The sequence below is a fragment of the Sphingomonas sp. 3-13AW genome, assembly GCF_049311085.1.
In the GTDB taxonomy this organism is placed as follows: Bacteria; Pseudomonadota; Alphaproteobacteria; order Sphingomonadales; family Sphingomonadaceae; genus Sphingomonas.
On record NZ_JASNVZ010000022.1, the window covers coordinates 1 to 57,447 of the forward strand.

Consider the following 57,447-nt stretch of genomic DNA (forward strand, 5'->3'; position numbering starts at 1 on the left):
GCAGAAGCTCCCCGATGATCGCCCACTCCGCGTCCGACACATCCCCTCGACCCAACGCCGCCTCCAAAAGGCAGTCTTGAATCAGAGATCAGGCGGCTTGGGAATCCACTATGTCAACACGGCCTAGGGGCCGGCAGAATTGGCGCCTCTGTACGCTTGCGAGAGGGGACGGCGGTCGGCGCCGCAGGGTCATTCTGCAGAGAAGGTAACGCGTCGACAGCAGAAAGCGGTTTCCGCCTCGGGCGGGTAACTTCCGCGACGCTCACAGGAATTTGGGTTTCAAGCTAGCAGTGTGGAAAGCGCTCGGCGCTCGAGGCGCTGCACAGAGCCGTTCGTCAGCGCGAGCGCTAGATACGCCGCCCAACAGGGCCGCCGGCTATGCGTCAATTGGGCGCTATGAAAGGGCGAAAAGGCGAAAGAGGGCGCCGCCAAATGGGGCGCGCGCCCTCTCCCATTACTTCAGTTCGCGAATCCAGATCGAGCGGAAGCTGATCGGCGCGCTGGGGTCGCCATGATCCTGAAGCTTGATCGGCGAAGGGCCGTGCGCCTTGTACTGGGGCTTGCCGACGTAGGTGGTCTCACCCTTCAGGGCGACGTTGTTCTGGACCAGGACGCCGTTGTGGAAGACCGTGACCACGGCCGGGCTCTTCAACGACCCGTCGCCCGCGAACACCGGTGCCGTCCAGATCACGTCGTAGCTCTGCCATTCGCCCGGCGCGCGCATCGCGTTCGCAAGCGGCGCGAACTGCTTGTAGATGCTGCTCGCCTGGCCGTTGACATAGGTCTTGTTGCGGTAGCTATCCATGATCTGGAGCTCATAGCCGGCATCACCGCCGCCGGTGGATGCCAGGAACAGGCCGCTGTTGCCGCGGGCCTGGCCCTCGCCCGTAATCCCCTTGGGGATACGCCATTCCATGTGCAGCTGGTAACTGCCGAAGCGCCGCCGCGTCTCGATGTTGCCGGTGCCCTTTCGCACCGTCAGCACGCCGTCGGCGACCGTCCATTTCGCCGGACCCTTGTCCTTGACAGAAACCCACTCGTTCAGGTTCTTGCCGTCGAACAGCACCACGGCGTCGGATGGGGCCGGAACGCTAGTCGCAGGTCCGGGGGTGACGATCGGCGGCTCCGGCTGCCACACCTCGGTGTCCTCCGGACGCGGTCCCGATGCGGTCTGCGCGGCGAACGCGGCTCCGGCGAGGCCGAGGAGTGCGACGGCGGCGGCCTTGGCGATCATAGTTCCCATCCCTTGCGATATTCCCGGTCGAGGAAGCGGTTCGCGTCCGGCACATTGGTGATCCGGCCGGAGGCGCCGTCATATTCGATCGGCTGGTCCGCGCGCATCGCGACCATTCCAAGCAACATCGTTTCGTTGAGCGGTACGGCCACCGAGAAGGGCGAGGAAATCGCCTCCTCGCCTCGAATCGCCCGGATCCAGTTCATCTCATGCCCGTCGCGCCCGCCGATGATGCGCGGCAGCGACACGGGGATGGCGGCTGCACGCGCCGCCACACCATCACCGATCAGCACCGGCTTTTCGCCATAGGTGTCGTGCATCAACATGCCCTGGTCGCCGATGTAGAGCACGCCGCCGTCCGGGTTCATGCGCGCGGTCGCGGGCATCGCGACCGGTGTCGGCGGCATCAACCCGCCGTCGTACCAGGTCATCGTCAGCGGCCCGCCCTTGGCGGCACCGAAGTGATAGGTGGTGATGTTGGCGAGCGGATAGCTGCCGAGGTCGGCCGGCGGCTTGCCGTCCCAGATATTGTCGTCGCCACCCCAGCGGCTGTGCCGCGTCTCGATCCGCGTCGGCAGGCCGGGCTCGAGCGCCCAGACGGGGAAGTCGACGAGATGCGCGCCCATGTCCCCGAGCGACCCGATCCCGAACGGCACCCATCCGCGCCAGTTGAAGTGCGCGTAATCGGGGTGATAGCCCCAATCGACCGCCGCCGGCCCGAGCCAGACGTCCCAGTCGAGCGAGGCGGGCTTGGGAACCGCGGTCGGACGCGCCTCCCCCTGCGGCCAGAGCGGGCGGTTGGTCCAGGAGTGGACTTCGCGGACGCGGCCGATCGCGCCACCGCGGATCAACTCCACCACGCGCCGGCCGTCGTCGCCGGAATGCCCCTGGTTACCCATTTGGGTTACCAGCTTGGGATTGCGGCGAGCGAGGTCGAGCAGCGTGCGTCCCTCACGCACCGTATAGGTCAGCGGCTTTTGCACATAGACGTGGATGCCGCGCTCCATCGCTGCCTTGGCGGCGACCGCATGGTGATGATCGGGCGTCGCGATCACCACCGCGTCGATGTCTTTGCGGGCATCGAACATCCGCCGATAGTCGGCGAACTTCTCGGCGCGGTCATAGGCGGCCTTGAGCGGCTGCATCTGCGGCCGTGCAGCGCCTTTGTTGTCCACGAAGGACTTGGCGACGTGCGCGAGGTCGACATCGGCGATCGCGACGATGTTCTGGCTGGTGAGCTTCGCCATGTTCTGCGAGCCCATGCCGCCGGCACCGATCGCCGCGACATTCACGCGATCGCTGGGAGCGATACGCCGGGCGGACGCCTGCCCCGGCAGGCTCAGCAGGCCCGCGGTCGCCGTCGCGCCCGCCAGCCAGTCACGACGGCTCAGGCCCGCCTTCGTCTCTGTCGCCATGTTCTTCCCCTCGGCGTAAGGCGCTGTCGGCCCCTCACCGGAGCCGACAGCAAGGCTGTGCGCTGGAACGGAGCCTATGCGCGCTTGATCTGGCGGACCGCATGGTCGGCCGCACGCGCCGTCAGCGCCATGAAGGTCAGCGACGGATTGACGCAGGCGATCGACGCCATCTGCGCGCCGTCGGTGACGTACAGATTGGGCGCATCATGGGCCTGGCTGAACCCGTTGAGCACCGATGCCCGCGGGTCCTTGCCCATGCGCGCGCCGCCCATCTCGTGGATGGCGTCGCCCGGGACATGCTCGTTCTGCCAGCTTTTCACGTTGGTCAGGCCGGCGTTGCGCAGCATCTCCTCGCCCTGGGTCCGGGCGTCCGCCATCATCCGCAGCTCGTTGTCGCGGAACGTCACGTCGAAACGGACCAGCGGCACCCCGAAGCGGTCGAGCTTGCTCGAATGGAGCGAGATGCGGTTGTCCTTGTAGGGCAGGCATTCGCCGAACGCGCCCATGCCGAACTTCCACGGCGCATAGCCGCGCATGCCCTGCTTCATCGAGGCGCCAAAGCCGACCGGCTTGGCCGGGTCGCGCCGTGCGCTGCCCTGATAGCCATAGCCGCGCTTGAAGCCGACATCCTCCGGACGTCCCGCGACGTTGCGGAACTTCGGAATATAGACGCCGCCCGGGCGCCGCCCATATTCGATATATTCGGTCATGCCGGGGATCTCGCCCTCGATATTGACCCGGAAGATGTGGTCCATGACGTAGCGGCCGAGCGTGCCGCTGCTGTCGAAGTAGCTGCGGTCGCTGCCCGGAGCGCGCGAGTTCAACATGATCTGCGTGGAGGCGATCGCCGACGCACACAGGAACACCAGGTCGGCCTGGACCACCTGCGCCTGCCCCGTCTTGGCGTCGACATAGCGCACGCCGGTCACGCGCTTCTTGGCGGGATCATATTCCACGTTGGTGACGACCGCATCCGACTGGAGCGTCAGGCGGCCGGTGGCGCGCGCCGCCGGCAGCGTGACCGCCTGGGTCGAGAAATAGGCGCCGAACGAGCAGCCGTTCCCGCATTGGTTGCGCATCTGGCACTTGGTGCGGTTCTGCTCCGGCTTGTCCTCCGTCAGGTTGGACAGGCGCGTGTTGATGAGCTTGCGGCCCGGGAACTCGGTCTCCAGCCGCGTCTTGAGCCACTTCTCGGCGACGTTCATAGGGATCGGCGGCTGGAACTCGCTGTCCGGCAGATAGGGCAGGTTCTCCCGCGAACCCGACACGCCGATGTACTTCTCCACATAGCTGTACCAGGGCGCGATGTCGTCATAGCCGATCGGCCACTCGCCATCGATGCCCTCACGCTTGTTCGCCTCGAAGTCCTCGGGCGCCCAGCGGAAGCTCCAGCGACCCCAGATCAGCGACTTGCCGCCAACCGCACCCGGCCGGATCCAGTAGAACTTCTCGCCCTCGTCATAGGCATAGGGGTTCAGCCGGTCGTCGTTGTAGAACAACTGGTTGCTGGGCGCGACATAGCCGTAGCGGGCGATGAAATAATCGCTCTCCACCAGGGACTTGGGCATGATGTTGCGCGCCGGCACCTCAAAGGCGGGCTTGCCGTCATAGGGATAGTCCTGGCCGTGCTCGACCATCACGCCGCGGTCGAGCATCAGCACGCGCAGCCCCTTTTCGGTGAGTTCCTTGGCAGCAAAGCCGCCGCTGACGCCGGAACCCACGACGATTGCGTCGAACCTGTTGGTCGAAGCCATGATCTTTCCTCTCCCGGTACCGGTCAGTAACGCAGCGCGCGCAGCGTTTTGAAGCTGGTGGTGACGTCCGGCAGATAGGGCGCCGGCGCCTCGTCATTCTCGACATAGAAGTGCTTCACGCCGGCACTTCCCTTCCGCTTGAACATGGCGGCGAAGTCGGTCTTGCCGGCCCCTACCGCGGTCATGCTGCCGTCGGGGCGCATGTCCTTGACGTGATAGGCATAGATGCGGTTGCCCAGGCGGTCGATCAGCGCGCCGGGGTCTTCGCCCGCACGCCCCGCCCAATAGAGATCGAGCTCAATCCGAACCAGATTGGGGTCCGTTTCCTTCAGGAGACGCTCGTAAAGGCTGACCCCGCCCGGCTTGTTGGTGAACTCGAAATCATGGTTGTGATAGGCAAAGCCGAGGCCGGCCTGCTTCAGGTCGGCGGCAAAGCGGTTGAAGTTGGGGATCGCCGCCTGCCAACCCTGCTCCGTACGGTGCTGGTCGGTCATATAGGGAAGGACGACCGTGTCGGCGCCCAGCGTCTTCGCCATCGCGACCGAGCGGTCGAAGTTGCTGAGCAGCGTGTCGTAGCCGATGTGGACCGACGGCGCGCGAAGGCCCAGCCGGTTCATCGTGTCGCGCAGCATGGCGGGGTCCATCGCCTCATAGCCGCCGCCGCCGTACTCGACTTCCTTGTAGCCGATCTTCGCCAGCTTCTCGAGCGTGCCCGCCGGGTCTTTCTGGAAGATGTCGCGCACGGTGTAGAGCTGCAGGCCGATCGCATTGATCTGCGCGGCCGAAGCGGCGGGGATGAGCTTCCCCGCAACGGCAAGCGCCGCGACGCCGCCCGCGCCGCCGAGCATGGTCCGACGGCTGATCATGCGCTGTAGACCTTGTTGACCTGGGAATAGGGGAAGGCGCCGTTGTACTCGCCGGGGACCGGCAGATACTCGCGCTCCTGCGTGATGCCGACTTCCGACGTGTAATAGCCGGTGATGACAAGCTGCCGGAACGCCTCGAAGAAGGTCGCGCCCTTGGGCAGCTGGTCGTTCATCGCGAGCGTCAGCAGTGCGTCCTGCTGCGCCGGCTTCGCCTGCGCCGCGGGAACGCGATAGTCGCGCAGGCTGCGCGCCTCGATCGCCGCCAGCCCCTCCAGGATCGGCACGCGGTCGCCCGGGGAGCCCCAGTCGGCCAGCAGCTTCTCGATGAAGGCGGGCACGCCGGCCGTGATTGCGCCGGGCGTATCGGTGGTGGGAATGACCCGCTCGCTGAGCGCCGACACCAGCGCGCGCTGCGCCGGGGTGAACACGGCGACGCTGGGCGGTCCCTCGCTGATCACCGGCACGCGCGACGCCTGGGCAGCGCCGGCGGCGCGCGCGATCGGCGCGAACACGGCCGCACCGAACATCCCGACCACGCCGGCCAGCGCGGTTCTACGATCGATCACTTGGCTTCTCCCCCAAAAACTGAGCGGAATCCCGCTTCGGGCTGCCGACGGGTGCCGATATTCCGGAACCCTGTGGGCGATTCATGATGCTCTGGCGAAGACAGGCCGCGAGCCGCGTGCCGCACCCCCGCCCTCATTGCGCGTCGATCGCGCGATAGGCGGCGATCAGCCGCTCTTCCCCCGCGCGTCCCTTGATTGAATTGCCATGTTCCATGCCGATCACGCCGGCATAGCGGCGCTGGCGCAGCCACCGGACGATGTTGGCATAGTGGATTTCGCCGGTGCCGGGCTCGTTGCGCCCCGGATTGTCGCCGAACTGGATATAGCCGATCTCGCTCCAGCAGCTGTCCATCACCGGGATCAGGTTCCCGGACTGGATCTGCTCGTGATACACGTCGGCCAGGATCTTCACCCCGGGGCTGTTGGCGCCGCGCGCCACCGCATAGCCCTGCGCAATGCTCTGCATATAGACGCCGGGGTGGTTGGTGCGGGTGTTGAGCGGCTCCATCACCATCGCGATGCCGTGCGGTGCGACGATGTCGCCGGCCCGGCGCATGACGTCGATCACCCGCGCGGTCTGGATCTCCACCGGAACCTTGGGATCCATGAAGCCGGTCACCACCGTCATCCGGTTGGCATTGAGGCGCTTGGCAACCTCGATGGAACTGCGAATGTCGGCCAGGAACGCCTCCCGCTCCGCGCCGTCGTTGGCACCCAGCAGCGGGCGCGACTGCGACCATTTCGGCATGCTTGCCACGAACACGCCCATCGCCATGCCACGCTGCTGCAGCGCCTTTGCCATGCGCTCCTGCTCCGCGACCGGCCGTGCGCGCGCCTCATTGTCTTCCCAGGCGGTGAACCCCTGGTCGGCGGCAAAGGCGATCTGCTCGATCAACCCGCCGCGGCTGGCGAAGCTGCCCTCATGCGGCGCGTAGGCAAGCGAGAAGCGCGCGGCGTTGGAACCGCCCCCCTGCGCAAGACCCGCGCTCGCCGCCAACGGCGCGACAGCGCCCGCGGCGAGTACGGCGCGGCGCGAGATCGTCATGCCCCCCGTCCCGTCATTTACCGCTCTGCGCCTTCAGGAACGCGATGATCGCTGCTCGCTTGGCCGGATCGGCCATGCCGATCGGCATCCGCGTACCCGGCACCTTCTTCGTCGGCGCGGCGAGATACTGGTCGAGTGTCGCCTCATCCCAGCGCAGCTTCGACGCCTTCATCGCGTTGGAATAGTTGAAGCCGGGGACCGAGGCTGCGGGACGCCCCACCACGCCGTTGAGGTTCGGGCCGATACCGTTGCGGCCGCCCTTGTCCACGGTGTGGCACGCCTTGCAGGCGGCAAATGCGGGCGGCGTCGCGGTCTGCGCGAGGGCGGGTGTCGCGGTCACGGCGAGCATCGCTGCTGCCGCTCCCAGGCCTAGGGTACGCTTCATACACTCTCTCCAGGATCGATACTGGTCCATTTCCGGTCCGTGGCCGCATTGGCGATCACGGCCTCGACGAACTTCATGGTGCGAACCCCGTCCGCGACACCGGGGAACCAGCTGCCCCCCTCGTCGCGGATCGCAGCGGCAAAACCGCGATAGAGGTTGGCGAAAGCCTCGACATAGCCTTCGGGATGTCCGGCCGGCGTACGCAGCAGTCCGGCCGCGCCTTCGCTCAGCCCGGGGCCACCCGCCCGCACCATCTCGGCCGGCCGGTCGAGCCAGCGCAGCGTCAGCGTGTTGGGCTCCATCTGCGCCCATTCGAGCCCGCCGCGCTCACCATAGATACGCAGGCGAAGGCCGTTCTCCTCGCCCGCTGCGACCTGGGTCGCCTTCAGCGTCCCGCGCGCCCCACCGTCGAAGCGCAGCAGCGCGCTCACATCATCGTCGAGCCGCCGCCCGGGCACATGGATCGCAAGGTCCGCCGATACCGCCTCCGTCCTGAGGCCGGAGACATGCTCGGCAAGGTGGAAGGCGTGGGTGCCGATGTCGCCCAGGCAGCCACCAAGGCCTGCGCGAGCCGGATCGGTGCGCCACTCCGCCTGCTTGTTGCCGGCGTTGTCGATGGGATCGCTCAGCCAGCCCTGCAGATATTCGACCTGCACTAGCCGGATCGCGCCAAAATCCCCGCGTGCGACGCGCGCCCGCGCCTCTTCCACCAGCGCATAGCCGCTATAGGTGAAGGCGAGGCCGAAATGGCGGCCACTCGCCTCGGCAGCCGCCGCAATGGCCTGCGCCTCGGCAACGCTCATCGCCATCGGCTTTTCGCAGAACACGTGGAAGCCCGCTTCCAGTGCCGCGATCGCCATCGGCGCGTGGAGATGATTGGGGGTGACGACCGATACCGCGTCGATCCGCGCGTCGGCGGGCAGCGCGCGCTCGCCCGCGAGCATCGCGTCAAACGTCGGATAGACCCGTGCCGGATCGAGCGCGAGCACCTCGCCGGTGCGGACATTGCGTCCGGCATCGGTGCTGAACGCACCGGCGACGAGGCGCCAGTCGCCGTCGATGGCCGCCGCCATGCGATGGACCGCACCGATGAACGCGCCCTCGCCGCCGCCCACCATGCCGAGCAGGAGCGGCCGCCGCATCATTCCGCCTCGCCCTTCAGGCCCATCAGCGCGCGGATCGCGGCACGATCGACACCGCTTGCGGCGAAATCGTCGAACGGGCGCTCGGTGACGTGGATGATATGGTCGCGGATGAACGGCGCCCCCTCACGCGCGCCGTCCTCGGCACGCTTGAGCGCACACTCCCATTCCAGCACCGCCCAGCCGTCATAGCCATATTGGGCAAGCTTGCTGAAGACGCCGACGAAGTCGACCTGCCCGTCGCCGGTCGAGCGGAAACGCCCGGCCCGGTTCACCCAGCTCTCATAGCCGCCATAGACGCCCGTCCGACCGGTCGGGTTAAACTCGGCATCCTTCACGTGGAAGCAGGAAATCCGGTCGTGATAGCGATCGATGAAGTCGAGATAGTCGAGCTGTTGCAGCACATAGTGCGAAGGGTCGAACAGCATCCGCGCGCGCGGGTGATGGCCAACCGCATTCAGGAACCGCTCCCAGCTGGCACCGTCGTGAATGTCCTCGCCGGGGTGAAGCTCGAACGCGCAGTCGACGCCGACATCCTCGAATACTTCCAGGATCGGCAGCCAGCGGCGGGCGAGTTCGGTGAACGCTTCCTCGACCAGGCCGGCCGGACGCTGCGGCCACGGATAGACATAGGGCCAGGCAAGCGCGCCCGAGAAAGTGGCATGCGCCGTCAGCCCCAGATTGGCGCTGGCGCGGGCGGCGAGCTTGACCTGCTCGACGGCCCAGGCCTGGCGCTCGGCGGGCTTGCCGTGGAGCTCGGCGGGCGCAAACCCGTCGAACAGGCTGTCATAGGCCGGGTGGACCGCGACCAGCTGGCCCTGAAGGTGAGTAGAGAGCTCGGTCGGCTCCACGCCGAACTGCGCAAGCCGCCCGCGCAGATCGTCGCAATAATCCTTGCTCTCGGCCGCCGTCTTCAGGTCGAACAGGCGGGTGTCGCACGGAATCTGCACCCCGACATAGCCGAGCTTGCCGGCCCATTCGGCCAGATGGTCGAGCGTGTCGAACGGTGCCGCATCGCCCATGAACTGCGCCAGGAAAATGCCCGGCCCCTTCATCCCACTCATATGCTGGCCTCCTGCCGGCTGTTGTCGCGGAAGGTCAGCTGGAACAGGATCGCCACCACCGCTGCCGCGACCGCGGGGTACCACCACATCTGCTGCCAGTCGGCGACGCTGGGGGTCGCCGGAAGCTGGGCATAGAGAAGCCCACCGATCTGCGAACCGAGCAGCATGCCCACGCCATAGGTGAACAGCGTCAGCATCCCCTGCGCCTGGGCGTTGACGCCCTTGGGCGCAGCGATGGTGCCGGTGTAGATCGCGCCCGCCACGAAGAAGAAGTCATAGCAAACGCCGTGCAGCGCCACGCCCAGGTAGATCGCCCACAGCGAGTCGCCGCCGTCGCCGATCGCGAACAGCGCATAGCGCACCGCCCAGGCGATCATGCCGACCAGCAGTAACGGCTTCACGCCGAAGCGGCGATAGAGCCACGGCATCGAGAACATGAACGCGAGCTCGGACATCTGCCCGATCGACATGGTGCCACCGACATTCTCGATGCCGGCCGTGCCGATATAGGCGGACGCATAGGCGTAATACATCGCCAGCGGGATCGAGATGAGCGTCGCCGCGGTGATGAAGACCAGATAGGAGCGATTGCGCATCAGGCCGAACGCCTCGACGCACAGCACCTGGCGGATCACGCTCTCGTCGCGCGGCGCATCGGCTTCGACGCTGGGCAGCGTGATGCTGTAGAGGCCGAGCGCGATGGAGACGACCGCGGCGATGGTGAAGATCTGCGGGCTGGCCGAAAGCCCCGCCCAGCCGATGATCAGCCCGGCGGCGATCCAGCCGAGCGTGCCGAACGCGCGCACGAACGGGAAACGGTCGACTCGCTCGCCGAAGCTCTTGAGCGCGATGGTGTTCGCAAGACCGACGGTCGGCATGTAGAGGATCATGTAGCCCAGCAGCAGCCAGACGAAGCTGTTGCCATGCTCGGGCGTGATCAGCGACGGCAGCACGAACAACAGGACGCCGCCGATGAGGTGCAGGGTCACCATCAGCATCTTCGGCGTCAAGTAACGCGCCGCCGCCATACCGAGCAGGAAAGAGCCGACGATCGAGGCGATCGGCCCGACCGAAAAGGCGTTGGCGATCAGGTTGCCGATGCCGACGGTTTGCATGACGAGACCCAAGGTCACGTTCCACGCGCCCCAGATGAAGAACTGCATGAACATCAGCGCACTCAGGCGCCCTGTCAGCATTGCAGGAGCCGGACGCACGATCCCCGGCGGGACATTTTCGGCAGCGAGCATTCGCGCATCCTCTCCATGGCAGGTTGTCCTGCTCTTCCAATGCGGGAAGACTATGGAGGCAAAAGTCAGATGTAAAGGATTACATCCTACCTATCGACACGGCCCGTCGCACCGCACATGACGTAGCGATGGCAACGATCATCCAGGTAGCAGAACAGGCGGGCGTTTCGACCGCGACGGTGTCGCGGGTGCTCAGCCAGCCCGACCGCGTTGCCCTGCGCACCCGCGAGCGGGTCCTCGAAGTCGTCCAGGCGCTCGGCTACCAGCCCAATGTTGCCGCCCGCACCCTGCGCACGCACCGCGCCGCCAAGATCCTGCTGACGGTTCCGGATATTTCGAATCCCTTTTTCGCGAGCGTCATCCGCGGGGCCGAAGAGGCCGCGCGCGACGCCGGCTATGCGGTGATGCTGGGCGATACCCGCCACGATCCCGAGGTGGAGGATCAATATGCCGACATGTTGTCGCGACGTGAGGTGGACGGCCTGATCTTCCTGGGCCACCGATTGCCCGCCAGCCTCGCGCCGCTGCTGGCGCGGGAGGGTGGCTTCGCGCCGGTCGTGAACGGATGCGAGTACAGTCCGAACATCGGCGTACCGAGCGTGCACATCGACAATGCGGCGGCGGGCAGCGACGCGATCGACCATCTGGTCGGGCTCGGCCACCGGGCGATCGGCCTCATCACCGGGCCGGAGATCAGCCCGATCAGCCGCGACCGCCTGGCAGGAGCAATGCGCGCGGCCGATCGGCATGGCCTGGGCGGAGCGCTACAGGTCCAGGTCGGAGACTATTCGGCGGAGTCGGCCTTCGCGCACATGCGGGCGCTGATCGAGCGCCGGGTGACGGCGGTATTTTGCTTCAGCGACGAAATGGCGATCGGCGCGATGCGCGCAATCCGGGAAGCCGGCCTCTCCTGCCCCGCGCAGGTTTCCGTGATCGGCTTTGACGACCTGCCCCTCGCCAGCTTCTTCCAGCCCGCGCTCACCACCATCGCCCAGCCCAAGGGGCGGATCGGCCGGTGCGCGGTGGAACTGCTCGTCGCGCTGCTCGGCGGCTCCGAGCCCCCTGCCCGGCAAGTGACGCTTCAGCACCAGTTGGTCGTGCGCAACAGCACCGCGCCCACTCCGCGAGCGCCCTAGCCGGGACCTGTTCGCAACCTCGAGCGCGCCCGTCCGTTGGAACTCCACGCCTTTCGATGTGGAGAGTTCGACATGCGCACCGGTTTCCTGATGATCGCCAGTACCCTGCTCCTCCCCGCCGCCGCGGTTGCCCAGCAATCCCACCCCGCGGGCCATGGCACCGCCGGCACGCATACCACGCCCGGACAGCCGACGCAGAGCCAGACTTCGCGCCCCAGCGACCGGCCGGCCACGCCCAACGAACAGAGCCAGGGTGGCGGCACCAACAACACCGGCACCGTCGCCACCGGCCAGACCGGGTCAGGCGCGACCGCATCGACCACGCCGGACACGATCCCGCCGACCGGCGACACCGTGGGCCAGCCGGGCTCGACGCTCGGGACCGGCAGCACCGCCACGACCAGCGAAGCGCCCAAGCCGGGTACGCCGCGCTGAACCCCGCCGGGCGCGGTTCGGGATCGACACCCGAAACCGCGCCCGCGCCCGGATGGCGCTTGGGTCCTGCCCGCGACCCCGCTAAGGTCGGCCATGGACTTTGATCAGCTTCTCGTTCGCTTCTTCGGCACCGACGACCTTTCCGGCCTCACCGCGGAACAGGTCTCGGAAGGCGTGGAGCAACTTCGGCTCGAATTCGGGCTGGAACAGGACGGCGGCCGCCGTTTCGCACTCTGGTGCCTGATGTACATGCTCGGCGCCGCCCCCGACCTGGATGTCGCATTCAAGGATGCGGACGATCGGGAAGCGGCGCGCGACTTCATGGATGCGATCGACGCCGAAAACGACGAAGACGACTAGCGCCGTCCACCCCGACGACGCCGGTCAAGCTCGTCAGGCACCAAAGGCCCCGTCGATGGTGTGCATCGCACCCGTCACGAACCCTGCTTCCGGACCGGCAAGATACGCGACCATCCCGGCAACTTCCTCGGGCTTGCCGTGGCGCTTGATCGCCATGAAGCCATGCAGCAGGTCGCGCATCGGCCCGTCGGCGGGATTGGCGTCCGTGTCGATCGGGCCCGGCTGGACGACGTTGACCGTGATCCCGCGCGCGGCGAAGTCGCGTGCCAGCCCGCGCGCCAGGCCCTGCAAAGCGGACTTGCTGACCGCGTAGGACGCCATCCCAGGCACGGGCATCCGATCGCCGTTCACCGATCCGATCACGATGATGCGGCCGCCCTCGGGCATCTGCCGCGCGGCCTCGACCGAGGCGTGATACGGCGCATGGATGTTGATCCGGAACAGCCGGTCGATCGCATCCGGGTCTTGATCCAGCGCATCACCGAATACCGCGATCCCGGAATTCACCACCAGCACGTCGAGCGGGCCGCTTTCCCGCACGCGTGCGATAACGGCGTCGCGATCGGCGCTGTCGGCCGCGAACGCCTCGCTCCCGGTTTCCGCCGCGAGCTTCTCGGCGGCCTCGCGCGAACCGTTGAAGGTGAAGTGCACCTTCGCGCCTTCGCTGGCGAAGCGGCGCACGATCGCGGCGCCGATACCCCGGCTGCCGCCAAGAACGAGAACGGATTTTCCTGCGAATGCGGCCATGGGGACGTTCCTTGCTGATTAATGTAAGACGCGCTACATAAACAGCACCAGACACCGTCAAGGATTTGTGTAGTGCATCCTACAAATAAGCCACGCACGAGAGGTCGGCCGCGCCGGTTCGATCCCGATGCGGCGGTGGAGAAGGCGCAGCAGCTTTTCCACGCACGCGGCTATGACGCAGTGAGCGTGGCCGATGTGACGGAAGCCTTGGGTATCAATCCGCCCAGCTTCTATGCCGCCTTCGGCAACAAGGCGGGGCTCTATGGCCGTATTCTCCAGCGTTGGGCGGACCATGGCGCGATCCCGATTGCGGACATCCTGCTCCCGGACCGCCCGGTCGACGAGGCGCTGGCGGCGCTCCTGGAGGAGGCCGCCCGGCGCTACGCGGCCAGCGCCGCGGATCCGGCCGCTGCCGGTTGCATGGTGCTCGAAGGCGTCCGCTGCAACGATCCGGATGCGCGCGAGACGGCTCTCGCGTTCAGGCGAGCAGCCGAGGAAATGGTGCGCGACCATGTTGCCGCACGCCATCCCGAACAGGCCCGGGAACTGAGCGAGTTCGTAGCCACCGTCATGACCGGCATGTCCGCAAAGGCGCGCGACGGACATGGCGTGGATCAACTCCTCGCCACGGCCCGCCTCGCCGGCAGTGCCATCAGGGAAGCGCTCTCGGAGTGAACGCTCCCGCCACGCTTACTTCGCGGCGGGCAATTTCACTCCCAAAAGGACCAGCCGCTCCCCGGTGATGCCGAACCAGTGCGGCACGCCGGCAGGGATCAGCACGACGTCGCCAGGCCCCAGGGTCCGGGTCGTGCCGTCGTCGATGCGACTTCCCTCCACCAGCCCGGGCCTGCTGGTCTTTGCCTCCGCCATCGTTCCGCCGGCGACCAGCGTGCCCGCGCCTTCCAGGACGATCGCATATTCCGCCTCGGTCGGGTGGACAGCGGGCCGCCCGGGCTTTTTCCAGATCTCGACTGCCGCGACGGTCTCTCCATCGCGCACCACCGGCCGCCACATGAAACCCTGGTCCGGCTTCATTTCGGCAAGCATCGCCTGTGTCTGGGCACGGACGTCCGCTCCCGTCGCGAAGCCGAATGCCGTGGGGGCTTGCCCCGACGCCGTCTGCGCGTCGGCAGCCCGGACGCCGAAGGCTGTGGCGAGCAGCAGCGACGCCGCGAGTGCTTTGGAAATGGTCTTCACCGCATCTCTCCCCTCGCTCCCGCCGGCTCTGCAGTGTCCGTGCGTGGTTCGACGGCCGAAGGTGCCACAGAAGAACGGTGGCGCACAGGGGCAGGTTTTCGTTTCCGCGTCGCGGTGCGCGAAGCGAGCCGGAAGCAACCATCGCCGCCGCCATTCCCGCTCGGTATCTCCGCGACCTTCGTGTAGGGGTGCGCGCGACGGCGCCTGCGGCAGGCTACCGAAGCACGGATCCTGACAGGCACATGGCGCGCAAGCATTCGAGATACGACCCGTACGAAGGCCAGGAGCCTGACGACACCGCTGCTGCGCCGCCGCCGCCCTGCTGGCTCTGTGGCCGGCCGACGGGAAAGACGATCGTCTGGCACCATCCGGTTCCCAAGAGCCGCGGCGGACGCGATGTCGTGCCGATGCACCCGATCTGCCAGCAGACAGTTACGGCGAACTTCACGAACTCCGAACTTCAGCGCTACGGCATGGATGTGGATTTGCTGCTGGCGAACCCGGCCATCCAGAAGTTCGTCGCCTGGGTGGCCAAGAAGGATCCGGACTTCACCGCCACCATCACGAAGAAGCAACGCTGATCCTCGCATAGCGGCGCCGGACGCAGGGGGCGGCCGGCCCTATGTCTCGATCAGGTTCCTGATCCGCGTGGCGAGATCATCGACGGAGAACGGCTTGATCAGGACGTGCATCCCCGGGGCGAGGTGCCCGTGGCTCAGGACCGCGTTTTCCGCATAGCCGGTGACGAACAGGATCTTGAGATCCGGGCGCACCCCGCGCGCAGCATCGGCGACCTGCCTGCCGTTCATGCCACCCGGCAGGCCCACGTCCGTGATCAGCAGGTCGATCCGCTGCTCCGAGTTCAGGACCTTCAATCCCGTGGGGCCGTCCACAGCCTCGATCGCGGTATAGCCAAGGTCGGTCAGGACCTCCGTCACCAGCATCCGGACCGTCGGCTCGTCGTCCACGATCAGCACGGTCTCCCCCGCTTCGGCGCGCGGAGTGGGGTCCTTGCTGAGCTCAAGCCCCACCCGCTCCGCCTCGCCGAAGTGGCGCGGCAGGTAGATGCACACGGTCGTGCCCTGGCCGAGCTCCGAGTAGATCGCCACCGATCCCCCCGACTGCTTGGCAAAGCCATAGATCATGGACAGGCCCAGCCCCGTCCCCTCGCCGATGGGCTTGGTCGTGAAGAACGGGTCGAATGCCTTGGCGATGACGCTCGGAGGCATGCCGGTGCCGGTGTCGGACACGCACAGCGAGACATACTGGCCGGGTTCCAGCCCGCGTTCGGCAGCGACGCGCTCGTCCATCCAGCGATTGGCCGTCTCGATGGTGATCTTGCCTCCGTCCGGCATCGCGTCGCGGGCATTGATGCACAGGTTCAGGATGGCGTTCTCCAGCTGGCTCGGATCGATGAGGCTTGGCCAAAGGCCGGCCGCGTTGACGGATTCCACCTCGATCGCCGGGCCCACCGTCCGCCCGATGAGTTCCTCCATCCCGAAGATGAGCTGTTTCAGGTCCGTGGGCTTGGGCGCGAGTGTCTGGCGGCGCGAGAAGGCGAGCAGCCGGTGCGTCAGTGCGGCTGCGCGCTTCGCGGCACCCTGTGCGGCACCCACATAGCGCTCGACCTCGGCCAGGCGGCCCTGCGCGATGCGGATCTGCATCATCTCCAGGCTGCCCGAGATGCCGGTCAGCAGATTGTTGAAATCGTGCGCGAGCCCGCCGGTAAGCTGGCCGACGGCTTCCATCTTCTGCGACTGGCGCAGTGCATCCTGCGCGGCGACGAGCTCTTCGGTGCGCTGCGCTACCCGAAGCTCCAGCGTCTCGTTGAGCTCCCGCAAGGCTTCCTCGGCGCGCTTGCGATCCGTCAGGTCGAGCATGGCGCCGATCATGCGCACGGCCTTGCCGTCGTCGTCGCGGAACACCTGGCCGCGACCCAGCACGTCGGCGAAGCTGCCGTCGGTGCGACAGAACCGGTATTCCGCTGACCAATGATCCTCCGGGCTGTCGATCACCGCCTGGATCGAGGCGTTGATCCGGTCGCGGTCTTCGGGGTGGATATGTTCGAACCACCAGCCGCCGGTCGGCTCCACCTCATCCTCGCCATATCCGAACCGGACGTGGAGCGCCTCGTTCCACTCCACGCAGCCGTCGACCAGGTTCCAGTCCCAGATCGCATCGTTCGTTGCCCTGGCCACCAGGCGATAGCGCTGCTCGGTTTCGCGCAGCACCGCGTCCGCGGCACGACGCTCCGTTTCGTCGCGCGCAATCTTGATGAAGCCGGTGATCGCCTGCTGGGCATCGTGCAGCGGGCGAACCGAACCATTGGCAAAGAATCGGGAGCCGTCCCGCCGCATGTGCCAGCGTTCGTCGTTCGCGCAGCCCTCGGCACGCGCAGTCGCCAGTTCCTCGGCGGGCGCGCCGGCCGACCGGTCTTCGGGGGTAAAGAGGATGTCGGCGCTGTTGCCCACGATCTGTTCGGCCGACCAGCCGAAGATCGCCTCGGCACCGGACGTCCAGTCCACCACTATGTTGTCGGGATCGACCGTGAAGATCGAGTGATCCTTCACCCCTTCAAGGATGCGGCGATTCCGCTCTTCGCTTTCCCGAAGCTCGCGCGCTGCCTTGTGCGCGGCAGTCGCGTCATGGCCTTCCACGAAGATGCCGGTGACCTGCCCGCTCTCATCCAGGATCGGCTCGAAGATGAAGTCCAGGATCCGCTGTTCCGGAGCGTTCTCCGGCGATTGCAGACGTATCGGCACATGATCGGCGACAAAGCGCTCGCCCGTCGCAAACACCCGGTCGAGCAGTTCGTAGATGCCTTGGTTCTTGAGTTCGGGGAATGCTTCGCGCACCGTCCTGCCGACGAACTGGCGGTCGCCGAACAGGCGCCGGTAGGTCGCATTCGCAAATTCGAACATATGGTCCGGACCATGCAGGATGGTGATGAAGCCGGGGGCCTGTTCGAACAGCTGCCGCTGCCGTTCGGTGTCGGCTGCGCGACGCCGCTCGGCGAGCACCTGCTCGGTGATTTCCACGCACGGGCAGAAGAAGCCCGCGATCGCCCCGGTTTCGTCGCGAATGGGCGTGTAGGAGAAGGAGAAATGCGTCTCCTCGGGATAGCCCTTGCGCAGCATCAGAAGCTGGATGTCGGCCATGTGGACGGGCACGCCGGAAAAGGCCTGGGCCACGATCGGCTGGAGATCGGCGCGGATCTCCGACCACACATCGAGGAAGTCCCGGCCCAGGGCCGACGGATGCTTGCCGGCGAGGATCTCGGCATAGCCGTCGTTGTAGAGAAGGGTGCGATCGGGGCCCCAGGCCAGGAACATCGGCTGGTTCGCGGACAGCATCACGCCGGTCAGCGTCTTCAGCGGCTGCGGCCAGGTCGCGGGAAGACCGAGCGGCGTCGACGACCAGTCATATTCGCGGATGCGCGCCCCCATCCCCCCGCCGTCGGCCAGGAAGTCGAGTGCGGGCGCTGCGTCGGCATCATAAGAAAACATGGCGATGGTGAACTCTTGCCCGGCGTTCAGATTGCGGCTCGATAGGGACTGCGATGGCGGGAAACGACAGGCCCGGCGTGCAGCAGGACCGGCGACGGCGGATCGGCTATGCCGAGCCATCACGCCGTTCCTCACTACCCAGGCTCCCCTGCCCCCGATTCAGGCGAGCTTGAAGCCCTCCTTGTTCATCGCGGCGGTGATGTGCTTGTTCTGCGCCTCCGATAGCTGCTGGCGCAGCCTGGGGAAGAGGTCCTCCTCCTCTTCACGCATGTGCTTTTCGATGAGTCCGCGAAATTCCTTGAGCTTGGGAAGCCACCCGGCGTCACTTTTCGCCATCTCGGTCAGGTCGAAGAGGTACTGCTTCACATAGCCATGTTCGTGATTCAGATGGTCGGCGGCCTCGGAAAGGCCCTGGTCCCGCATCATGGCGTAAACGACATTCTCCTCCTGGAAGGCATGCTTGCCGATCGCATGCTTCAACTGCATCAGCAGGAACGAGCGACGCCCGCTATCCTCCTCGGAGGTCTTCTCCAGAAGGTCGAAGATCTTGAGCGTGGCAGTATGTTCTGCCGCCAATGCCGTGTCCCAGCTGCCTGCCATCACCGTCGGCGCCTGTACGGCAGCCTTGCGCAGCAAGTTGGCGAACAATCCGGCTACTGCACCAGTTGCCGCGCCGATCGCGACGGTACGGCCAAAGCCTCCCGAAGATGATGCCTGTGTCGTCGCCATTTGCGTGCTCCTCACGTGTCGGAGGTCAACGACGGCGTACGGTCGCTGTTCCGCAAAAAGCAACGGCGAGGTCAATGCCTGTTTCGTTGGTGGTCGAGGCGTTCAGCACCAGATGGAGGAACGTCCGCTCGGCACCTGTCGCACAAGCTCGGCGATGACTGCCGTGATCTTCTCGCCCCCGGCGGCGGAAGGCTCGATCGGGTTGGCATAGTCGGCCGGGTCCGTGCAGATCAGCCGCAGGTCTACCACCGGCAAGCCGCGCTGGAAGGCGGCCCGGGTGATCACGTCGTTGAACAGGGCGAGTGCCGCCACCACCAGTCGGTGCTGCGGCTCGGGATAATTCGCGTCATAGATGGTGCAGACCGCGGTCGGCAGGTTCCGCTTCATCACGGCATCGATCATGCGCGTGTAGGACGCGGCGAAGCTTGCTTGCGCACCGGCGAGCAGTTCAATGGCGTCCGCAACTGTCCCTGCACTCTCGCTCAGCACCGAAGCGTGACCAAGGGCGTCATTGCCGCCCACGGAGACGATCAAGTGCGTGGCGTCCGCGGGGATGCGGCCGATCTGACGGCGCTCGACGTCGCCCGTTACGTCGCCATCGACCGCCACCAGGCTCACGCGCCAGTTCTTGCCAAGCCGCGCACGAAGCTGTTCCGCGACATCCGGCTCCGGCGTGACATAGGCGCGGTTGTCGAGGATGGAATCGCCCAGCAGCGCCACATGGTTCATCGTCTGTGTCATTCGTCCCTTTGCAGTGGCCATGCCCCAGGATGCGCGGCGTCTCGGCCACGGCATCGTCGGACCGGACCAGCGCCTGCATGCCCGGTTGCGGACTGAGGGGAATGAGCATCGCTCGCGCGAGTTCCGATGGCGCGCGGAATGCGGCGGCGGATCCGCGGCAGACGGGACAGAACATAGGTCCTGCGGACGGTGAGACCGAACCCGCTAAAGTCCCATTCTCTTGAGCTTCGCTGCGATGACGTCGGTCACCGGCGTGTTTCGCGCGACACGGTTGAGCGCCGTCCGCAACCTTGAGTGGGCGTTCCGGTACGCCTACCACCGCGTGCGCCTGGCAAGGCGGGTCGCATAGGCCGCCGGCGCCTCGAGCTTGAGCTCCTCGGCTGCCAGAAGCGCTTCGACGATCTCCAGCGCTTCCCGAAGCCCCTCGGCCCGGCCGGCCCGAAACTCGTCGTTCTTCATCACTGCCCTCCTGGAAGCGCCGGCACCGACCCAAGCACGAGCCCAGGGCCCCGATACGCGCAATCCCGATCAGCCGAAACTCCCGCGCAGGGATGCATGCGCGATCGCAGACCGGCGTCGAAGGTGTCCGGCTTCGTCGGCGTCGGAGAAGCCACCGGAAGACTCGATGCAGTAGGAGGGGTCGACCGCCCCGCCGAGAGATACGGCGAAGCGGCCGAACGGATCAGGCGAGCTGTTGCTGTCCGCTATGGGCGTGCAGACGATCCTTCACGCGCAGGCGCAGCCGCTTCAGCCTCAGAAGGTTCAGCGCGTCCGGCGCTCGCCGCTTCATTTCGGCACGGATCTGCTCATCCAGCCGCTGGTGCAGTTGGGTCAGTCTATACGCAAACTTGTTCAAAGCCTCTCTCCAATCAAGGATTGAAAGATCGGATGACCGGCGACGGCGGCCTGAAGGGCCAGCATCGAGATCACCGATGCGGTCCGACATCACGTTCGAGAATCCAAACGTCAGAGGGGCCCGGCCCGCAATCCCAAGCTAAGGTTCGATTGGCGCGGGTCAAGTGTTGCGCAAAAAGGAAAAGGGCTCGATTGACAAAGCCCCAAGACCACGCCAACCTCTGGCCTATGCACGCTCTTGCGACCCATCAGCGTTTCCGCGATCACGCCGGCCAACTCGCCGCGCGCCTGTAGCCCGAACTCGGCGGCGTGCCGCGCGGGTTCGGGGACTTATTCGACCTGATCTAAGGGCTGCGCCGTGCGCGCCCGGTTCTCGAGTAAGCGGAAAATCATTTCATGCTGGAAGCAAGTAATTCGGCCGTCGCTGGCCGCTCGGATTCGCACGCCATGAACGGCGCACTACCAGCCACTTCACCGGAACTGGTCATGCGCCCGCGCCACTTCTTCTCCAATTCCTTTGAACTTGAAGCGAAGGATGCGAACACGAATAGCGGACGCCCACTGTCGTCCTTTCATGACGCCTCGGAGTCACAGCGACTTCGGTACCGCAACCGCCTACTGACGCTCTTCTTATTCGCTGTCTCGGCTGTTCTGTACTGGGCCTTGTTCGCGGCAGGCTAATGCTGCGCTCATTGCCGGCACGGCGCCTTTTCCAGGCAGAACCTCACCCCCTTGTGTCGCGAGCACGGGACCGCCGGCGTTCGCGACACAAGGCAGGTGACTAATCCTGCTTGTCCGGGCTGGTAACTTTCAGGATCACCAGCCGGCGCTCCTTGCCATCGCGATCCGGCCACAGGATCGACTGGCCTTCGCGCAGGCCGATCAGCCCCGCGCCGACCGGGGTCAGGATCGAGATGCGGCCGGCGGAGATGTCCGCCTGCTGGGGATAGACGAGCTGCACCGTCCGGCTGGCCCCCGTGCTCTCGTCGACGAACTCGACGGATGCGCCCATCGACACCACCCCAGGCGGAAGGGTTTCTGCGGAATGCATCCGCGCGCGCGCCGTTTCGCGGATCAGCAGCGCACTTACCTGCGGCAGACGGTCTTCGACCTGGAGTGCCAGGCTCGAAAGCGCATCCGCCTCTGCCTCGATCATATGGATTTGCGGCCGCGTCTCCGCGGATCTCGTCATGTTCATTATCGGTCTCCTGGGCAGCCGCAGTCCTGCGCGCGCAGCCGGATCATGTTTCACAAATGCGAAGGCCCCGGACTCTCCGGAACACGCCGAAAGCCCGGGGCTATATGCCCGCGACGAGCTGGCCCGCATGGCAGCGGAGCCGGAGATGGCGCACATGGAAACGCATAGCGGCAACATGGCCCTCGCAGCAGAGGGTGTCAAACACCATGACCTTCGCCGGACGAGCGCCCGCACCGGGCGCACCAGCGGTTGCTTCCCGGCCGGATGGCCCTATCTCGAACCCATGCACGGCTTCGCTGCAGATCGGGACCACCCCCTCAAGTTCGGGCCATAAGCCGGGCGCGGCATCGGCCCTGCGCCCGGCTGCATCGCCTCCCCCCGCCGTTCAAACGAGTCGGGGCGGTGTCGCGGCGGTAGCGCAATCGTGCTGGCCGAGCCGCCGGATGGAAATCCGGAGACCTGCAATGAACGTTTTCACACGCGAGCGCCGCCCGCCAGCCAGTGCGGGCGCGGAGCGTTTCATCACCCTGCTGCGCATCTATCCGCAGGTGGATGCGGGCGAGCTTGAAGAGATGATCCACCTCTTGCCCCGCCTTCCGGTCCTCGACACCGCGCTTCTTTCTGCCGATCCGCTGCTTTCGTGTCGGCTCGAGGCATTCATCGGCGATCACCGCCGGCGCCTGCGCCGATCGCGGCGCGACCAGTTTGTTTTCGGTGCGGCGACCTTTTTCCTGATTGCGCTGGTGGCCTGCCTGGTCTGGATCATGGCGTAAGCCTTGCCTTGGAGAGTTCCGTTGAAACACATTCTGGTGGCAACCGACTTCTCGACCCGATCCGATCGCGCGCTGCGCCGGGCGGTGCTGCTTGCCGGAAGCCACGGGGCCTCGCTGACGCTGGTGCATGTGGTGGACGACGATCAGCCCGACCGGCTCGTCCAGCACCACAGGCGCGCGGCGCGGGAGTTGCTCAACCGCGCGGCCGAGACGATCCGCGAAGTCGATGCCGTGCCCGCGGAGACGATCGTCGCCACCGGCGACCCCTTTGCCGGCATCCTGGATGCGTCGGATGCTGTGGAGCCGGACCTGATCGTGATCGGCCCGCACCGCCGCCAGTTGCTCGACACGTTCGTGGGGACGACGGCGGAACGGACGATCCGCCACGGGACCCGGCCCGTCCTGATGGCCAACAGCGTTCCGGCAGGTGCCTATCAACGCAGCCTGCTCGCGATCGATTTCGACGGGGCTTCTCATGCCGCCGTACGGGCCGCGCGCCGCCTGGGGCTGCTCGCCGGCACCGACGTGATGGCCCTGCACCTCTACGATGCCCCCGCCGTTCCGATGATGCAGCGCGCGATGGAGACGAGCGGCGGCATCGACGCCTATGTGCTGGAGCACGAGCGGGAAGCGCGCGGCGAGTTGACGTCCCTACTTCTCGAATGCAATCTGGAGCACGCGCGCCAGCTCCTGCGCCTACGGCAGGGCTCAACCCCGGACCTGGTGCGCAGCGTCGCGGACGAAACTCGGGTCGATCTGATCGTCTTGGGCACCAACCGCCGGCGCGGGCTGGAGCGCTTGCTGCTCCGCAGCGTCGCGCAAGAAGTCCTGCTCGACGCGACACAGGACATGCTGATAGTGCCTTTGGACCTGCCGGAATAGCAGGCCCTCCGGCCGGGAACACGATCTAGGGAGAGAGCCGATAACGGCCTCGGGTGCGAATATTTTGTGGGGAGTCCTGCTGCTCCCGTTCTTCGGAAGCATCGCGGCGGCGATGCTGCCGTCCAGCGCACGCAATGCGGCCGCGATGCTTGCGGGTGCGATCGCGCTGATAGGGACGGTGGTCGTCGCGGCGCTCTATCCCGGCGTCGCCGAAGGCGGTTCGCACAGCAGCGTCGTCGCGTGGCTACCCTCGATCGGGCTCAACCTGGTCCTGCGCCTCGACGGGCTATCCTGGATTTTCGCGCTGCTCGTCCTGGTGATCGGCTTCCTGGTCGTGGTGTACGCGCGCTACTATATGGCGCCGGAGGATCCGGTCCCGCGCTTCTTCTCGTTCCTGCTTGCCTTCATGGCGGCGATGCTCGGCCTCGTCCTGTCGGGAAACCTCGTCCAGATCGCGTTCTTCTGGGAGCTGACCAGCCTCACCTCGTTCCTTCTGATCGGGTACTGGCACCAGAATGAAAGCGCGCGCAGCGCCGCGCGAATGGCGCTGATCGTCACCGCGGCGGGCGGGCTATGCCTGCTCGTGGGTGTGTTGCTGATCGGCAAGATCGTCGGAAGCTATGATCTCGACGTCGTGCTCGCGTCCGGCGACCTCATCCGTTCGAGCAATCTCTATTTGCCGGCACTGATCCTGATCCTGGCCGGCGCCTTCACCAAGAGCGCGCAGTTCCCGTTCCATTTCTGGCTGCCGCACGCGATGGCGGCGCCGACCCCGGTTTCGGCCTATCTTCACTCCGCGACGATGGTGAAGGCCGGAATCTTCGTGATGATCCGGCTGTGGCCGGTGCTGGCCGGGACCGACGAATGGTACATCATCGTCACCTCGACCGGCCTGATCACCCTGATCATCGGCGCCTGGGCAGCGATCTTCCAGCAGGATCTGAAGGGCTTGCTGGCCTATTCCACGATCAGCCACCTGGGCATCATCACGCTGCTGCTCGGGATCGGCAGTCCGCTCGCCCTGGTCGCAGCGATCTTCCACACGCTCAACCATGCGACGTTCAAGGCGTCGCTGTTCATGGCCGCGGGCATCATCGACCATGAGGCGGGCACGCGAGATCTGCGCAAGCTGAGCGGGCTCTACCGGTTCATGCCGATCACCGCGACGCTGGCGATGGTCGCGGCAGCGGCGATGGCGGGCGTGCCGCTTCTCAACGGCTTCCTCTCCAAGGAGATGCTGCTGGCGGAGGCGCTCGCGGATTATAACGACACCTTCCTCGACCGGGCACTGCCGTGGCTCGCGACGCTGGGGCTGTCCTTCAGCGTGCTCTATTCGGTGCGGTTCATCCATCAGACTTTCTTCGGACCGCCCCCGACGGCGCTGGACCGCGTCCCGCACGAGGCGCCCCGCTGGATGCGGGCTCCGATCGAGATCCTGGTGGTGACGTGCGTCGTCATCGGCATCTTCCCGGCCATCACCATCGGGCCGTTGCTCGCGGTTGCCGCGCGCGGGGCACTGGGCGGCGACATCCCCGTCTACAGCCTCGCGATCTGGCATGGCGTGAACCAGCCGCTGCTGCTGAGCATGCTGGCACTCGTGCTCGGTACGGTTGGCTATGTCGTGTTCGCCAAGCGGCTGAACGCGGTTGAGGGCGTGCCGCTGTTCGGCCGCCTCAAGGGCCGGCGCATGTTCGAGTTCGTGCTGGGGTTGGTGATGACCGTGGCCCGCTGGCTCGAAGGCTGGGTCGGCACACGCCGGCTGCAACCGCAGCTGCGCATTCTGGTCGTGGTCGCCTGTTTCGCCGGATTGCTGCCGTTCCTGCGCTATGGATATTTCCCGGGCGCGCAGGCCCTGACGGTGATCGACCCCGGCTTCGCGCTGATCTGGCTGATCGGCGGCATCTGTGCGGTGACCGCGGCCTGGCAGGCCAAATACCACCGCCTCGCCGCCGTCGTGCTGGCGTCGGGCGCAGGTCTCGCCAGCTGCGTCAGCTTCGTGTGGCTTTCGGCCCCCGACCTTGCCCTCACCCAGTTGCTTGTGGAAACCGTGACCACGGTGCTTCTGCTGCTGGGCCTGCGCTGGCTGCCAAAGCGTCTTCCCGACGTATGGCCGGAGCATCGCTTCCCTGCCGGCGTCGGGCTGCGCCGCGGCATCGACCTAGCCATCGCGATCGCCGCCGGTACCGGCATGGCCCTGCTCGCCTATGCGGTGATGACGCGCCCGCTGCCTAACACCATCTCGCGCTTCTTTCTTGACCATGCCTATCCGGATGGCGGCGGCCGCAATGTGGTGAACGTCATCCTGGTCGATTTCCGCGCGTTCGACACGCTGGGCGAGATCACCGTGCTGGCGATCGTGGCACTGACGGTGTTCTCGCTGCTCCGCCGCTTCAGGCCCGCCCGCGAAAGCGTGCGCGACCCCGAACAGCAGCGCCGCCAGAACGCGTTCGACGAGGCCCAGCAGGGCCGTTCGTCGGGCGACACGCTGGCCGACTATCTGTTCGTACCCCAGGTCGTGCTCGAGTGGCTGTTCCCGGTGATCATCGTCGTGGCGCTCTATCTGCTGCTGCGCGGCCACGACCTTCCGGGCGGCGGGTTCGCAGCCGGGGTCACCATGTCGATCGCACTGATCCTGCAATATATGGCGTCGGGCACGCAGAGCGTGGAATCGCGGCTGCGGGTCCAGCCGATCCGCTGGATGGGCAGCGGCCTGTTGATCGCGGCGTTCACCGGCGCCGGCGCCTTCCTGTTCGGAGCACCGTTCCTGACTTCCTACTTCCGCTATCTCGACGTGCCGATCATCGGCAAGATTCCGGTGGCGTCGGCCATGCTGTTCGACGTCGGCGTGTTCCTGCTGGTGGTGGGCGCAACGGCGCTCATCCTGATCGCGATCGCCCACCAGTCGATCCGCACCACATTGCGGTCACCGCGCGAGCCGCGCGAAGCCGGAAGGGATCAGGGCTGATGGAGATCGTTCTCGCGCTCGCCATCGGTGTGCTCACCGCGTCGGGGGTGTGGCTGATCCTGCGACCGCGCACGTTCCAGGTGATCCTGGGGCTGTCACTCCTCTCCTATGCGGTCAACCTGTTCATCTATGCGATGGGCCGGCTCAATGTGGATGCGCCGCCGATCGTCGGAACGACCATCGCCAGTGCGACGCGCTTCGACGATCCGCTGCCGCAGGCACTGGTGCTCACGGCCATCGTCATCTCCTTTGCGATGACGGCGCTGCTGCTCGTCGTCCTGCTTGCCTCCCGCGGCATCACCGGAACCGATCATGTCGACGGGGATGAGGGCGAATGACGTTGCCCTGGTCTGATCACCTGATCGTTGCCCCGATCCTGTTGCCGCTGTTTGCCGCCGCAACCATGCTGCTCTTCAAGGAGCCCCGGCGCGCCACCAAGCGGATCATTGCGCTGGTGACCACCAGCATTCTCGTCCTGCTTTCGATCTACCTGCTGGCAAGAGTGGCGAGCGCCGGCTTCAGCGGACAGCCCGGCACCACGGCCTATCTGGTCGGCAACTGGGCTGCGCCCTTCGGCATCGTCCTGGTGCTCGACTGGCTCTCGGCGTTGATGCTGGTGCTTACCAGCGTGCTCGGCCTGGCCGCGCTGATCTATGCCTCTGTGCGTTGGGACCAGGCGGGGCCACGGTTCCACTCGCTGGTCCTGCTCCAGATGATGGGCCTGAACGGCGCCTTCCTGACCGGCGACCTGTTCAACCTGTTCGTGTTCTTCGAAGTGCTGCTCGCGGCATCGTTCGGGCTGCTGCTCCACGGTTCCGGAAAGCCGCGGGTCAAGGCGGCGCTCCATTACGTCTCGATCAACGTCGCGACGTCGCTGCTTTTCCTCATCGGCGCGGCGATGATCTATGGCGTCACCGGCACGCTCAACATGGCGGACCTGGCTTTCCGGATCCCGGCGGTGGCCGGATCCGAACTGGCGCTGCTGCAGGCCGGCATGGCGATCCTGGGCGTGGCCTTCCTCGTCAAGGCAGGCATGTGGCCGCTCGGCTTCTGGCTGCCGCGCACCTATGCGGCCGCAGCACCCCCGGTTGCCGCGCTGTTCGCGATCCTGAGCAAGGTCGGCGTCTACGCGGTGCTGCGCGTCTACCTGCTGCTGTTCAACCAGGAGGCCGGCTGGGCGGCGAACTATGGCGAGGAATGGCTGTTCTTCGGCGGCATGGCGACGATCGCCTTCGGAACGATCGGGATCCTTGCGGCACGGACGCTGAGCGCGATCGCCGGCTATTCGCTGCTGGTTTCGGCAGGCACGCTGCTGGCGGCGGTCGGCGCCGGCGAGGGCGCGGTGCTGGCCGGCGCGCTCTTCTATCTCGTCAGCTCCACGCTGGGCGTAAGCGCCTTCTACCTGCTCATCGAACTGGTCGAGCGCCGCGAACACGGGCTCGCAACAACCGGCGAACCCGTGTTCGACGACGAATATGCGGGCTTGCCCGTGGTCGAGCCGGATACGGAAATCGGCGTGGCGATCCCCGCCTCCGTCGCGATCCTGGGCGGCGGCTTCGCCTTCTGCGTGCTGCTGATCGCCGGCTTGCCACCGCTCTCGGGCTTTGTGGCGAAGTTCGCGATGATCGACGGGCTGCTCAACCTCAGCGAGACGATCGCTTCGCCGGTGTGGTGGCTGGTGGCGCTGATCGTGGGCTCCGGCCTCGCCACGCTGATCGCGACCACGCGCGCCGGGCTCGACCTGATCTGGGCGCCGTCCGACAAACCGCAACCGACCCTCCACCTGGGCGAACTGCTGCCGGTCGGCATGCTGCTCGCGCTGTGCCTGGGACTTACGGTCTTTGCCGGCCCGGCCATGCGCTACATGGAGCGGACGAGCCAGTCGCTCGGCGACCGCCAGGGCTATGTGGCAGCGGTCCTCGGCAAGGGGGTGTCACGATGAGGCGCTGGCTCCCCTATCCCATGCTGGCCGCATTCCTGTTCCTGTTGTGGCTGCTCCTCACCCAGTCCTTCTCAGCCGGCCAGGTCGTGCTGGGCATCGGGGTTTCCCTGTTCGCCACCCACGCGATGGCGATCCTTCGCCCACCCGAGCCCGGGCAGCGGGTTCGGCTGAAACCGCTGGTGAAGCTCGCGGGTCTCGTTGCGACCGACGTGGTTCGTTCGAACTTTGCCGTGGCGGCAGTCGTCCTGTTCGCGCGGCGCCAGCGCGTGTCCGGGTTCGTGCGCATTCCGATCGATCTGGTCGACCGCAACGCGCTTGCGCTGCTCGCCCTGGTCATCACCGCGACACCGGGCACGCTCTGGGTCGAATACGACCGTCGGCAGCGCCGCCTGCTGCTCCACGTTCTGGATCTGATCGACGAGGCGACCTGGGTGGACCTGATCAAGGGCCGCTATGAAGCGCTGCTGATTGAGGCGTTCGAGGCATGATGGGACTGATGCTCGCACTCGCGATCACGGCGGCGCAGGTGATGCTGGGCCTCGCGATGGTCTGCGCGATCTGGCGCATGACGCTGGGCCCACGCGCGCAGGACCGCGTGCTCGGCCTTGACACGCTCTATACCAACTCCCTGCTGCTGCTGCTGACCTTTGGCATCCAGACGGGACGGACGCTCTATTTCGAAGGCGCTCTGGTGATCGCGCTGCTCGGCTTTGCCGGGAACGTCGCCCTTGCCAAATTCCTGATGCGCGGCGAGGTGATCGAATGATCCAGGCACCCGATCTTCCCGCATGGGCAGCCCTGATCGTCGCGCTCCTGGTGGTCGGAGGCGCCCTGATAACGCTGATCGGCTCGCTTGGCCTGCTGCGGCTCAAGAGCTTCTACGAGCGCGTGCACGCGCCCACCCTTGGCGCCACGCTGGGGATGGCGTTGATCGTGCTGGCCTCGATCGTCTGCTTTTCGGTGCTGCGCGGCCGCCCCTCGCTCCACGAACTGCTGATTGCGCTGTTCCTTACCGCGACGGCGCCGGTGGCATTCATGCTGCTGGCGCGGTCGGCGCTGTTCCGCGATCGCATGGAGGGGCAGTTGAACGCCCCGCGTGAGGAAGCGGACGACGCGGCCGAGGACGTACCGCTAGACTAGCGATAGCGACCGGCGATCCGACGATTATCGTTCGTCCTGCTGCTGCGGGGGAACCGGCTGGCTTTCCGTCCCGCCGGGCTCTTTCTGCTGATTCAAGTGCTCCGCGTGGCGCGCGATGTCTCGTTGGCGACTGCGCTGCCGCTTCCGATGCTCGCTGTTCTGGCGAAGATAAAGGCCGCCCACGACAATCGCCGCTACGAGCATGGCGATCAAGGCATAGGCAACCAGGAAGCGCATTGGCATGGGAAGTTCCCCTTTCCTGCATCAACGCTCTTTAGCGCCACAATCTCCGCCCCGCCCGCGATCCGCGCCGGATCGGCTCGCCAACCCGTGCGGTGATAAAAATGCGCAGGAGCGAGCCTTTTACCCCTGCCGCTCGTTCATCTCGTGCAACATGGATATTCGTGAGGACGTGCGGGTGAGCGAAGCAATCAAGTTCCCATATCTAGTAGACGCCGTGATCGCATGAAAGACACCAACAGGTCCGATCTCCGCTCGACCCTCAAGGAAATCGCCGACGAGATTGCCGCGAATGCAGCCGAGATCGAAGCCAAGGCCGACGCCAAGGTTGAAGGGTTGGATCCCGGCCCCTTTGGCATCGCGGTCACGACGATGGATGGCGAAACCTATTGCGGCGGTACGGCGGATACGCGCTTTCCGCTGCAGAGCATCGCCAAGGTGTTCACGCTGGAGATCGTGCTGGACGCGATCGGCGACCGCATCTTCAAGCGGGTCGGCCGCGAACCCTCGGGCGATCCGTTCAATTCGATCATCGACCTTGAGCGAACCAAGGGCATCCCGCGCAATCCCTTCGTGAACGCGGGGGCGTTGGTGACGGTGGACGCGATGATCGACGCGCAATGCGCGCGAGATGCGGTCATCGATCTGGTGAAGCGCGAACTGGGGCGCGACGTGCCGCTGGATGAGGACGTGCTGGCGAGCGAGGAAAATGCTGGCGACCTCAACCGCGCGATGCTGAGCTTCATGAAGCACCACGAAAATCTGCGCTCGGAGCCCGATGACGTGATGTCCGCCTATGTACGGCAATGCGCGATTTCCCTGGATGTCGCCGGCTTGTCCCAGGCGGGCGTGTTCCTGGCGCGCACCCGTCTGGATGGCGATGATGAACGCCGCGAACAGGCCACGCGGATGCGCAAGCTGCTCGCGCTGATGATGACGTGCGGTCATTATGACGGATCGGGCGACTTTGCGTTGCGCGTCGGGTTGCCGGCCAAGAGCGGGGTCGGCGGCGGGATTCTTGCGGTGATGCCGGAAGTCGCCTCGATCGCCGTGTGGTCTCCCAATCTGGACCAGCACGGCAACTCGATCTTGGGAGTGCGGGCTCTGGAGATGCTGGTGCATCGCACCGGCTGGTCCGTGTTCGGGCCGCCAGCGAGCAGCTAGGTCGCTACTACTCGGTCGATGGCATCGATGAATGCACGCGATCCTTTGTTCGGACGAAGAACCATAGATTATTCGGCTGTTTACGAAACTCGTGTGGTTGCGGCCCGTTCGACTTGCTGGACTCCGGGAGACGGCAATGGATGCAGGTGGACCTTCACGGCGCGGTTTGCTCGGAGGCGCAGCAGTCGGGTTAGCGGCCACAGCGGTACCCGCAGTTGCGCGGAGCGCCGCTAGCTCTGCCGACGTCCCACTCGTCGACCCGCGCACGAAATATACCGCTGGCCCCTTCCCCGAGCAGCGCCAGCCCTGGCCGGGGCTCCAGTCAAAGATGAACCCCAGGCCTGATTGTGGCGAGACCAGCTACAAGGGCTCGGGCAAGCTCACGGGTCGCAAGGCCTTGCTCACCGGCGGCGACAGCGGGATCGGCCGCGCCGCGGCCATCGCCTTTGCCCGGGAAGGCGCCGATGTCGCGATCAACTACCATCCCGACGAGGAGCCCGACGCGCGCGAAGTCGTCGCGCTGATCCGCGAGGCGGGCCGCAAGGCCGTGGCGATTCCGATGGACGTGCGTGGCCTCGACAATTGCGAACGCATCATCGCGCAGGCCGTCCGTCAGCTCGGCGGGCTCGACATTCTCGTCAACAACGCTGCCTATCAGCAGAGCAAGGCCGATATTTCGGAGATCAGCGACGAGCAGATGCTCCGTACCTTCGACACGAACATATTTGCCACCTTCCGCCTCAGCAAGGCGGCGATCCCGCACCTCAAGCCAGGCGCCGTGATCATCAACACGGGCTCGGTAAACAGCTATGATCCCGGCGAGGAACTGCTCGACTATGCCTCGACCAAGGGTGCGATCCTCATTTTCACCAAAGGCCTTGCCAAGCAGCTCGCGAAGAAGGGCATCCGCGTGGACATGGTCGCACCCGGCCCCTTCTGGACCCCGCTTCAGGTCGCTGGCGGACAGCTCCCCGGCAAGATGGGTGAGTTCGGCAGGGACACCCCGCTCGGCCGGGCCGGCCAACCTGCGGAACTCGCCGCGCACTTCGTTCTGCTTGCCTCCGACGGCGCGAGCTACACCACGGGCGGAGCGATCGGCGCCAATGGCGGCAAGGGCAGCCCGTAACGACAGTTGGTCGACGCAATTTGGCAGAGCCAGCTGCCTTGCCAGCGTGTCGAGCGACGGCCCGACGCCGATATGCCCACGCGTCTTAGTTGCTACATCATCAGGTGGATCGCCGTGCAGGTTGCGAACCCCACAACTAGGTTCATGGGGATGCCGATCTTCACGAAATCGGAGAAGCGGTAGTCCGCGGCAGCATAGACCATGGTGTTCGTCTGATAACCGATGGGGGTCGCGAAGCTCGCCGACGCCGCGAACATGACGCCGGTGATCAGCATCTTGGGGTCGGTACCCGTCGCCTGGGCGATCCCGATCGCGACGGGGGTCATGATGACGGCAACCGCGTTGTTGGTCACGGTTTCCGTCAGCAACGACGTCAGCAGATATAGCACGACCAGCAGCGCGAAGGGCGACAACGTGCCGAGCCAGGGCGAGGCGACGTCGACGATCAGCTGGATCGTGCCGATCGCTTCCAGCCCGCTGCCGATCCCCAGCATCGCGAAAATCAGGACGAGCACATTGCCATCGACCGATCGCCACGCCTCTTCCGGGTCGACGCAGCGCGTGATCAGGACGACCCCGACGCCGATGAGGGCCAGCGCAATGACGGGCAGCACACCAAGCGCGGCCAGCGCGACGACGCCGAGCAACGTAAGAATCGCGACCGGCGCACGTCTGCGCCGGAAACGCCTGACATGGCTCGTGTCCTCGGCGATCAGGTTCGTGTTCTCGTGCAGCGCGGCGATGGCCGGCGCCTCGGCCGCGACCAACAGGCTGTCCGCGGCACGCAAGCGAACGCCCCCAAGGTCCGGGCCGGGAAGATGCCGCGCGCGACCGATCCCGAGGATACGTGCGGGCAGATTGGACAGGAACGGGATGTCGCGAAGCTCTCGCCCCAGCGCAGGATGTGTCGGTGCGATCGTCAGGCCGATCAGGCGCACGTCGCCCGAACGTTCATTCGCCGCCAGCCGTATGGGCTGGCCGACATTTTGAAGGCCAACCATGATACCGCTGCTCCGCGCCAGATCGTCGATCTCATCGGCGGAGCTGGCGACGATCAGGCGGTCGTTCGGCTCCAGCACGGTCGCCGGATCCGGGTTGCGCAGCGTTCGAGCGCCACGGCGCAGCCCGATCAAGCGTACCGCGTCGCGCTTCAGGAACGATAGCTCGCCGATCGTCCGGGGTGCGCGGGCCTCCGCCTCGGTAATCGCAAGCTCGGTCAGATAGCGCAGCTCGTGCCGGTCGGTGATGTCGTTGTCCGCACGATCGGGCAGCAAGCGGGGCCCAAGCAGCAACAGGGTGATGGCGCCGGCAGCCATGGTGACCAGCCCCACGCCGGTAATCTCGAAGATGCCGAACCCCGGCTGGCCGTTGGCGCGCGCCACCCCGTCAACCAGCAGATTGGTTGACGTTCCAATCAATGTCAGCGTGCCGCCCAGGATCGACAGGTACGACAGCGGGATCAGCAATCGCGTGGCGGAGATCCCCACCGCGCGCGCCAGGCGCCGGACCAATGGGATTAGGATCATGACCACGGGCGTGTTGTTGATGAACGCCGGTGCGATGGCAGCACCGGTCAGCATCTCCGCGACAGTCCTGCGCGGATGGTTTGCCGCGCGGTGCGTGATCAGGCTGGCGATTGCCTCGATCGTCCCTGTTCGCACCAGCGCGCCCGAAATGATGAAGAACGCGCCGATCGTGATAGGCGCTGAGTTCGAAAAGGCCTGGTTGATCAATGCAGGCGTCAGCCACCCGAAAAAAATCATCAGTCCGGCGCCGCACACGGCGACGGTGACCGGGGGAAACCGCTCCGTCGCGAACGCGATGAACAGCAGAATGATGAAGATCAGGCCAAGCACCGGCAGATGCGGTGCCAACGCGGTCAATATACTAGTCGCCATTACTACCTTCTGGCCGGATCGGACGCGCTTTCATCGAGGGTGCACCCGCGCGATTCATCACGCCGGGCGTGGTCTCTTTCTGCTGCAATGGCTTGGCTACCGCGGGCATGTTCCGTCGCTGCTGCTCTGGAGGGATTAGAGCCGCGCATAGACTTGTCCTCGTCCACGGCAAATGGCATTGAGCCGCTGGGTGTTCATCTCGGGTCGGGTGGGCAGGCGAATAGCGCTGGTCGGGCCGCCAGCGCCACAGCTTTGTCCGAGGCACCCAGGAATGCATCACGCGCGCCATAGAAGGCCGAGCGCTCTTCGCCGTTTCCTCGAAGGCCAGGCCTCCGCTGGTCTGGTGCTGATGGGTGCAGCAGCGCTTGCGCTCATCCTCGCTAATTCGGCGCTCGCGCCCCTCTATGATCAGGCTCTTCACGCGTACGTCGGGCCGCTCTCGGTCGGCCACTGGATCAACGATGGCCTCATGGCGGCGTTTTTCCTGCTCGTCGGTCTGGAGATCAAGCGCGAGATGCTGGACGGGCAGCTTTCGACCTGGCCGCGCCGGATCCTGCCTGGCATTGCTGCTGCCGGCGGCATGTTGGTGCCTGCGCTCGTCTATCTTGCCTTCAACCTTGGGCCCACAGCACGTGGATGGGCGATCCCCGCGGCAACGGATATCGCCTTTGCCCTCGCCGTCATTTCCCTGCTGGGCGACCGGGTTCCGGCGTCGCTGCGCGTCTTCCTCGCGGCTCTCGCGATCATCGACGACCTCGGCGCAGTCGTCATTATCGCCCTCTTTTACACGGCCGACCTGTCGCTCTTGGATCTAGCGGGGGCGCTTGGGCTCGTGGCCGTTCTGGTCGCCTTCAACCGCTTTGGTGTCCGCCGGCTCGTAGCCTACCTCTTCGTAGGCGTACTCCTCTGGGTACTGGTCTATCGCTCGGGCATTCACGCCACGCTCGCGGGCGTTATCCTTGCTTTCACGATCCCGATGGATCCGACGCCCGCCAAGCCGGACAGTGATGCCAAGAGCCCGTTGCACCGGCTGGAACACGGTCTTCACCTGCCGGTCGGCTTCCTCATCGTCCCGATCTTCGGCTTGGCGAATGCCGGGGTGCCGATCCTGGGCCTTCCGTCAGCCGCCCTTGTCGCTCCGGTCACACTCGGCGTCGCCCTCGGCCTCCTCGCCGGAAAGGTGGCGGGGGTGTTCGGTTTCTCGATGCTTGCGGTCAGGCTTGGCCTTTCCGACATGCCTGCCCATGCCGGTCTACTCCACATGCTCGGTGTGGCGCTGCTCTGCGGTATCGGATTCACCATGAGTATCTTCATCACTCTGTTGGCTTTTCCCGATAGCTTCCTCCTTCAGGCAGAGGCGAAGATCGGCGTTCTTGCGGGTTCTCTCCTCTCGGGGCTCATGGGCTATGTTCTATTGCGCTGGGCCGCTCGATTTCCGGCTCAGAAGCGGGCCGGCAAAATGGCAGGCGACTGACCAGCTATTCGAGCACCGCCAAGGCCGACGTGCCGTTACCAAGCCCCATTTGCGCTATCGGGGCGGCGAAAGTCGCTGCCGCTTGGCGCCTGGAATGCCCGCAGGTGAAATTCGGGAAGAATGGCAAGCAGGTGATCGAAGATGTCCGCCTGGATCTCCTCATAGTCGACCCAGACGGTCGTCGCGGTGAAGCAGTAGATTTCGAGCGGTAGGCCCTGGGCCGTGGGGGCAAGCTGCCGCACGATCAGGGTCATGTCCTTGGCGATGCGAGGGTTCGCGCGCAGATACTGCACGACATAGGCGCGGAAGGTGCCGATGTTAGTCACGCGCCGCTGGTTGGCGGGCAGCCGGGCCGCATCTCCCAGTTGCGCATTCCAGGCGGCAATCTCGCTCAGCTTGCGGTCGAGATGGTCGTGAACCAGCGCGATATTGGCGATCTCGCGCCGCTCATCCTCGGTGAGGAAGCGAACGCAATTCTGGTCAAGGAGCAGCGCGCGCTTGATCCGGCGGCCGCCTGATTCCGACATGCCGCGCCAGTTCTTGTAGCTTTCCTGGATCAGCCGATGCGTCGGGATGGTGGTAACGGTCTTGTCCCAGTTCTGCACCTTCACCGTGTGCAGCGCGATGTCGACCACGGCGCCATCGGCATTGAGCTGCGGCATTTCGATCCAGTCCCCCACACGCAGCATGTCGTTGGAAGTGAGCTGGACCGAGGCGACCAGGGAGAGGATCGTGTCCTTGAACACCAGCATCAGCACCGCAGCCATGGCGCCAAGGCCAGAGAGCAGGAGCAGCGGCGACTGTTCCATCAGCGCGGCGACGATCAGGATCGCAGCGCCCATATAGAGAATGATCTTGAGCACCTGAACATAGCCCTTGATCGGGCGGTGCGCGGCCTCCGGACGGCGTTCGTAGATCTGGTTCGCAAGGCTCAGCGCCTGGCCGATTGCCAGGGTGAGGAAGAGGATGATCGAGGCCGCAACGACGTTGCCGATCACGACGCTGACGGTCGCCGGCAGATTGGGCACCGCGCGGATGCCGTAGGCAACGATGAGCGCCGGGACGATATTGGCCAGCCGTGCCGCGATGCCAGCGGCGCCTTCCAGCGGCAGGCGCCGCATGATGTAGCGCAGCGCGATATGCTTGACGGCGAAGTTCGCCACCCAGGCGATCGTCGCCAGCAGCGCCAGCGCGAGCAGTGTTTCGGCCCAAGGCGGCAAGAACGAAAGCAACGGAATGGCGCGAAGGGACAAGGAAGATTCGGCAGTCATTTGATACATGAGAGTCCTGGGCCGAAAATAGGATCGTGCTGTGTGGATGGGAATGGAGCCTTGTTCAGGCCATCGGACCGCAACGCCTTGCAAAACTGTCGCCGGTTATATGATCGTCCGACCATTCCATGCATAAGACAGGGCAACGGCTCTGCGGCTTACTTGCGCTTCTTCGCCACGAACTCACTTGGCGTCCCGACGAAAAGCAACAGTGCCTCCTCGGACGAGAGATTGCGGCCGCAATGAAGCAACCGCGAGTCGAAGTGCATGCTGTCGCCTTCCTTCAGCAGCGCCTTAGTCTGCCCCACCGTAACGTGCAGCTCACCCTTCAATAGGTAGTAAACTGCCTCACCGTTCCAGTGGCCGGCGGGAAAGACGTGGCCGGCGGGAATGCGCATGTACATCACATCGAGGCGTCGGTTCTCGAGGTTGGACGAAAGGTCATGATAGGTGACCGGTGAATCGATCGCGATGACCTTTGGCTTCGCAGCCCGGTGGACGATCTGCGTCGCCTCGGGAATGTACATGAAATAGCCGAGTTCGACCTCCAGCGCCTCGGAAAGCGCGAGAAGCGATACCAGCGATGGTGTCGTCAGATCGCGTTCCGCCTGGGAGATGAAGGGCGCCGAAAGCTCCGATCGTTCGGCAAGCTCCCGCAGCGTCAGGCCCAGCTCCTTGCGTCGGGTCTTGATACGCTCGCCCAAGGGCAGCTGGGACCTCTTCGTTGACTTCGCTCCGAGCAACGGGCTGCTTCTCCATTGTGATGGTATCAACTTAGGCGCTTTACCGTTCGAACGGAAATTCAATGTCTCGCGGGCGCAGAGGCCGGCGGGTCAATCGACCAGCTGCTTGCTCGCATAGCTATATTCCAGGGCAACCCTCCGCGCGGATTCGGTGAGGTTGGCGGCCGCGCTGTGGCCCCCATGCGTGTTCTCATAGTAATAATAGGGCTGACCAAGCGCTGCGAGCCGGGCGGCGGCCTTGCGTGCGTGCGCCGGATGCACGCGATCGTCCTTGGTCGAGGTCAGGATGAACGGGGTCGGGTAGGTCTTGCCGGGCACCAGCTTCTGGTATGGCGAATAGGCCTCTACCCACCCGCGCTGGACGGGATCATCGGGGTCGCCATATTCGCCGATGTAGGACGCTCCTGCCCCCAGCTTGGTGTAGCGGAGCATGTCGAACAGCGGCACCTGGACGATGGCGGCGTTGAACAGTTCGGGCCGCTGGGTGAAGGCCGTGCCGACTAGGAGCCCGCCCTGGCTGCCGCCGACGATCCCCAATCGGCGCGGCGAGGTGATCTTGCGCCGTTGCAGATCCTCGGCGACGGCGATGAAGTCGTCCCACGTCCGCTGCTTGGTCGCGCCCTGTGCGGCATCGTGCCAGTGCGGCCCGAACTCGCCCCCGCCGCGAATGTTCGCGACGACATAGGCGTTGCCCTGTTCCAGCCAAAGCCGGCCCATCGCTGCGTCATAGCCCGGCAGCCGCGAAATCTGGAAGCCGCCGTAACCGTGGAGCAGCGTCGGCGTGCTGCCGTCGCGCTTCATCTGCTTCGGCCGCACCAGGAAATAGGGGATGCGGGTGCCGTCGCGTGAGGCGGCTTCGAGCTGCTCGACGAGATGACGAGAGGCATCGAAGCGCGCGGGCGAGGTCTTCAGGGTCTCAAGCTGGTCGGTTGCCGCATCATAATACCAGAGCGAACTCGGGTTGAGATAGTTGGTGACGGAGAACATCACCTCGTCGCTCTCGTCGGACGCCGTGGCAACGCCAATGCTGGCATTTGCCGGCAAGGCGATCTGCTTCGCGCGCCAGGCGCCGTCCTGATAGTCGTAGCTGAAAGCCTTGCCCTGCACATTGTCGAGGATGGTGAGGATCAGCTTGTTCCGGGTGATGCTGTAGCCGCTGATCGCCTGCCGCGGACCCGGCGCAAAGACGAGCGACGGCCTGGCTGCGCGAGGATCCCGCTTCCACTCCGCCAAATCGTAGGAAACGAGCGAGCCGGATCTGAACGCAGGTCCGCCGGCCGGCGCCCAATCCTGGTTCAGGCTGACCAGAACGCGTCCGTCGACGATGCCGCCGAGCGAAGCACGCTTGGGCAGGTCAAGTTTGATCGCTCCGCCCGCCCTGAACAGGACATACTCGGTATCGAAATAGCTTACGCCGCGGATCACGCCGACGGCATGGGACGTCCCGGCAGCATCGCGAAGGTCGAAGGGCGCTACCCACACGTCGGTGGGTTCTCCCCGAAACACCTCGCGCGCCTGCGCCAGCGGTTTGCCGCGCTTGAGCTCCTTGAGAACGAAGGGGTAGCCCGACGAGGTCAGCGTGCCCTCGCCCCAGTCACGGGCGATGAGCAGCGTGTCCCGGTCCACCCAGGACAGGTTCTGCTTGCCCTCGGGCAACTCGAAGCCTCCCTTTACAAAGGCTTTGGACTCGCGGTCGAATTCGCGGACGGAGACGGCGTCCTTGCCCCCGTCCGACAGCTGCAGCAGGCAGGCGCGCCCTTCCGGGGGAAGACAGGTCGCGCCCTCGTAGACCCAGTTCTTTCCCTCGGCCTTTGCCAGTGCATCGATGTCGAGGATCGTGTCCCATTGCGGGTCCTCGGTGCGGTAGCTGGCGAGCGTCGTCCGCCGCCAGAGGCCGCGGACATGCGTCTCGTCCTGCCAGAAATTGCTCAGGCCGCGACGGTAGAACGAGACGTAGGGGACGCGGTCCTTCGCCTGGTAGATCGACAGCGCCTGATTGTAGAAGCGCTGGTAGCGCGGGTCCGCCTGCAGCACCCCCAGCGTCCTGGCGTTCTCCTCGCCTGCCCAGGCGAGAGCCCGCTCTCCTTCCATCTCCTCCAGCCACTGGAAGGGGTCCTCCCCTTCCCTGGCCGGCGGCTGCTGCCGCTGCGATGCGGCCGGCGCCGCCAACGCGGTCATCGAGAGAAGCGCGGCCAACCAGAGTTGCTTGTTCATCGGAAAATCCTGGCAAAATCGGGTTGAACCGGGCTCGGGTCGCCCGGGCAGATCGGCGGGTCAGAACCATCGGCACGAAGATCGCGTGACCGGCCGGTGCCAAGGGGCACCGGCCGGCGGCCGCTCGGGTCCTTTCAGAGCCGGGCGTCAGTACCGGAGCCGCGCACCGACATAGATCGTCCGCCCGAGCGTGTCGTAGAGACCCGCGGAGGAGCCCTGTTCAAAATTGGCGCCTCCAGACTCGGCGCCGGGGAGGCGCGGAGGCGCCCGGTCAAAGGCGTTGTTGGCGCCGCCATAAAGGGTCAGGCGATCGGCGACGGTCACCGCGGCATAGAAGTCGTTGTAGAAGACGTCTCCCGTGCCCAGCACATCATATTTTTCCGGCGTTTCGGTGCGGAACGGCTGCATCGACGAGAAGTGGCGGAGATTCCAGTTCAGCGTCACGGGTCCGTTGCTATAGGTCGTACGGATCACGCCCTTCCACTTGGGCGAGCCGAACACACCGGCATATTCATAGCGCGTGTTGGGATCGTCCGGGTCCAGCGTGTTCTCACGCTTGATCAGCCGCGTGTAGGCAGCGTTGACCGAGATGCGGCCACTGTTCCCGCCGAAGCCCAGCGACGACAGATCGAACCAATAATCGGCTTCGAAGTCGATGCCCCGGGTGTGGTACAGGGCCAGGTTGAGCTGCTGGGCGATGACGGAGACGGGATTATTGCCGCTGTCGCGTTCCACGAGTTCGCAGAAGATGTTGTCGAGGGTGGGAGCATCGACGCATTTCTCGAGGATGGTCTGCGCCGAGAAAGCATCGATTGCACCGCGCAGGCGAATGTCGAAATAGTCGGCGCTAAGGGTCAGGTGCGGCAGGAAGCGAGGCCGCAGCACCGCCCCCACCGTCAGCGTCTTCGCCGTCTCGACCCCCAGCTCAGAATTCCCGCGCGAGTTGACGTCCAGCCACTGGTAATAATCACTATTCTTGCGGGTCGGATCCAGGACCGCGCAATTTGCCTTGGTGAACTCCGTCGCGGTCTGGCGATATTCGACGTCGTAATAATTGCAGGGATCGCGCAGCCACGCGCCCGAGATGCTCGATGAAGTGAACAGTTCGGAGATGTTGGGCGCGCGCACCGCCTGGCCATAGGTGCTGCGGAACCGGAGATCGCGTACTGGCGCCCACTCACCGGAGACCTTCCACGAGGTCGTGCTGCCTGCGGTGCTATAGTCGGAGAAGCGCACCGCCCCCTCAACCGACAGCTGATGGAAGAATGGCACCTCCTTCAACAGGGGAATTCGAACTTCGCCGAACGCTTCCTTCACGTCATATTTGCCGACGAGCGGCAGGGCGACGACGCCGATTGTGGGGTCGTACAAGGGGCTGTCGGGGTTGAATTCCGGCGCTACGCCAAGATCATTGCTTTCCTTGCGGTACTCACCACCGAGCACCGCCTGCACCGCTCCCGCGGGAAGCGAGAAGAGCTCACCCGTGGCATAGCCCGACACGACATGCTGGCGCAGCACGTCGGTGGAGCGGCTGGTGTCGTAGCGGATATAGTCCATCGCTCCCTGCGACAGCGGCAGGAAGGGGTTGAGCGCGACGCACCCGTTGGCAGGATCGGTAAGGGAACTGCGGCAGACTGCATTGCCCGCAGCGTCCACGGTCGAATCCAGCGCCAGCGCCACCCGGTCCGCCGAAGTCGCATTGCGGGTCCAGATCTTTTGGCGGGTTTCGCCATAGGAATAGGAAAGCGCCCAGTTCCACTCCTTGCCCAGGATGTTGGGCAATGTGCCGTCAAACCCCGTGGTGACCTGCATGGTCGACCGGTCGTAGAACGTATCCTGTGGCCCAAGCTCCGTGTAGCGCCGGGTGAACGGGAGGGCGGAGGCGATCGGCCCGCCGTTCGCCGCGATCATCGCGGGCGTGATGAAGGGGCTGTCCGCGGGCACATAGTCATAGCCGTAGGAGGCGAAAGACTGTGAGCGCGTGCGCGAGCTGGTGTGCGTATAGCCGCCTTCCGTAAAGAAACGGACGCGGTCGGTGAGGTCATAGCTGAACGTGCCGAAACCAGACACGCGCTCTCGCGGGACTTGCAGCAGATAGCCGTCGAAACGACCGAGGAACTCGCCACCATCCGTAAGATACGTGCTGAGATCCGTGTTCGACCAGGGATCGTTCAGGTTCAGGATCCCGCCCGGGCCCAGCTGCGGGCGCCGGAGACTGCCGTCGGGATTGAAGGTGTAGAGGTTGCCGCGGCCGCCCAGCTCAACAATCGCCTCGTTGTGATCGTAGATGCTGCGATTGCCGTCCGTCAGTTGCCAGGTGTCGTCGGGAAGATGACGATAGAGCGGGAGTCCACCTGCGGTCCATGGTCGGTCCTGACCCCGAACGAGATCCGGGCTGTTCAGATACGAGCCGAACAGCGTCAGGTTGCCGCGGCCGCCGGCAAAGTTCTTGCCATAAAGGAGGTCAAGATTGACCTCCCCTGCATCGCCGCGCGTCGACACGCCGTAGCGAGCGTTCGCCTCCACGCCGTCAAAGTCCTTCTTGAGGATGAAGTTGGCCACGCCTGCAACTGCGTCCGCACCATAGAGCGCGGACGCGCCACCCGTGACCACCTCAACCCGCTCCACCAGCCGCGACGGAAGCGCGCTGATGTCCACGACCGAAGAACCCGGCGAGGACGGAACACGGCGGCGGCCGTTGACCAGCACCAGCGTGCGATCCGCCCCGAGGCCGCGAAGATTGAGCGTGTTCATGCCCGCAGAACCGCGCAGGTTGGCCGTCTGGTTTGTCTGGGTGACAAAGGCGCTGGGGATCTGGTTGACGAGGTCTGCGATTTCCGTGACGCCGGACTGCTCGATCGTCTGGCTGGTCACGACGGTGGTCGGATTTGGGTTGTCAGCGCCGGTGCGGCGAATGCGGCTGCCGGTGACAACGATGCTTGCGCTATCAGCGTCGTCGTCGACGCTGGGCGTCGCCGGCAGCTCCTGCGCGTCCGCCACCTGCGCAAACGCCGCTGGCACTCCTGCAACCGCATAGATGCCTGCCAGGGCGACCCCGCCCAGCAGCTTCGACGCAATTTTCATTTAAATTCCCCACTCCCCTTGAAACGTCGTTCAGGCTGGCGAGCCTCAACAACGATTGCAATGTGATTATTAAATACGTCACATTTTTTGATGGACTGTGCTTGTACGGCAACGATCGGGGAGTGCTCCACAGAGCGAGGCTCGTTCTCAGACCGAAAGACGCGCGCCCCTTCGATCAAAAAGTTTGACGAGGCGCAGTCCTCTATGGGAGCCCGCGACATGGTGATTGCGCGTCGGGTGGCGCGAGGGGGGAATGCGAGATGAACATGCGCCTGCAACGGGGGATGCTCCCCATTCTTCTGGCGACTGCCATTGTCTCACAGGGCGCAAGCGCGGCGCCGACCGATGCGGCTGCGCCCGCGGCCGCAGCCGATGCGCAGCTTCGCGCGCTCTACGAGGCCGAATGGGCGTGGAGCCTGAAAGATCAGGGCTTCGTTCCTGATGGCGACGGCGGCTACACTTCCGGCGTGAGCCTACCGCGGGTCGACGCGGCTTCGCAGCAGCGCCGCATCGCCCATTGGCAGGACACGCTCACCAAGCTCCGTCGCATCCCCCTTGCGCAGCTTTCCGCCGAGGAAAGGATCAACGCAGAGGTGCTCCGCACGCTGCTCGAGGGGTCGCTGAGTGACGGCAAGTATCGCACTTGGGAGATGCCGTTCAACAGCGACAGCTCCTTCTGGACCTATCTCGACGAGCCCCGTGCCCTCCGCACCGCGGAACAATATCGCCGCTACATCGCCCGGATGCGCGACGTGCCTCGGTTCTTTGACGAGCAGATCGCGAACATGCGCACCGGCCTTGCCCGTGGCTTCAGCGTTCCGCGAAGCGCGATCGAGGGCCGCGATGCCTCGATCGGGGGCTTCGCAACAAAGTCGCCCGAGGACAGCCCCTTCTACGCGGCATTCAAGCAGATGCCGCGTGGCATCCCGAAGGCCGAACAGGCTCAGCTCCGCGCCGATGCACGGGCCGCGATCGAAACCGCCGTGACGCCCGCCTACACCCGACTTCTGGACTTCTACCGAACACAGTATCTGCCGCGGACGCGGACTAGTATCTCGGTCGGGGAACTGCCCGACGGCGCCGCATTCTACCGCGCGGAAATCCGCAAATACACGACCCTCGATGTCTCACCCGAGGAGGTGCACCGCATCGGACTGGCTGAGGTCGCGCGCATCGACGCCGAAATGCGCAAGACGATGCGGGACAGCGGCTTCAAGGGCAGCTTTGCCGATTACCTGCACTTCCTGAAGACCGACCCGCAGTTCTACGCCAAGAGCGGCGAAGAGCTCATGATGTTCTCCGCCCATGTCGTCAATCGCGTGAACGGGAAGCTGGGCGACACCATCGGCCTGTTACCCCGACGGCGCTTTTCGGTCGTGCCGGTGGCTCCCGCCCTGGCGCCCTTCTACACCGCGGGGCGCGGCGGGCTCGAGACCTGCCAGATGAACACCTATGATCTGCCCAGCCGCCCCTTGTACAATATTCCGGCGCTGACGCTGCACGAATGCTCCCCCGGTCACAGCCTGCAGGCGGCCCTGGCAGATGAGCGGACCGACATGCCGGCATTCCGTCGCTCCGCCTATTTCTCCGGCTTCGGGGAAGGCTGGGGGCTGTATTGCGAATGGCTGGGCGAGGACATGGGCATCTACCGCACGCCCTATGAGCGGTTCGGCCGCCTCTCCTACGAGATGTGGCGCGCTGCGCGGCTCGTGATCGACACCGGCATCCATACCAAGGGTTGGTCGCGCCAGCAGGCGATCGACTATCTCGCGGGCCATACCGCGCTCTCGCAGCATGAGGTTGAGACCGAGGTAGACCGCTATATCAGCTGGCCAGGTCAGGCCTTGGCCTACAAGCTGGGCGAGATGACCATCCTGCGCCTGCGCCACCAGGCCGAGGCCGCACTTGGCCCGAAATTCGACCAGCGCAAGTTCCACGATGTGATCCTGGGACTGGGCTCCGTGCCGCTTCCGCTGCTCGAGGATCAGATCGCGCGCTTCATTGCAGAGAATGGCGCAGCCCCCGCCCCCGCCGGCGGCACGGCCGCGAGTTAACCCCGCCCCGCTCGATCCGACACAACTTCCTCAACGTTGCGCTGGCCTTCCGCCCGGCGGTAGGCCAGCGTGATCCATTGGAGAACAGCCCGTGAGCTGGACATCTCGTAAAGCCGTCGTCGCGCGCGAGGACATGCTTCCGGAGCATCGCCTCGCACAGAGCCTCTCCTGGCCCCATCTGATCGCACTGGGCGTCGGGGCGATCGTCGGTACCGGCATCCTGACACTGATCGGCGTGGGCGCCGACAAGGCCGGGCCGAGCGTGCTCCTCTCGTTCTGCATTTCCGGGCTGATCTGCGCGTGCGCGGCGCTCGCCTACGCCGAGATGGCAACCATGATCCCAGCTTCCGGGAGCGCCTATACCTATTCCTATGTGGTGATCGGCGAGCTGCTCGCCTGGGTCGTCGGCTGGAGCCTGATCCTCGAATACTCGCTTGTGGTGAGCGCGGTAGCGGTCGGCTGGTCCGGCTATGCCGCCCCGCTGCTGCACGAGGCGCTGGGCGTTCCCATGGCGCTGATGCAGGGCCCGGAGCTCGGCGGCATCGTCAACCTGCCCGCGATCGGGATCATCCTCGCGGTAGCCGGGATCCTGATCCTGGGCACCAGGGAAAGCGCAACGCTGAACGCGGTCCTGGTGCTGGTGAAGCTCGCGGCGCTGGTTGTGTTCGTGGCGGTTGCACTGCCCGCGTTCGACGCCGCCAATTTCGAACCCTTCATGCCGTTCGGCTTCGCCAAATCGGTGTCGCCGGACGGCGTCGAGCGTGGGGTGATGGCAGCAGCAGCGATCATTTTCTTCGCCTTCTACGGCTTCGACGCCATCGCCACCGCGGCCGAGGAAACGAAGAACCCGTCGCGCGATCTATCGATCGGCATCGTCGGCTCGATGGTGCTGTGCGTGCTGATCTACATGGCGGTCGCGGCGGCAGCCGTTGGTGCGCTCGCCTACTCCAGCTTCGCAAACAGCCCGGAGCCCTTGGCATTGATCCTGCGCGAACTTCAGCACCCCTGGGCCGCCCGGTATCTCGCCATCTCGGCCGTGATCGCGCTGCCGACGGTGATCCTCGCGTTCTTCTATGGCCAGAGCCGCATCTTCTTCGTGATGGCCCGCGATGGCCTCTTGCCGAAAGGGCTCGCCCAAGTCTCGCAACGGGGCTCGCCTACGCGGGTCACGCTCTTCACAGCGGCCATCGTCTCGGTGCTGGCCGGCCTGATCCCGCTCAACGAGCTCGCCGCCCTTGCCAATGCAGGAACGCTCGTCGCCTTTGCTGCGGTGGCACTGTGCATGCTCGTCATGCGCCGCCGGGAGCCAGGCGCGGTGCGCAAGTTCCGCGTGCCGCTGCCCTGGGTGGTAGGCCCGGCTGCGATCCTGGGCTGCGTCTATCTGTTCTACAGCCTGCCGCGATCAACGCAGCTTTACTTCCTGGGCGCCCAGGTGATCGGCCTGCTGATCTACCTCCTCTACAGCAGGAGGCGCAGCCTCGCCTCTGACGAGGGATAGTCCGCCATCGATCGCTAGGGTTCGCTCACCACCCCTGTTTCTGCATAGTCCAGGAGCCATTTTGGCGGCTCCTCCTCAAGCGAACCATCTACCCGGACACGGCGCTCCCGTGCCCACCGGTATCCCCACATCGGTCCGAAGCGGGTCGCGGACCTAGGGGGCTTTCGATATGCTTCGTCGGCTTGGGCTTGAGCCAGGGAGACGAAGCGAAACCCCTCGGATCGATCGCGGGACCATCAGGGCCAAGTCCGCGCACGTTGTCCTCGATGACGAAGCCGGTAGCCGGCACTCGTTGACGGACCAGAGCGGGAACCTGCTGTTTCGATCCACGCCCCTGCGAGAGGGGCGACGGTGGCGAGGTGGCCGCCCAGCATGGCGACGATGTTTCGATCCACGCCCCTGCGCGAGGGGCGACAAAAGGCGAGCGGGAGATAGCGCATGTCCCGGATGTTTCGATCCACGCCCCTGCGCGAGGGGCGACACCGAGGACGAATGCCTGCCCGTTCTCCTGCGCGTTTCGATCCACGCCCCTGCGCGAGGGGCGACCGTGCCGACTGGACGGCCTATTACGAGTGGCTCGTTTCGATCCACGCCCCTGCGCGAGGGGCGACGCTGTCTCACGGCCCGCGCAATTCGGCACATTTGGTTTCGATCCACGCCCCTGCGCGAGGGGCGACCCACGACTTCCGGGGCGCTGCCATTCTGCAGATCGTTTCGATCCACGCCCCTGCGCGAGGGGCGACTTGGTGGAGCTACCGCCACTCGGTGACGCAGGAGTTTCGATCCACGCCCCTGCGCGAGGGGCGACGGATGCGGTGGATCGGGTGGCGCGGGCGATCTACGTTTCGATCCACGCCCCTGCGCGAGGGGCGACCTCCTCAACCAGGACACCGACCATGACAAATGACGTTTCGATCCACGCCCCTGCGCGAGGGGCGACCATCTACCAGCGTCGCGTCACCGGGTCGGCCGATGTTTCGATCCACGCCCCTGCGCGAGGGGCGACCGTCTCGATCGGCAAGCCAAGGTTCGCGCCAATCTGTTTCGATCCACGCCCCTGCACGAGGGGCGACAGCTGTTGTCGGCGGTGAACAGTCAGATTGAGCAGTTTCGATCCACGCCCCTGCGCGAGGGGCGACACCGGCCCTACATTCGCGCCGCCAACAACGGCGGTTTCGATCCACGCCCCTGCGCGAGGGGCGACCCAGTCTCCCGTCTTCTTGTTGAGCCACGTCAGGTTTCGATCCACGCCCCTGCGCGAGGGGCGACTTGTTGACCGGGTTCCAGAACACGCCGTTCCAGATGTTTCGATCCACGCCCCTGCGCGAGGGGCGACGGCCTTTTCATCGGCCCCGACCGCGGTGATCGTGTTTCGATCCACGCCCCTGCGCGAGGGGCGACCTCCAGCACCCGGCCGTCATCGATCGTCGCGGAGTTTCGATCCACGCCCCTGCGCGAGGGGCGACCCTCGAGCTCGCAAACCCGGGAGATGCAGCATGACGTTTCGATCCACGCCCCTGCGCGAGGGGCGACGCCTGCGTCACCGGATCCGGCAGCGCCTGCGCCTGTTTCGATCCACGCCCCTGCGCGAGGGGCGACCTTGAAGGGCGCGACCCTTGGTGCACCGAAACATGTTTCGATCCACGCCCCTGCGCGAGGGGCGACCGTCAGCGTTGGCGGTTAGCCCGAACACTTTGTAGTTTCGATCCACGCCCCTGCGCGAGGGGCGACTCGCAAAGACGGCCGCGTCGGCAACTTCATCAATGTTTCGATCCACGCCCCTGCGCGAGGGGCGACTTTGCGCGGCCACTTGCAGGCGCTCGCCGCCGGCGTTTCGATCCACGCCCCTGCGCGAGGGGCGACCGGGAGCCGGGTGGCAGCCCGGCCTACCGACGAGGTTTCGATCCACGCCCCTGCGCGAGGGGCGACAGCAGTTCTGTTACACATTGAGAAAGAACGAACAATTCGCCAGTTTGCGCGAACCTGCGCTGCCGGAACCCTCCCCGACTCCTCACCCAGCATCCCCACGACAATTACCGCATCGAATCAATGCATTCGACATGCGCGAACGCATGACAGGAACCGCGACCGCTTGCGGTTCGCGCAGCGCTAAACGATGAACGCCGCGGTTAGATCGCGCGTGAGTTTGGCGCCGATATGTTCCACCTTCGCACGGCCCTTGGCGCCCAGGGCGTAGAAGCGCAAGCTGTCGTGATCGGGGTCGATCTCCGCCAGCAACGTGGCGCGCAACGTTGCCCATTGCGCGCCGTCGACCTCGCATTCAAATACCGAATTCTGGACGCGCTGGCCGTAATCGAGGCAGGATCGTGCCACCCGACGCAGCCGTCGGCGGCCGGCTGCGTCCTGGGTCGAGACGTCGTAGGTCACGAGCATCAACATCGGCCTATTTCCAGATGAACGGCGGATAGCCGTCGAGATCGCCGCGCAGGTGGCGGGCGAGAAGCTGCGCCTGGATATACGGGACGAGGCCCAGCGTCACCGCCTCGCCCAGGAAGGGATGGCGCAGTTCCTCACTCTTGCGCTCGGTCCAGGCGGTCAGCACGGTCTTGCGGGCATCGTCCGTCATCAGCACGGCACCGGTGTCCTCCACTGTAAAGTCACGCGCGACCAGTTGACGGCGATTGATCAAACTGAGCGCGAGCCGATCCGCGATGACAGGCCGGAACTCCTCGATCAGGTCCAGCGCCAGGCTGGCCCGCCCCGGCCGATCGGCGTGAAGCAGGCCGACCTGCGGATCCAGCCCCACGACCTCCAGCGCGCAACGGCAATCATGGCCCAGCAGCGCATAGAGAAAATTCAACAGGGCATTGATCCGGTCGAGCGCCGGGCGGCGCGAACGACCGGCGAACCGGAACGCGGGATCGTCGGCGCGGATCAGAACGTCGAACGCGGCGAAATAGGCGGCGGCGGCTTCTCCCTCGATCCCGCGCAACGAGGCCATGTCGTTGCATCCGGCCGCGAGCCGTGCCGAATCGCCCAGCCGCAGCTCGGCCTCCGTCAGCCTGCCGCGGGAGAGCTCGGTCAGCGCAGTGCCGTGATCACGCAGCGCGCGTCGGATCACGGTGCGCTGGTTGGCGGCCTTGGCGGCGACCACGCTCTGCGCAAAGGGCAGCGCCAACGCCGGCGTGTCGGCGGCGCGATATTGTGCGCGGCGGAGCAGCACATTGCCGGTACGCGGCCCCTCGACGCGCGCCTGAAACCGGCCGTTGGGGGTCAGGAACGACAATCCCACGCCCGCCTCCGCACAGGCAGCCATAAGCGCGGGCGACGCGCCGGTACGCGTGAAGCACACGATGCCGCCGATCATGTGAATCGGCGCACGTCCCCGCTCGACGCCATCCACTTCGACGACAATATTGGCGCCGTCCTTGCGGACCCACGCATCCTCGCTGGTGACGTAGATCGTGTTGAGGTGACGCCGCATCGTCAGTCCGCCAACTGGCGGGCCAGCCAGCGCGACACCGCGGGGCGGGCTTCGATCGCGCGGGGTCGGCACAGAGGCTCGAGCGAACATTGCTTGCAGGCCGGCATCGCGACCGGGGCGGGCGTGCGCCCGCTCGCGAGCATCGCATGAACCTCCCCCGCGACCCGCGTGGTCAGCGCACGCAACTCGCCATCGATCGCGACGACGGTGCGCCGCCGCGTCACGCCGTAGAACAGGGCCCCCTCGGGGACGGCGCAGCCGAACATCTCCTCCAGGCAGATCGCCTGCGCGCACAGCTGGACCTCGTCGGCGCGGTGCGCCTTGGGCTTGCCCCGCTTGTACTCGACCGGCAGCGGGCGCCAGCCCGGCGGATCGCCGGCGGGCGCCTTGTGCAGTTCCACCGCATCGGCGCGGCCGGTGACGCCGAGTGCATGGCTTCGCAGCGAAATACCGCGCACCACGCGCAGCCCCCTTCGCCGGTCGGGAGCGCCATCGTCGACCCGCTCGTGCAGAATCTTGCCCTGCGTGGTTGCGGCATTTTCCATCCACTGCTGCTCGAGATGGATCAGCGCGCACTGGCGGGGGCAGAAGAGCTGATGCTGGAGCGCGGAGATCGCGACCAGGTTGTCGTCATCCTCCAGCCCCGGCCCCGCTGCCGGCTCACCCGCGGCCACCCATTACATCCGATGCACCGTGACGCCCGCCGGCAGCTCGGCATCGTCCAGTGTAATCGCATAGTCGGCGAAGCTGCGCGCCGGCGGCCAATTGTCGATCGCATCTGCGCCGATCGCGTACAGATTGGCCGGGTCGGCGGCGTCCGCATCCGGGCGCTTGCGGTGCGTGACGATGCGGTTGAACAGCGCTTCGGCCTGAGCGTTGCCCAATTTGCTCTCGTGCTCGAACACGAACAGCCCGCGGGTCGCCATCTCGCCGCGCGCGGCCGAGCGGTCGTGCTCAAACATCGCTCCCAGCGCCTCCCACAGAAGGGCCAGATCTGCCTCCGAAAAGCCCGTGCCCTTGACGCCATGACTGGCGAGCGGTGCGGAAACAAAGCCGTGCGCGCGGTACAGGCCGTACGGAATGATGTGCTTGCGCCCCATCGTGCGGTTGTCGGTGCGGTCATCGCCCTCGCCGGCAGCGACGTCGCGCTTCTCCTTCTCGGCGGCGTTGGTCGCGGCCATGCGCGTGATCGACACCTCCAGCGGCAGTACCTGCTCGACCGATCGCGCGAAGGTGATCTGCACCGGCCCGCGCACCTGCCCGGCGTTCACCCCGGTCGACAGCACCGCGCCGAACGTGCGGATGTCGAAAAAATGGTCGCACATCCACTGGCGGATCTGCCTGGCCTCCGCGTCTCCCTTTGGGTTCAGCTTCTTGTCGGTCTTCGCCTTGGGATCGTCGGGGCGCAGCGCGACATAGGCCTCGCGGTGCGCCTCGTTGAGGATCGCGCCTTCGGTGACGTAGATGCGATAGCCGCTCTCGCCTTCCTTCGCGAGTTCGACATAGTTGCGGATCTTGCGCTTCAGGCACACGTCGGTGACGAGCCCGCGGTTGGTCTCGGGGTCGAGCCGCGGCAGATTGCCGGCGTCGGGATCGCCATTGGGGTTGCCGTTCGTCACGTCGAAGAACAGTACGAAGTCGTGGCGGCGGGTCAGCGCCGGGCTGGTCTCGGTCATTGGTCTTGCGTCCCCTCGTTGCCCGCCGCGTCGGCCGCCGCTTCGCCCTTCTTGCGGAACCGCTCGCTGCGCTGGTGATAATAGCCGATCGCGAACCGGCCCTGATCCTCCAGCTTCAGCGTCTTCGGCAAATCGGTGGCAATCCCGCTCATGATCTCGCCGAGCTTGATCTCGACCGATTGCGCGCTGCCCGGCTCGTCCTTGCGCAGCTTGCCCAGATGGTTCTGCACGCCGCGCAGCAGCAGCGGGAAGACGCTGGCCGGGGTGGCCGAGGCCGCGCCGAAATAGCGGTCGCGGATCGAGGCATTGACCCGGCCGAGCGCGCGCTCTTGCGCTTCTTCCAATACCGCGAACAAGCGGCCGAGCCGATAGCCCGCGTTCTCCTCCGTCGTGCTGAGACCCATCGGTGCTCCTCCATATGATCGTGTCAGTACCGCGCGGACGACCGCGGCGTGCCAGCCGGTCGCGGGATCGTCCCCGGCGCGCAGCCGCATGATTGCATTCGTCAGCAGCGTGCGCGGATAGGGCGTGCCGGCCAACACCGCGCGCGCCACTTCGCCCGCGAGTAGTGGCGGGATATTTTTCCCATCTTGTCGCGCCGCGACGCTATTGGTCAGTAGCCAGTTGATGGAGGGCGGTGCCTTCCACGGCAGCGGCTCTACCCGGCAATCCTGCTCATGCTTAATAAGATTTGCGGCGAGGTGGCCGAGTGTCTTGGTTAGCCAAAAGCGCACCGATAGTCGCGCGACGTTGGGTGACAGGCCAAGGACATGAACGATAGTGCCAGGAATGATGGCAACATCATTTAATGTCGTGGGGCGACCCGCCGCAACAATCGCGAGCGCTTCTCGCACTTTCCTGGCTTCGGAGAGGTCTTGGTCCGGATCGACCTTGGGACCGGTGCCGAAGATGTCCGCCAGTGCGGCCTCGGCGGCCTGGGCGATCGCCTCTTCGATACCATCCGTATCCGCCCAAAAGGCGACGGTCGCGTCACCGATCCGCATTCGATTACGGCTACCGCGATCTAGAAGGCGGTTAAGCGCGGCACCATAGCGTGCCGCCGCCGCCTCACCTGTCGGAGCATTAGCGCCTTGCTCTCGCCCCCATGATTCGAAAGCGCGAGCGTTGAAGGAAACTAGACTATGGCCTCCCCCTGGTGGCGGACTGTCTGAATAGACGCCTTTAGTCGTGGGGTGAAGGCGCGCCATTGGACCGACTGTGCCGGTGATCAGGCACAAGCCATCTTCCCCGGAGCCGAGCAGCGCCTCGATCAACGGCGACGCGGCCGGCCGTTCGTGGATCAGACGGGGATTGCCCTTATCGTCCACATCCCCGTCCAACCGGAACACAATATTCGTGTCCAGCATGTCAGCGGTGAAGGGAGCTTCGGCGAAACGCTCCGTCACCCAGCGTTCAAGGAAGGTGCGGAGCGCGAGGAGCCCCTCATCCTCCGTACTGGCCAGCAATCCGACATGCCGATCGCGAAACGCTGCCAGTTTGACAGCCGTCCGCGGATCGCCTTTGGAGTCGACGCCCAACACATATGCGCTGGTGTCCCAGAGGAAAAAGGGGCTTACTCCCACACCCGGCCGCTTGAACGATGCCGGCACGTCGCGCAGGGTCGCCACCGGCTTCTTGCCCGTCGTGTCGCGCAGGTCCGATACCGCTACGGGCTCCCCGTCACGGTCGATCACCACCGCGAAACTGATCTTCTCCCGGCTAAATCCGGGCGGCTCGGCCTCGCCACGCGCCGCCATGCGGTCATAATAGCTTGCCAGCGACTGGAGGATCGTCACGCGATCAGCCCTTCGGCGGCGAGGGCGGCAACCTCGACCACGCCGTCCCTCAGCCGCGCGCGGAAGAAGCGCGCCGGCTTTTCGGGGCCATAGCCCGGCTCATAGGTCATCCAGCCGAGGTCGCGGTCGCGATCGGCGGGCGGCAAGGTGGATTCGGGCAGCGGGTCGCCGTCCGCGATCAGGCGGAACTCGGCGGCGAACTCACGCGTGCCAAGGCACGGGCGGTGGAAGCACTGGCCGGTTTCGGCGCGCCGGTTGAACATGCTAATATGCTTGGCGGGGGTATCCTCGGCGGTCGCGCGGTCGGTCAGGTCGAACCGCGCCTCGATGACATAGCCCACATCGGCGAGCACCAACGCCGCGCGCTGCTGTCGCACCGAGGCGACGTCGATCCCCAGCCCGGCGGTCGTCCCCGCCTTCATCGCGCTCCGTGCGTTGGCGATCGACGCCTTGTCCGACACCTCGTTGCGCCGGATCGACCGGAAGGCGATCGGCCGCAGCACATGAATGCGCGTCACTTCCCAGCGGATCGCCGGCTTCCAGTGGATCGCTTCCAGAATGCCGCGCGCCGCCGATGGCGTCATCACGTCATAGGAGACCCGCTCGACCTTCATCTCCGGGCGAACGAAGCACGCAAGCTCCCCCCACACGTGCAACCGTACCCCGAACGCCATCCCCATCCCCCATGTAGTTATGCTGCCGCGCAGCCGAGTTGTTCGCAAGTAACAAAAGACGTTCAATCTCGATTGATCGACAATTTTCCCGGGAAATGCTTTGTGGAAGTACGGCTTTTCTAGAAAGCGCCCATCCAGGCCCCGCCGCCGAACGGGTCCAGCGCCAGCCCGGTCGCCTCGGAATAGAGGCCGATATCCTGCACCAGCATGAATCGTTCGCCATATCGGTCGCCGCTGATTGGCTGCACCGCTCCCTCCTCCAGCATCGCGCGATAGGCCGCCTGCGGGATAGACACCGTATATTGCTGCAGCCGGCGGAGCACCGCACCCGGCGCTACCGGCGCCGCCTCCAGCGTCGCCACCAGCTTCGCGACCACATCGGGATCATCCCCGCCGCGCCACCGCACGATCACCGGATGGCCGATATCGTCGATCATCCGAAACGCTTGCGCCACGCCGGCGTAAGGCGGGGTGAAGCGCAGGTCGCGGAGGCTGAGACTCTCCCCGATCGCCGGCATGATCGGCCACGGCTTGCTCTCGATCGTGGCGGCATCGAGCAGCGCCTCGCCCTTCGACCAGTATAGCTCGCTGAAATAGGTACGCACCGCCGCCAGCCCGAGCGGATCGTCCGCATGTTGGCGCAGCGCCGCCTTCATCGCTGCGACCTGCTGGTTGAACATTGCCGGAAGCTTGTGGTCGGCCGCGGCGAAGATCACCGTTCTGCCCGGCGTCGGCGCGCCCTCGCGATTGCAGCGGCCGGCAGCCTGCGCGATCGTATCCAGGCCGTTTTCCGCGCGCCAGACTTCGGGAAAGTCGATATCGACGCCGGCCTCGACCAGGCTCGTGCTAACCAACCGCGCCGGATGCCCAGCCGTCAATTCGGCGCGTATCTCGGCCAGCACCTTACGGCGATGCGCCGGGCACATCAGCGTCGTTAGGTGGCGCGCGCCGGGCAGGTCAGCGATCAGCCCGAACAGCACCTGCGCATGCTTGCGGCTGTTGACGATGCACAGCATCCGGTCCTGCGCCGCGAACCGAGCGGCGATGTCCGCATCGGTCACTGCGCCGATATGCTCCACGGCGACGCGCCGCAGCGCGCAATATAATTCCTGCGGATCGGGCGCGAGTTCGCGCTCCGCCGGAATGTCCAGCCCGTCCTTGAACCCGTCCTGGGACCGCAGCGCAGGCTGTGTCGCGGTGCAGAGCACCACGCTAGCGCGATAGGTCGCGGCCAGTTCCTCTATTGCGGCGAGGCACGGGCGTAGCAGCGGCACCGGCAACGTCTGCGCCTCGTCCAGCACGATCACGCTGTTCGCGAGATTGTGCAGCTTGCGACAGCGCGACGTCCTGTTGGCGTGGAGGCTCTCAAAGAACTGCACCGCGGTGGTCACCACGATCGGCACGTCCCAATTCTCCGACGCCCGGCGCAGCTTGGCGAGCGCCTCCCGCCCATCAGCATCTGTCTCTGCGGCGTCCCAGTCGACCGTACCGTGATGTTCGAGCACGTCGGCATCGCCCAGCGCCGCGCGAAAGATGCCGGCGGTCTGCTCGATGATCGACGTGTACGGCACCACGTACACCACACGTGCCAGCCCATGGCGGATCGCGTGATCGAGCGCGAAGGCGAGGCTGGCAAGCGTCTTGCCGCCGCCGGTCGGCACCGTCATCGTGAACAGCCCCGGTGGCAGCGCCGCCTTGCGACGGGCATGCGACAGGATCTCGGCGCGGCGCGCATTGAGGGTGCCGCCGCGCGCCCGGAACGGCGCCATATAGGTGTTGAGACGGTCGCGCAGGTCGGTCAGCGACGCGTGTCCGCCGCGCGTGGGCACGTCGCCCGCCACCGCCGCGTAGAACTGCTCGGTCTCGATAAAGTCGGCATCGACCAGGCACGAGAACAGCATCCGCCCCAGGAAGGCGAGCCGGTAAGCATTATCATTTCGGCTGGTTCCGGGCAGGCTTGGCGTGATGTGCACCGGCAAGGGCGGCACAACCGCTTCCCAACCCGAATATCCCTCCAACTCGCGTGCCAGCCGCGTCTCGAGTGCGACGCCATCGGACAGGCCCGCATGATGCCCTGCTATCGCAAACGCGACGAGCCGTGCGATCAGCCGCTCGCCCCCCGCTGCGTACAGCGAATCCGCCACCACGGCACCCGCAGTGCTATGGTCAGGGCTGGGGCCAGCGCCAGCGATGTATGCCTGGAACGCGCACGATACCTTGCCAATGTCGTGCAGATACCCGGCCAGCGCTGCCGCATGCTGCGCCCCGAACACGGCGGCGAAGCGGCCGGCGGTATCACCGACCTGGCGCGCATGCGCCGACAACAGCTCCCAGTGATCGTGCCCCAGGCCGGCTATGGAGTGGGCAAAAGGACCAACATTTTGCGCAGGCGTAGCTGGCATCATTTTATCCCACACGGCCAGACCTTTTGACGAAACGCTGCAGTTCCACTCTTCGAGGAGCGTAGCAGAAGTGTACTTCCTGCCGTTGAACCAAGCCTAATCAAAATGCTGAACGAGCATCTGGTTTTTGGAAGGGATAAGAGCGGCATGGAGGTCGGTCCCCCGGCAGGTCATGGCTCGAGGACTCGCTCCATTATCCTCTAATCTTGGGGCAACTGCCTGCCAGCACACCGAGATCAACTTTCCGACGGGCTGTGATGTGGCGCTTGCACGAACGCTGGGTCATTGAGCAACTGTCTTCTGCTTGGCGGTCACAGGGCGAATGCGACAAGAATGACGAACATCATGATCCTGACGGGCGCCGGAATATCGGCCGAAAGCGGTCTTTCCACCTTTCGTGACACAGAAGGTTTGTGGGAGAACCATGCCGTGGAAGCGGTATGCTCGGCGGAGGGGTCCGCCACCAACCCGTACCCGGTCCACGCGTTCTACGACGCGCGCAGAGGACAACTTCCGTTGGTGTCTCCCAACCCAGCTCACGTCGCGCTGGCGGAGCTTGAGGCGGCGTGGATAGACGAGCAACGCGGCCAGTTCACGCTCGTCACGCAGAACGTCGACGATCTTCACGAGCGTGGCGGAAGCCGCGATGTGCTGCATATCCATGGAGAGCTAGCCTCTGCGCTATGCATAAGCTGCGGGGCGCGGTTCCCGTGGAAACGGGACCTTCTTGTCGCTCAGGATTGTCCGGTCTGTGACGACGGCGCTCTGAGGCCAGACGTCGTCCTGTTCGGCGAAGCGACCTGCGGGTTTTCCGAACAATGCCGAACGATGTGGGACGGGGTAATGGCGGAGAGGGAGGCCGTCACATTGACCTAAAGAAATGGCGGATTTCTGCGACCTATGTCTCAGATGTTCCAGCCGATACCGTACGGAATACCGTACCGCTGGAATTGTACTCAGATGCGAACATTCTGGCGCAACAGTCTTCACATGGGCCTCAGTTCGAAGATCCGGCGTTGGGGCGGCGAGGCATCAGTTTAGTCTGCGGTCTACAACCGAGCGCCTGGAAAAGATCGGGAAGATCCTGTCGGCGAGGCTCCCCGCGCATTAGCTCTCGCTCGATGATAACGCACCGACGGTCATTCTCTCTACTCTGGGCGATGGCATCGCCCAGCATGGGCCCGGCGATATATCCGGCGAGCGCCGCGAAAGTGGCGCTAAGGAGCGCCACGAGAGTGCGGGCGATGAAGCCATCAATCCCTATGCCTTCGTAGAAGACTACTATCCCAGCCGCGAGCAGCACGCTTCCCAGCCAGAGCCTTCCCGGCTCAGCGTACCGTAGAAGGTTCTGAGATCCGAATGCT

At 65.5% G+C, this 57,447-nt stretch carries 51 protein-coding genes and 1 CRISPR repeat array; of the genes, 20 read left to right on the forward strand and 31 right to left on the reverse strand.

Translation table 11 applies throughout. The features are described 5' to 3' along the window. Positions 1-454: 454 nt before the first annotated feature. From QP045_RS17240 to QP045_RS17285, 10 genes are all read right to left on the reverse strand, one after another. Positions 455-1,234, reverse strand: coding sequence for a 3-keto-disaccharide hydrolase (locus QP045_RS17240; RefSeq protein ID WP_422516236.1), 780 nt, complete (start codon positions 1,232-1,234; stop codon positions 455-457). Beyond that, a complete protein-coding gene (locus QP045_RS17245) occupies positions 1,231-2,649 on the reverse strand; it encodes a Gfo/Idh/MocA family protein (protein ID WP_422516237.1) in 1,419 nt (472 codons plus the stop codon). The genes QP045_RS17240 and QP045_RS17245 overlap by 4 nt, the downstream gene beginning before the upstream one ends. A gap of 74 nt (positions 2,650-2,723) precedes the next feature. Beyond that, positions 2,724-4,403, reverse strand: coding sequence for a GMC family oxidoreductase (locus tag QP045_RS17250; protein WP_422516238.1), 1,680 nt, complete (start codon positions 4,401-4,403; stop codon positions 2,724-2,726). Between the two features lie 23 nt (positions 4,404-4,426). After that, positions 4,427-5,269: a sugar phosphate isomerase/epimerase family protein gene (locus tag QP045_RS17255; RefSeq protein ID WP_422516239.1), complete on the reverse strand. Its 843-nt coding sequence runs from the start codon at positions 5,267-5,269 to the stop codon at positions 4,427-4,429. Continuing rightward, entirely contained in the window at positions 5,266-5,835 is a 570-nt protein-coding gene (locus QP045_RS17260; RefSeq protein ID WP_422516240.1) for a gluconate 2-dehydrogenase subunit 3 family protein, read from the reverse strand. The genes QP045_RS17255 and QP045_RS17260 overlap by 4 nt, the downstream gene beginning before the upstream one ends. 133 nt (positions 5,836-5,968) lie before the next feature. Beyond that, complete coding sequence (locus tag QP045_RS17265) at positions 5,969-6,880, reverse strand: hydroxypyruvate isomerase family protein (RefSeq protein ID WP_422516241.1); 912 nt, start codon at positions 6,878-6,880, stop codon at positions 5,969-5,971. A gap of 13 nt (positions 6,881-6,893) precedes the next feature. After that, complete coding sequence (locus QP045_RS17270; protein WP_422516242.1) at positions 6,894-7,265, reverse strand: c-type cytochrome; 372 nt, start codon at positions 7,263-7,265, stop codon at positions 6,894-6,896. After that, entirely contained in the window at positions 7,262-8,410 is a 1,149-nt protein-coding gene (locus QP045_RS17275) for a Gfo/Idh/MocA family protein (RefSeq protein ID WP_422516243.1), read from the reverse strand. The genes QP045_RS17270 and QP045_RS17275 overlap by 4 nt, the downstream gene beginning before the upstream one ends. Then, complete coding sequence (locus QP045_RS17280) at positions 8,407-9,471, reverse strand: sugar phosphate isomerase/epimerase family protein (protein ID WP_422516244.1); 1,065 nt, start codon at positions 9,469-9,471, stop codon at positions 8,407-8,409. The genes QP045_RS17275 and QP045_RS17280 overlap by 4 nt, the downstream gene beginning before the upstream one ends. Continuing rightward, positions 9,468-10,718, reverse strand: coding sequence for an MFS transporter (locus QP045_RS17285; RefSeq protein WP_422516245.1), 1,251 nt, complete (start codon positions 10,716-10,718; stop codon positions 9,468-9,470). Before QP045_RS17285 ends, QP045_RS17280 begins: the two co-directional genes overlap by 4 nt. Positions 10,719-10,846: 128 nt before the next feature. Between QP045_RS17285 and QP045_RS17290 the strand changes: the two genes are divergently transcribed. The 3 genes from QP045_RS17290 to QP045_RS17300 all read left to right on the forward strand — a co-directional run bounded on the left by QP045_RS17290 (position 10,847) and on the right by QP045_RS17300 (position 12,649). After that, a complete protein-coding gene (locus QP045_RS17290; RefSeq protein WP_422516246.1) occupies positions 10,847-11,854 on the forward strand; it encodes a LacI family DNA-binding transcriptional regulator in 1,008 nt (335 codons plus the stop codon). A gap of 72 nt (positions 11,855-11,926) precedes the next feature. Then, entirely contained in the window at positions 11,927-12,289 is a 363-nt protein-coding gene (locus tag QP045_RS17295; protein ID WP_422516247.1) for a hypothetical protein, read from the forward strand. A gap of 93 nt (positions 12,290-12,382) precedes the next feature. Next, positions 12,383-12,649, forward strand: a complete 267-nt coding sequence (locus QP045_RS17300) for a hypothetical protein (protein ID WP_422516248.1) — start codon at positions 12,383-12,385, stop codon at positions 12,647-12,649. Positions 12,650-12,682: 33 nt separating this feature from the next. On the opposite strand, the gene bdcA is transcribed toward QP045_RS17300, so the two are convergent. Further along, a complete protein-coding gene (bdcA, locus tag QP045_RS17305) occupies positions 12,683-13,396 on the reverse strand; it encodes an SDR family oxidoreductase (RefSeq protein ID WP_422516249.1) in 714 nt (237 codons plus the stop codon). 72 nt (positions 13,397-13,468) lie between these two features. On the opposite strand from bdcA, the gene QP045_RS17310 reads away from it, so the two are divergent. Beyond that, positions 13,469-14,071: a TetR/AcrR family transcriptional regulator gene (locus QP045_RS17310; protein WP_422516250.1), complete on the forward strand. Its 603-nt coding sequence runs from the start codon at positions 13,469-13,471 to the stop codon at positions 14,069-14,071. 15 nt (positions 14,072-14,086) lie between these two features. Here the strand turns inward: QP045_RS17310 and QP045_RS17315 are convergent, their stop codons facing one another. Beyond that, complete coding sequence (locus tag QP045_RS17315; RefSeq protein WP_422516251.1) at positions 14,087-14,593, reverse strand: cupin domain-containing protein; 507 nt, start codon at positions 14,591-14,593, stop codon at positions 14,087-14,089. A gap of 242 nt (positions 14,594-14,835) precedes the next feature. On the opposite strand from QP045_RS17315, the gene QP045_RS17320 reads away from it, so the two are divergent. After that, on the forward strand, positions 14,836-15,174 hold the full coding sequence (locus QP045_RS17320; RefSeq protein WP_422516252.1) for a hypothetical protein: 339 nt from the start codon (positions 14,836-14,838) through the stop codon (positions 15,172-15,174). A 39-nt stretch (positions 15,175-15,213) separates the two neighbouring features. Here the strand turns inward: QP045_RS17320 and QP045_RS17325 are convergent, their stop codons facing one another. The 6 genes from QP045_RS17325 to rnk all read right to left on the reverse strand — a co-directional run bounded on the left by QP045_RS17325 (position 15,214) and on the right by rnk (position 21,622). Beyond that, positions 15,214-18,219, reverse strand: coding sequence for a PAS domain S-box protein (locus QP045_RS17325; RefSeq protein ID WP_422516253.1), 3,006 nt, complete (start codon positions 18,217-18,219; stop codon positions 15,214-15,216). Between the two features lie 39 nt (positions 18,220-18,258). Beyond that, positions 18,259-18,903 carry a hemerythrin domain-containing protein gene (locus tag QP045_RS17330; protein ID WP_422516254.1) on the reverse strand — a complete coding sequence of 215 codons (645 nt, stop codon included), beginning with the start codon at positions 18,901-18,903 and terminating at the stop codon, positions 18,259-18,261. Positions 18,904-18,930: 27 nt separating this feature from the next. Then, a complete protein-coding gene (locus tag QP045_RS17335) occupies positions 18,931-19,569 on the reverse strand; it encodes an SGNH/GDSL hydrolase family protein (RefSeq protein ID WP_422516255.1) in 639 nt (212 codons plus the stop codon). 312 nt (positions 19,570-19,881) lie between these two features. Continuing rightward, the gene (locus QP045_RS17340) at positions 19,882-20,028 is read right to left on the reverse strand and encodes a hypothetical protein (RefSeq protein WP_422516256.1); all 147 of its coding nucleotides are present in this window, start codon (positions 20,026-20,028) and stop codon (positions 19,882-19,884) included. A gap of 223 nt (positions 20,029-20,251) precedes the next feature. Then, positions 20,252-20,515 (reverse strand): DUF465 domain-containing protein, encoded by a 264-nt coding sequence (locus tag QP045_RS17345; protein ID WP_422516257.1) that lies wholly within the window; start codon positions 20,513-20,515, stop codon positions 20,252-20,254. 690 nt (positions 20,516-21,205) lie between these two features. Next, a complete protein-coding gene (gene rnk, locus QP045_RS17350; RefSeq protein WP_422516258.1) occupies positions 21,206-21,622 on the reverse strand; it encodes a nucleoside diphosphate kinase regulator in 417 nt (138 codons plus the stop codon). Positions 21,623-22,086: 464 nt separating this feature from the next. Between rnk and QP045_RS17355 the strand changes: the two genes are divergently transcribed. The 8 genes from QP045_RS17355 to mnhG all read left to right on the forward strand — a co-directional run bounded on the left by QP045_RS17355 (position 22,087) and on the right by mnhG (position 29,324). Further along, a complete protein-coding gene (locus QP045_RS17355) occupies positions 22,087-22,395 on the forward strand; it encodes a hypothetical protein (RefSeq protein ID WP_422516259.1) in 309 nt (102 codons plus the stop codon). A gap of 21 nt (positions 22,396-22,416) precedes the next feature. After that, positions 22,417-23,277 (forward strand): universal stress protein, encoded by an 861-nt coding sequence (locus QP045_RS17360; protein WP_422516260.1) that lies wholly within the window; start codon positions 22,417-22,419, stop codon positions 23,275-23,277. A 64-nt stretch (positions 23,278-23,341) separates the two neighbouring features. Further along, on the forward strand, positions 23,342-26,242 hold the full coding sequence (locus QP045_RS17365) for a monovalent cation/H+ antiporter subunit A (RefSeq protein ID WP_422516261.1): 2,901 nt from the start codon (positions 23,342-23,344) through the stop codon (positions 26,240-26,242). Continuing rightward, entirely contained in the window at positions 26,242-26,580 is a 339-nt protein-coding gene (locus QP045_RS17370) for a Na+/H+ antiporter subunit C (protein ID WP_422516262.1), read from the forward strand. The genes QP045_RS17365 and QP045_RS17370 overlap by 1 nt, the downstream gene beginning before the upstream one ends. Beyond that, positions 26,577-28,184 carry a monovalent cation/H+ antiporter subunit D gene (locus tag QP045_RS17375; protein WP_422516263.1) on the forward strand — a complete coding sequence of 536 codons (1,608 nt, stop codon included), beginning with the start codon at positions 26,577-26,579 and terminating at the stop codon, positions 28,182-28,184. Before QP045_RS17370 ends, QP045_RS17375 begins: the two co-directional genes overlap by 4 nt. Further along, positions 28,181-28,672 (forward strand): Na+/H+ antiporter subunit E, encoded by a 492-nt coding sequence (locus tag QP045_RS17380; RefSeq protein WP_422516264.1) that lies wholly within the window; start codon positions 28,181-28,183, stop codon positions 28,670-28,672. Before QP045_RS17375 ends, QP045_RS17380 begins: the two co-directional genes overlap by 4 nt. Then, entirely contained in the window at positions 28,669-28,950 is a 282-nt protein-coding gene (locus QP045_RS17385) for a K+/H+ antiporter subunit F (RefSeq protein WP_422516265.1), read from the forward strand. Before QP045_RS17380 ends, QP045_RS17385 begins: the two co-directional genes overlap by 4 nt. After that, positions 28,947-29,324, forward strand: a complete 378-nt coding sequence (gene mnhG / locus QP045_RS17390; protein ID WP_422516266.1) for a monovalent cation/H(+) antiporter subunit G — start codon at positions 28,947-28,949, stop codon at positions 29,322-29,324. Before QP045_RS17385 ends, mnhG begins: the two co-directional genes overlap by 4 nt. 24 nt (positions 29,325-29,348) lie before the next feature. Here the strand turns inward: mnhG and QP045_RS17395 are convergent, their stop codons facing one another. Next, entirely contained in the window at positions 29,349-29,567 is a 219-nt protein-coding gene (locus QP045_RS17395; protein ID WP_422516267.1) for a hypothetical protein, read from the reverse strand. A gap of 222 nt (positions 29,568-29,789) precedes the next feature. Here QP045_RS17395 and glsA point away from each other — a divergent pair, with 222 nt between their 5' ends. Further along, the gene (glsA, locus tag QP045_RS17400) at positions 29,790-30,728 is read left to right on the forward strand and encodes a glutaminase A (protein WP_422516268.1); all 939 of its coding nucleotides are present in this window, start codon (positions 29,790-29,792) and stop codon (positions 30,726-30,728) included. A gap of 136 nt (positions 30,729-30,864) precedes the next feature. Continuing rightward, positions 30,865-31,854, forward strand: a complete 990-nt coding sequence (locus QP045_RS17405; protein WP_422516269.1) for an SDR family oxidoreductase — start codon at positions 30,865-30,867, stop codon at positions 31,852-31,854. A 92-nt stretch (positions 31,855-31,946) separates the two neighbouring features. On the opposite strand, the gene QP045_RS17410 is transcribed toward QP045_RS17405, so the two are convergent. Next, positions 31,947-33,752, reverse strand: coding sequence for an SLC13 family permease (locus tag QP045_RS17410; RefSeq protein WP_422516270.1), 1,806 nt, complete (start codon positions 33,750-33,752; stop codon positions 31,947-31,949). A 271-nt stretch (positions 33,753-34,023) separates the two neighbouring features. Between QP045_RS17410 and nhaA the strand changes: the two genes are divergently transcribed. Beyond that, a complete protein-coding gene (gene nhaA / locus QP045_RS17415) occupies positions 34,024-35,226 on the forward strand; it encodes a Na+/H+ antiporter NhaA (protein ID WP_422516290.1) in 1,203 nt (400 codons plus the stop codon). A 35-nt stretch (positions 35,227-35,261) separates the two neighbouring features. On the opposite strand, the gene QP045_RS17420 is transcribed toward nhaA, so the two are convergent. The 4 genes from QP045_RS17420 to QP045_RS17435 all read right to left on the reverse strand — a co-directional run bounded on the left by QP045_RS17420 (position 35,262) and on the right by QP045_RS17435 (position 42,538). Beyond that, positions 35,262-36,497 carry a mechanosensitive ion channel family protein gene (locus QP045_RS17420; RefSeq protein ID WP_422516271.1) on the reverse strand — a complete coding sequence of 412 codons (1,236 nt, stop codon included), beginning with the start codon at positions 36,495-36,497 and terminating at the stop codon, positions 35,262-35,264. A gap of 158 nt (positions 36,498-36,655) precedes the next feature. Further along, positions 36,656-37,201 carry a helix-turn-helix domain-containing protein gene (locus tag QP045_RS17425; protein ID WP_422516272.1) on the reverse strand — a complete coding sequence of 182 codons (546 nt, stop codon included), beginning with the start codon at positions 37,199-37,201 and terminating at the stop codon, positions 36,656-36,658. Between the two features lie 129 nt (positions 37,202-37,330). Next, positions 37,331-39,454: a prolyl oligopeptidase family serine peptidase gene (locus QP045_RS17430; RefSeq protein ID WP_422516273.1), complete on the reverse strand. Its 2,124-nt coding sequence runs from the start codon at positions 39,452-39,454 to the stop codon at positions 37,331-37,333. Positions 39,455-39,601: 147 nt separating this feature from the next. Beyond that, positions 39,602-42,538, reverse strand: coding sequence for a TonB-dependent receptor plug domain-containing protein (locus tag QP045_RS17435; RefSeq protein ID WP_422516274.1), 2,937 nt, complete (start codon positions 42,536-42,538; stop codon positions 39,602-39,604). Positions 42,539-42,798: 260 nt separating this feature from the next. Here QP045_RS17435 and QP045_RS17440 point away from each other — a divergent pair, with 260 nt between their 5' ends. Together QP045_RS17440 and QP045_RS17445 are read left to right on the forward strand one after the other, a co-directional pair. After that, on the forward strand, positions 42,799-44,592 hold the full coding sequence (locus QP045_RS17440) for a DUF885 domain-containing protein (RefSeq protein WP_422516275.1): 1,794 nt from the start codon (positions 42,799-42,801) through the stop codon (positions 44,590-44,592). Between the two features lie 91 nt (positions 44,593-44,683). Next, entirely contained in the window at positions 44,684-46,090 is a 1,407-nt protein-coding gene (locus QP045_RS17445; protein WP_422516276.1) for an amino acid permease, read from the forward strand. Positions 46,091-46,408: 318 nt separating this feature from the next. Then, a CRISPR array of direct repeats spans positions 46,409-48,019; the repeat unit is 32 nt; unit sequence GTTTCGATCCACGCCCCTGCGCGAGGGGCGAC. Between the two features lie 180 nt (positions 48,020-48,199). Here the strand turns inward: QP045_RS17445 and cas2 are convergent. The 7 genes from cas2 to QP045_RS17480 all read right to left on the reverse strand — a co-directional run bounded on the left by cas2 (position 48,200) and on the right by QP045_RS17480 (position 56,005). Next, entirely contained in the window at positions 48,200-48,490 is a 291-nt protein-coding gene (gene cas2, locus QP045_RS17450) for a CRISPR-associated endonuclease Cas2 (RefSeq protein WP_422516277.1), read from the reverse strand. Between the two features lie 4 nt (positions 48,491-48,494). Then, positions 48,495-49,535: a type I-C CRISPR-associated endonuclease Cas1c gene (gene cas1c / locus QP045_RS17455; protein WP_422516278.1), complete on the reverse strand. Its 1,041-nt coding sequence runs from the start codon at positions 49,533-49,535 to the stop codon at positions 48,495-48,497. A 2-nt stretch (positions 49,536-49,537) separates the two neighbouring features. Continuing rightward, positions 49,538-50,209, reverse strand: a complete 672-nt coding sequence (gene cas4 / locus QP045_RS17460) for a CRISPR-associated protein Cas4 (RefSeq protein WP_422516279.1) — start codon at positions 50,207-50,209, stop codon at positions 49,538-49,540. Between the two features lie 3 nt (positions 50,210-50,212). Continuing rightward, positions 50,213-51,211 (reverse strand): type I-C CRISPR-associated protein Cas7/Csd2, encoded by a 999-nt coding sequence (gene cas7c / locus QP045_RS17465; protein WP_422516280.1) that lies wholly within the window; start codon positions 51,209-51,211, stop codon positions 50,213-50,215. After that, on the reverse strand, positions 51,208-53,007 hold the full coding sequence (cas8c, locus tag QP045_RS17470; RefSeq protein WP_422516281.1) for a type I-C CRISPR-associated protein Cas8c/Csd1: 1,800 nt from the start codon (positions 53,005-53,007) through the stop codon (positions 51,208-51,210). Before cas8c ends, cas7c begins: the two co-directional genes overlap by 4 nt. Continuing rightward, positions 53,004-53,681: a type I-C CRISPR-associated protein Cas5c gene (gene cas5c / locus QP045_RS17475; RefSeq protein ID WP_422516282.1), complete on the reverse strand. Its 678-nt coding sequence runs from the start codon at positions 53,679-53,681 to the stop codon at positions 53,004-53,006. Before cas5c ends, cas8c begins: the two co-directional genes overlap by 4 nt. Before the next feature lie 119 nt (positions 53,682-53,800). Continuing rightward, positions 53,801-56,005: a CRISPR-associated endonuclease Cas3'' gene (locus tag QP045_RS17480; RefSeq protein WP_422516283.1), complete on the reverse strand. Its 2,205-nt coding sequence runs from the start codon at positions 56,003-56,005 to the stop codon at positions 53,801-53,803. On the opposite strand from QP045_RS17480, the gene QP045_RS17485 reads away from it, so the two are divergent. Together QP045_RS17485 and QP045_RS17490 are read left to right on the forward strand one after the other, a co-directional pair. Continuing rightward, positions 55,937-56,113 carry a hypothetical protein gene (locus QP045_RS17485; protein ID WP_422516291.1) on the forward strand — a complete coding sequence of 59 codons (177 nt, stop codon included), beginning with the start codon at positions 55,937-55,939 and terminating at the stop codon, positions 56,111-56,113. The genes QP045_RS17480 and QP045_RS17485 overlap by 69 nt on opposite strands. A 303-nt stretch (positions 56,114-56,416) precedes the next feature. Continuing rightward, on the forward strand, positions 56,417-56,959 hold the full coding sequence (locus QP045_RS17490; RefSeq protein WP_422516284.1) for a Sir2 family NAD-dependent protein deacetylase: 543 nt from the start codon (positions 56,417-56,419) through the stop codon (positions 56,957-56,959). Positions 56,960-57,447 lie beyond the last annotated feature (488 nt).

Coding starts and splice junctions, on each gene's coding strand:
- QP045_RS17395 (WP_422516267.1), bottom strand. CDS start 29,567: ATGCCAATGCGCTTCCTGGTTGCCTATGCCTTGATCGCCATGCTCGTA.
- QP045_RS17370 (WP_422516262.1), top strand. CDS start 26,242: ATGGAGATCGTTCTCGCGCTCGCCATCGGTGTGCTCACCGCGTCGGGG.
- glsA (WP_422516268.1), top strand. CDS start 29,790: ATGAAAGACACCAACAGGTCCGATCTCCGCTCGACCCTCAAGGAAATC.
- cas1c (WP_422516278.1), bottom strand. CDS start 49,535: ATGCGGCGTCACCTCAACACGATCTACGTCACCAGCGAGGATGCGTGG.
- QP045_RS17245 (WP_422516237.1), bottom strand. CDS start 2,649: ATGGCGACAGAGACGAAGGCGGGCCTGAGCCGTCGTGACTGGCTGGCG.
- QP045_RS17335 (WP_422516255.1), bottom strand. CDS start 19,569: ATGACACAGACGATGAACCATGTGGCGCTGCTGGGCGATTCCATCCTC.
- QP045_RS17440 (WP_422516275.1), top strand. CDS start 42,799: ATGAACATGCGCCTGCAACGGGGGATGCTCCCCATTCTTCTGGCGACT.
- rnk (WP_422516258.1), bottom strand. CDS start 21,622: ATGAACATGACGAGATCCGCGGAGACGCGGCCGCAAATCCATATGATC.
- QP045_RS17265 (WP_422516241.1), bottom strand. CDS start 6,880: ATGACGATCTCGCGCCGCGCCGTACTCGCCGCGGGCGCTGTCGCGCCG.
- cas5c (WP_422516282.1), bottom strand. CDS start 53,681: ATGGCGTTCGGGGTACGGTTGCACGTGTGGGGGGAGCTTGCGTGCTTC.
- QP045_RS17320 (WP_422516252.1), top strand. CDS start 14,836: ATGGCGCGCAAGCATTCGAGATACGACCCGTACGAAGGCCAGGAGCCT.
- QP045_RS17275 (WP_422516243.1), bottom strand. CDS start 8,410: ATGATGCGGCGGCCGCTCCTGCTCGGCATGGTGGGCGGCGGCGAGGGC.
- QP045_RS17435 (WP_422516274.1), bottom strand. CDS start 42,538: ATGAAAATTGCGTCGAAGCTGCTGGGCGGGGTCGCCCTGGCAGGCATC.
- nhaA (WP_422516290.1), top strand. CDS start 34,024: ATGCATCACGCGCGCCATAGAAGGCCGAGCGCTCTTCGCCGTTTCCTC.
- QP045_RS17285 (WP_422516245.1), bottom strand. CDS start 10,718: ATGCTCGCTGCCGAAAATGTCCCGCCGGGGATCGTGCGTCCGGCTCCT.
- QP045_RS17325 (WP_422516253.1), bottom strand. CDS start 18,219: ATGGCTCGGCATAGCCGATCCGCCGTCGCCGGTCCTGCTGCACGCCGG.
- QP045_RS17405 (WP_422516269.1), top strand. CDS start 30,865: ATGGATGCAGGTGGACCTTCACGGCGCGGTTTGCTCGGAGGCGCAGCA.
- mnhG (WP_422516266.1), top strand. CDS start 28,947: ATGATCCAGGCACCCGATCTTCCCGCATGGGCAGCCCTGATCGTCGCG.
- cas2 (WP_422516277.1), bottom strand. CDS start 48,490: ATGTTGATGCTCGTGACCTACGACGTCTCGACCCAGGACGCAGCCGGC.
- QP045_RS17340 (WP_422516256.1), bottom strand. CDS start 20,028: ATGAAGAACGACGAGTTTCGGGCCGGCCGGGCCGAGGGGCTTCGGGAA.
- QP045_RS17345 (WP_422516257.1), bottom strand. CDS start 20,515: ATGTCGGACCGCATCGGTGATCTCGATGCTGGCCCTTCAGGCCGCCGT.
- QP045_RS17250 (WP_422516238.1), bottom strand. CDS start 4,403: ATGGCTTCGACCAACAGGTTCGACGCAATCGTCGTGGGTTCCGGCGTC.
- QP045_RS17420 (WP_422516271.1), bottom strand. CDS start 36,497: ATGACTGCCGAATCTTCCTTGTCCCTTCGCGCCATTCCGTTGCTTTCG.
- QP045_RS17255 (WP_422516239.1), bottom strand. CDS start 5,269: ATGATCAGCCGTCGGACCATGCTCGGCGGCGCGGGCGGCGTCGCGGCG.
- QP045_RS17490 (WP_422516284.1), top strand. CDS start 56,417: ATGACGAACATCATGATCCTGACGGGCGCCGGAATATCGGCCGAAAGC.
- QP045_RS17380 (WP_422516264.1), top strand. CDS start 28,181: ATGAGGCGCTGGCTCCCCTATCCCATGCTGGCCGCATTCCTGTTCCTG.
- QP045_RS17355 (WP_422516259.1), top strand. CDS start 22,087: ATGAACGTTTTCACACGCGAGCGCCGCCCGCCAGCCAGTGCGGGCGCG.
- QP045_RS17295 (WP_422516247.1), top strand. CDS start 11,927: ATGCGCACCGGTTTCCTGATGATCGCCAGTACCCTGCTCCTCCCCGCC.
- QP045_RS17375 (WP_422516263.1), top strand. CDS start 26,577: ATGACGTTGCCCTGGTCTGATCACCTGATCGTTGCCCCGATCCTGTTG.
- QP045_RS17485 (WP_422516291.1), top strand. CDS start 55,937: ATGCTGCGCCCCGAACACGGCGGCGAAGCGGCCGGCGGTATCACCGAC.
- QP045_RS17270 (WP_422516242.1), bottom strand. CDS start 7,265: ATGAAGCGTACCCTAGGCCTGGGAGCGGCAGCAGCGATGCTCGCCGTG.
- QP045_RS17280 (WP_422516244.1), bottom strand. CDS start 9,471: ATGAGTGGGATGAAGGGGCCGGGCATTTTCCTGGCGCAGTTCATGGGC.
- QP045_RS17430 (WP_422516273.1), bottom strand. CDS start 39,454: ATGAACAAGCAACTCTGGTTGGCCGCGCTTCTCTCGATGACCGCGTTG.
- bdcA (WP_422516249.1), bottom strand. CDS start 13,396: ATGGCCGCATTCGCAGGAAAATCCGTTCTCGTTCTTGGCGGCAGCCGG.
- QP045_RS17290 (WP_422516246.1), top strand. CDS start 10,847: ATGGCAACGATCATCCAGGTAGCAGAACAGGCGGGCGTTTCGACCGCG.
- QP045_RS17240 (WP_422516236.1), bottom strand. CDS start 1,234: ATGATCGCCAAGGCCGCCGCCGTCGCACTCCTCGGCCTCGCCGGAGCC.
- QP045_RS17385 (WP_422516265.1), top strand. CDS start 28,669: ATGATGGGACTGATGCTCGCACTCGCGATCACGGCGGCGCAGGTGATG.
- QP045_RS17300 (WP_422516248.1), top strand. CDS start 12,383: ATGGACTTTGATCAGCTTCTCGTTCGCTTCTTCGGCACCGACGACCTT.
- cas7c (WP_422516280.1), bottom strand. CDS start 51,211: ATGACCGAGACCAGCCCGGCGCTGACCCGCCGCCACGACTTCGTACTG.
- QP045_RS17410 (WP_422516270.1), bottom strand. CDS start 33,752: ATGGCGACTAGTATATTGACCGCGTTGGCACCGCATCTGCCGGTGCTT.